Raw genomic sequence first — 55,223 nt, 5'->3', positions numbered from 1 at the left:
TCGAGGCCGAGCACCTCGTCGTAGACGGCCAGGGCCTCGGCGACCTCGTCATCGGTCACCACGCAAGGCGGCACGACGTGGATGCGGTTGTCCGCGAGGAACGGCAGCAGGCCCCGGCCGAGCAGCTCCGCCTTGATCCGCCCCATCACCGCGCCGTTGAGCGGCTCCCGGGTCTCCCGGTCGGCGACGAGTTCGAGCGCCCAGAACACACCCTCACCGCGCACCTCACCGATGACCGGGTGCTTCGCCTGCAACTCGGCAAGCCCCGGCGCCAGCACATCGCGGCCGATCCGGGCCGCGTTCTCCACGATGCCCTCGTCCTCCATCGCGTCGAGCGCGGCCACGATGGACGCCATCGCCAGCGGGTGACCGCTGTAGGTCAGGCCGCCAGGGAAGACGCTCGTATCGAAGGTGTGCGCGATCGAATCCGAGATGATAACGCCGCCGGTCGGAACGTAGCCCGAGTTGACGCCCTTGGCGAAGGTGATCAGGTCAGGAACGACGTCGTAGCCCTCGAACGCGAACCAGCGCCCGGTGCGCCCGAACCCGGCCATGACCTCGTCCAGGATCAGCAGGATGCCGTAACGGTCGCACAGCGCCCGCACCCCCGCCAGATACCCGGGCGGCGGCACCAGCACGCCGGCCGTGCCCGGGATCGATTCGATCAGCACGGCCGCAATCGACGTGGGGCCCTCGCTCTGGATCATGCGCTCCAGGTGGCGCAGGGCGCGTTCGCATTCCTGCTCCGGCGATGTCGCCCAGAACTCACTGCGGTAGAGATACGGGCCGAAGAAGTGCACGTGTCCGCGCGCGAATTCGTTCGGGATGCGGCGCCAGTCTCCGGTGGCGACAATGGCCGAACCGGTGTTGCCGTGGTACGAGCGGTAGGTCGAGAGCACCTTGTCGCGACCGGTGTGCAGCCGCGCCATCCGGATCGCATTCTCGATCGCATCCGCCCCACCGTTGGTGAAGAAGACCTTGTTGAACCGTTCCGGCGCCCGGCCGACGATGCGCTTGGCTGCCTCGCCCCTGGCCAGGTTGGCTGTCGACGGAGCGACGGTCGCCAGCGTCCCGACCTCGTCGATGATCGCCTTGACGACGGCCGGATGCTGGTGGCCGATGTTGACGTTCACCAGCTGGCTCGAGAAGTCGAGGTAGCTGCGACCGGCGTTGTCCCACACGCGAGAGCCCAGCCCGCCGGCGATCACGAGCGGGTTGAGGGCGCCCTGCGCGGACCAGGAGTGGAAAACGAAGGCACGATCGAGCTCGACCGTGCGCTGGTCAAGCCCCGCCCCTGCGGTGGCATTGGCGGCGGTGGCATTGGCGGTGGAGTCAGTGACCGTGGTGTCATTGACGGTTGTGGCAGTCACGATTATCGAGTGTCTTTCTGTAGTGAGGTTGGGCGGTGGAGCAGCGGTTCCGGGTGGCTTGGTGCGAGTGGCTTGATGCGGGGCTGTTGCAGTTCCGCGTCAGAGTTCCGGCCGGACGATTGACCGTGGTGCGAGCCCGAGGCTGCGGGTGTGCTGCGCGATTTCCTCGAGGGACGCGACCCACACACCCGGGGTTGCCATGACCTCGGCCATGAGCTCGCCCAGCTGCCTGGCTCTCCCCGGGCGGCCGGAGAGGAAGGGATGATTCGTGAGCACCCAGCATCCGCCTTCGTCGTGGAGCCCCTCGAATTCGCTGGTCCAGAGCTCGCGGGCCTTGGCCGGCGTCTCGATCAGGCCGCTGCCCGAGATGTCCGGGAGGAAGCAGTACTGCTCCCAGTCGTCCAGCGCCCACTGGATGGGGATTTCAACGATCGACTCCCCGGAGCCCGGCGTGATCGCAAGCTCGTAGGGAACATCGGCGTCCATCAGGCTCGAGTCGTAGAGGAATCCACGCGCGGCCAGCAGCGCCGGGGTCTCCCAGGACAGATCCCACATCGGCGCCCGGTAGCCAACCGGCCGCACGCCGGCCACCTCAGCCAGCGCGTCCAGTCCCCGATCGAGGTTGTCGATCTGACCGGCGAGGTCGACGGCGCTCGGCTGCTCGTGCAGGTAGCCGTGGTGTGCGATTTCGTGGCCGGCCCTGGCGATGTCCCTGACAATTCCCGGATACCGGTGGGCCGTGTACCCCGGGACGAAGAACGTGGATCGGATCTGATGATGGTCGAGCATCCGCAACAGCCGGGGAACGCCCACGAGCGGGCCGTAGGCCTGGTGGCTCATCACGCTCATCCGGTCGGCGTTCCCAGGTGCGTTCCAGAGCACGGCCGACTCGGCATCCACATCGAAGGTGAATGCCGCTGCCGACTGCTTCCCCTCCGGCCATCGGATGGGGCCTGCGGCAGTCATTCGCGGCGCTGCGCAGACATGATCGTGATCAGCTCATAGGCAAGATTCGCGGCCGCCACGGCCGTGATGGCCGCGTGGTCGTAGGCCGGGGACACCTCGACAATGTCGGCGCCGACGATCTTGTTGTGGCGGAACCCCCTGAGCACCGCGAGGAGCTCCCGGCTTGTCATGCCGCCGGCTTCCGGCGTGCCGGTGGCGGGCGCGAATGCCGGATCCAGCACATCGATGTCGATCGAGATGTACACGGGAGCGTCGCCGACCCGCTCCAGCACTCGCTCCAGGATGCCTTCGACCCCGATGCGGTCGAAGTCGCGGCAGTGCACGATGGTGAAACCCATTTTCTCATCATCGGTGAGATCCGCCGGGTCGTACAGCGATCCGCGGATTCCGACATGGGCCGACCGGTCCTTGCGGATCAGCCCTTCCTCCGACGCGCGGCGGAAGGGGGTGCCGTGCGTGTACGGCGCGCCGAAGTAGGTGTCCCACGTGTCGAGGTGTGCGTCAAAATGCACCAGGGCGACCGGGCCGTGCTGGGCGTGGGCCGCCCGCAGCGCCGGGAGCGCGACGGTGTGGTCGCCGCCGAGGGCCAGGACGATGCGGCCGTCCGCCATCAGCTCGGCGAGCCCCGCCTCGATCTCACCGAGCGCCTCGACGATGTCGAAGGGGTTGCAGGCGATGTCGCCCGCATCGACCACCTGCGCATCTGCGAAGGGCATCGAGTCGAGGGCGGGGTTGTACGGGCGGAGCAGGCGGGACGCCTCACGAATCGCCGAGGGGCCGAAGCGCGCTCCGGGACGGTAGGTGACCCCCGCGTCGAAGGGGATGCCCACAACCGCCACGTCATAGTCCGGCACGTCCTCGAGTCGGGGCAGCCGGGCGAACGTGGTCAGGCCGGCGTAGCGCGGGGACTTCTGGCCGTCGACCTGGCCCACCGGCGTGCTTCCGGCGCTGATGTCGGGAGTGTTCATGGCGTTTTTCCTTCTGTGTGCTGTGCCGCCCGGAGGCGTGAAGAATCTGGAATCGGGGGCATGCTCACGCCCGCCCTCTCGTGGAGCCGCCGTTGACCTGCACCACCTGGCCGATGATCGCGGAGAGTCGGAAATCGCACAGTAACGCGACCGCCGCCGCGATTTCGGGCGACGTGCCGATCCGGCCCAGGGGGATGCTGCCGGCATAGACGGCCCGCATCTCGTCCAGGGAGATCCCGGCGCTTCCGGCATCGACCTCGAGCTGAGGGGTGTCCGTCACTCCGGGTGCGACCGCGTTGACGATGATGCCCTCGGGGGCCAGTTCGCGGCCCAGCGTCTTGACCAGCGAGATCAGGCCGGCCTTCGAGGCCGAGTAGGCCGTCGCGTCCGGCCACCCCGTGACACCCCACTCGCTGGAGATCACCACGATGCGTCCGGCTCCGCGACGTCGCATCCCCGGCAGCACAGCCTGGACGAGGTGGAACGTGCCGCCGAGGTTGGTGTCGATGACTTTCCACCAGTCCTCGGGGTCCGCGTCCAGGAACGGCCCCATGGTCATGAAGGCGTGGTTGGCGACCAAAACGTCCACCGGGCCAAGTTCCTGTTCGACCCGCTGCACCAGCGCGCGCACCTGATCCGGGTCCGACACGTCCCCGGGTACGGCCAGTCCTGACAGCTCGGCGGCGAGGGCTGCGAGTTCGGCCGAAGCCTCGCGGTCGTTCACCGCCACGGTGGCGCCCGAGGCGGAAAGCCGGCGGGCGTGCGCCGCTCCCATGCCCTGCGCAGCGCCGGTGACGAGAACGACCTTGCCTTCGAGATCGGGGTAAGAATGGCCTGGATTCTCGGGCATCAGATCACCGCTCCGGCATTGGGGTTGAGGGTTTCCCCGACACAGAATGTGCCCTCGTCGAGAAGGAATGCGATGCAGATCGCGACTTCCTCCGGCGAGGTCAGCCTGCCCAGGGGAAGAGTGGAGAGGTATTCCGGGGCGCGCCACGGCGAGTCGGCCGCGAGCAAGGGCGTGTCGGTTGGGCCCGGCGCGACGGCATTGACCCGGATTCCGCTGGGTGCGGACTCCGCGGCGAGGCTGCGCACGAGGCCGAGCAAGGCGCCTTTGGCCGCCGCGTAGTGCGCGTCATGCGACCCGCCGCCGATGGCCAGTTCGCTCGTGATGGCCACAATCGACCCGCCGCCGGCCGTTGTCATTCCCGGCATCACCGCGCGACTCAGGTTGACGAATCCGCCGACATGCACCGAGAGCATCCGGCGCCAGTGGTCGAGCGTGATCTCGGACACGGGCAGCATTTCGTAGTAGCCGGCGGCCGAAACCGCGGCCGAAACCGGCCCGACTTCCTGCACGACACGGGCGACCGCGGCCCTGACCTCCTCCGGGTTGGCCATGTCGACGCACGCGTCGAAGGAACACTGCGGCGAAGGTCTCAGGTCGAACCCGGCGACGGTCCAGCCGCGGGACTCGAGCTCCGCGGCGGCAGCCGCCCCGATTCCGCTGGCGGTGCCCGTCACGATGGCCACCTTGAGTGCCGCCGGGTCATGGCTCATGAGAATTGCGGTTCCTTTTCCGAGAGGTTCTCCGGAGGCAGGAGCTCTTCGGGCATCCGGTACTCCAGTCCGGTGACAACGGGAATGCGCTTGTGCACGGACAGGTAGATCACCGTTCCAACGATGCTCAGCACGGCTACGGCGATCCAGATCGACCAGTCGAGGAAGGACTCTTCGTACACGGGCCGCGGCCAGGCGATATTGAGGAACTCGAAGGTAGCCCAGATCAGCGCGACAACGGCGAGCGGGAGCGTTGCCTTGCCGAGGGTGAACGGGCCGGCACGCCAGCGTCCACGCAGATTCACAACAACGAATCCGACGAGCGGGAACAAGAATGAGAGGAAGAATCCGCCGGAGGTGAAGTTCAGCATCAGCGTGTAGACGTTCTCAGCCACGTCGCTCAGGAGGAACAAGGCGCCGCCGACGACCATCGTGATCAGCAAGGGGCCCACGGGCTGGCGCTGTTTCCGACTCAGCCGGGACAGCATCTTCGAGGCCGGCAGTGCGCCATCCCTCGCGAAGGACCAGATCATTCGTGAGGCCGAGGTTTGCAGGGCCAGGAAGCTGGCCAGGAAGCCGATGACGAAGAGGATCTCAACCGGCTTGGCGATCTGGCTGCCGAGCTGCGAGGTCAGAGTGAAGTTCACCGGGTCCGCGACGCTGCCGCTGCGCACGGCGTCAAGGTCCGGGACGGCGAGGATGAGGGCGAGGCTCGTGTACATGACGACCACCGCGATGAAGATGAGTGCGAAAAGGATCGCCTTGGGGAGGTTCTTGCGCGGCTCATTGACTTCTTCGGCAATCGCGCCGGCGCTCTCGAACCCGACGAAGGAGAAGCCGATGAACACCATTGCGAGCAGGAATGGACCGCTGAGGGACAGGTAGTCCGTGCCCGGTGCGAGGCCCGCACTCCCATCGAACAGCACGCTGATGGAGTTGTGCTGGTGGAAGAACAGGAGCCAGGTGCCGAGGCCGAGCGAGCCGACGATTTCAGCCACGATGCTGCCGATCATGAAGACCTTCAACACCATTCGTCCGGCCAGGTTCACGGCCGTTCCGAGCACCAGGACCACGAGCGCAATCCATGCCTTGTCTACTCCGGTGGGGTTCTCGATCCCAATGACGTTGGCGATGAAGCCCGCCGCCGCGATGGCGACGGTTGCCATCGCGATGAGCAGGGTCCACATGTACGCCCAGCCGGCAAACCAGCCGAATGCCTTGCCCCCGAGGCGAGCCGACCACTGGTAGATCGACCCCTCGATGGGCCAGCGAGAGACCAGCATCGCGAAGACGAGGGCGACCAGGAGCTGACCGCCGAAGACGATGAGGAAACCCCACCAGAAGGACGGGCCGGCGATGGACAGCGCGACGCCGAAGATCCCATACAGCGCGACGATCGGCGAAATGAAGGCGAAACCGAACGCAAAGGATGAGAAGAGATTGAAATCTCGCTTGAGGGTGATGCCTTCGGTGGCAGCGACCGTTTCGGTGTGGGTCATGGTGTGGTCTCCTTCGACTCTCGCAATTATGAATTGATTCGGGATGCGGCGGCCACTTTCGCCCACAACTTAGGAAGAACCACCGGCAACAGCGGGTGATATTGTAGGAAGCCACAAGCAATTGCAGGCGCATCCACGCTTATTGGCAGTTTTTTCCGGTATTTCGAGTTGAGGATAGTAGAAGTGACTAAATTGATCACTCCCGCCTTTGGCCTGGAACTCGGGGAGCTCGTCGATGTGGCCGAGCTGGGGCTTCGCCTCGTCGTCGGCTCCGAGTGGGCGCTCCCCCGGGTCGTCAGCTGGGCGCACGCCACGGAAATGACCGACCCCAGACCACATCTGCGCGGATCCGAGCTGGTCTGCACGGTCGGGTCGGCGCTTCTCACCACCGCCAGTTGCGCGAGGTTGGTTGAGGCGGTCCACGCGACCGGCTCGGCCGGGATCTGTCTCGGTATCGGCGAAGTCCACACTCAGATCCCCCGGGCATTGATCAGGGAATGCCGCAGACTGTCCGTGCCCCTCATCGAAATGGCGCACGGGGTCCCCTTCCTGGCGATCAATGATGTTCTCGCCGACGCGCGCGTTCGAGCTCAGTCCGGCAGCAGCCAGCGGAATGCAGAGCTGGTCAGCACGCTGCTCGCGGCCCTTCGCGAGAACGCGCCGATGGAAGACATCCTGAGCGTGTCTTCCGCGGCCCTCGGGGGTTCGCTCAGCTACCAGCTCGTCGATCCGGCCACGGAGCCGCCGCCGACCGCAACCCTCAACGCGGTGGTTGACGACACCCCGGGGTCGCTGTCGGTCAGGACCGCGGAAGGAAACCTCCTGGCCTGGCAGGGTCAGCCTCCCTCGCCCGATGCCGACGTGCTCGGCCAGATCGGCCGGGTGCTCGAAATCGCCAGGCACGAGAGGGTGGACCGCGACAATGCGGCCCGCCAGCGCATCGGCCAGTTGTTCGCCCTGGTCTCCGAGGGGCTCGCCGATTCGGCTGCCCTGATGCCGGAGTTGCAGAGGGCCGGCCTGGTTGGGAAGTCCCTGACAATCTCGGCCTGGCCGGCCGAGACGGCACCCCTCCTCGCCGCGCACCTGCCCGGCACGTTGATCGCAGACGCCCCCGAAGCGACCTTCGTCGTCACAACCGGCCCGGAAGCCGTCTACGACACTGCCCGCGATCTGGGCCTGGTCTGCGGCCACGGGAGCCCGGTCGACGTCTCCCAAATCTCCCGCGGAATCGGGGAAGCCCGCGCAACGCTTCGCCTCGCGCGCCGTCACGGCAAGGTTGCCGGCCCGGAAAGCCTGACCAGCCTGACCGGGCTGCTCGAGCAACAACCGCCCGTGAGGCTGGTTCCCTTCATCGACCAGCTCGTTCGTCCGCTGCTCGAGCATGACGCCCGTCGCGGAAGCCAGCTCCTGGCAACCCTCCGAACGTTCATCGAGCAGCAGGGGTCCCTGCAGGCGACCGCCGAGGCCCAGTATCTTCATGTCAACACGGTCCGCCATCGACTCGGACGCATCGCGGATATCGTCGGCCGCAACCCACTGGAAGACAATGATCGGGCCTCCCTTGCCATTGCGCTGTGGGCCTACGACAGGTCGCGGCGATACGTTCCCTGACCCACGGGGAGAGCGGAGCCGGCGAGCGCGCGACGCTGTCGCAGGATCATCACGAATGCAGTTCCAATCAGGCCCAGTCCGATGACCTCTCCGCCGAGGACGCCCCACAGGCCGAAGGCGATCTCATAGGTGACCCAGGTGGCCACGCCGAAGAACATCACGGCTTTGACGTGCAGCACGTCGCGAAGCGACAGCGCGACGATGACGAGCCCCGAACCGAGAATCGGTAGCCACGCGGCCCACCAGGTCGGTATTCCGTTGAGCCCCAGGTATGCGACCCAGATGGCGGTGACGAACGCCGGAGTCCACCAGCGGCCCCGCACCCACGCAGGCTCGTCAGGGCGGGCAAGCATCCAGCCTCGCACGGCTGCGATCGCGGGTATCGCGGCGGTCCCGGGCATGCCCAGGAACAAGTACGAGGCAGACAGGATGACGGACGCCACCGCATTCCGGACGACGGTGGTGCGGCGTTGCCTCGACCAGTGCGACCAGAGGATGACGGCGATGCCCATGAATCCCAGGGTCTGGCCAACCCACCACATCCAGTCCACGCCTGTCTCCGCACTCGTCGTCATTGCTGCTGGTACACCTGAGGCCAGGCGCTCAATCAGGCCTCCCGGCCGACATCCATTTCCTCGACCTTTGTATCGTGCTGCTCGTAGATGAACTCTTCGATCGGAAAGGGCTTGCGGCCCATCGCATGCGCGAGCAGGAGCTGCGAGAACACAATCTCGACGATCGGCCGCACGAAACCGTCCAGGCCGGGGTCCAGGGGCACAATCGTCAGATTAGCGTGACCTGCGGATGGGATCGCACTTTCCGGCGCGGCCGTCACGAGTATGACGCGCACGCCCGAGTCCACTACGGAGTCCGGAACAGTGAGTTCCCGCCCGTCCCCGAAGATGATCAGGACGGTCCCCGGTGCAGCCGATTCCATCGGTCCATGCAGGTATTGGAACGTCTCGTAGCTTCCGCTCGGGATGCGCAGCCCCTCCCGGATCAGGAGCGCCGTTTCGGCCGCCGACGCAAAGGATGTTCCCCTGCCGATCACATCGATGGCGTCCGCCTCTCCGACGAAACGGCTCACGCTCTCGGCAATCGAGTCGAAGGCGTTCAAGGCGCCTTCGACGATCGCGGGAATCTGCTCGACCTCCGGGCCGGCGGGCACGATTGCCAGACGATCCAGTAGCAGCGCGTACGCCAACAGCGTTGCCGTATAGCCGATCGTATAGACGGGCGAGTCGTTGAAGCCGCCCAGGCCGAGCGGAGAATCAATCACCTCCCCGATCTGGGCTTGGGGAAAGTTGCTGATGCCGATTCGGCGCCCGACGGTCAGCCCGCGGGCCGCCTCGATGGTCTCGGGGCTCCGCCCGGACTCGGAGACGACCACGTAGTGGTCGGCCGGCTGGAATCCGTCGGCAGCCAGCAGGACATCCGAGGCCGTGAGATTGACGGCCCGGAACCCGGCCTTCGACAACACCGTGACGAACGCGTTGCCGGTGTGGCTGGATGCGCCCATAGCGACGACCGCGACGGTTTCGCCCGGCATCCACTCGGCCATGCGAGCGCGCTTCAGGTCGCGCGTCACAGCGGAATGGACGAGAGCGAGCTCCTGCGGTTGGGCGCGCACGGCGTCGACGAACAGTGCGTTGTTGGACATGAGTGGCCCTTATCCCTTGACTGCCCCGGCAGCCATGCCGGACACGACAAAGCGCTGGAAAACGATGGCGACGACGAGTGGCGGAAGGGCAGCGAGGATGCCGCCGGCCGCGACGAGCCCGAAGTCGGTCGTGTAGCGACCGGCGAATTCGCTGATGGCGACGGGAAGTGTCTTGGCGGCATCCGACGACGTGAAGATGAGCGCGTACATGAACTCGTCCCACGCCAACAGGAACGAGAACATGATCGCCGCGAAGATCCCCGGTCGAGCAGCGGGAAGGACGACCCAGTACAATGCGCCCAGGCGGGTCGTGCCGTCGATGCGGGCCGCTTCCTCCAATTCTTCGGGAATCGTCATGAAGTAGTTGCTGAGGATCCAGAGCACGAACGGGATGACAAGCGCGCAGTCCACGAGGATGAGCCCGGTCGTTGTGTCCAGGAGGTTGAGCGAATTGAGGATGAGGTAGAGCGGGATCAGGAGCGCGATTTGCGGGAGCATGTAGGTCGCCAGGAAGACCATGAGAGTTGCGCGCCGGAAGCGGAACCGCAACCGGGCGAAGGCGTACGCGCCCAGGATGCCGACGACCATGGAGATCGAGACCGTGCCGACCGCGACAACGGCCGAGTTCACCATCGCCGCACGGAACGTCGCACCGACGCTATCCGAGCCGCCGGTGAAGATCTGGGAATAGCGGCTGAAATCGAACTCGTCCGGGATCCAGCGAAGGGGTGTCGTGATCAGGACGCGCTGCGGCGTCACGCTCGCCATGATCATCCAGGCAAACGGCGCGAGGATCAGAAGCGAGACGACACCCGCCGCGGCGTGAACAAGGATCGAATTCCGAGTGGATCTCTTCACAAGAGACTCATTTCTGATCTGCGGAGCAGTCGGAGGTATATCGCGCTGAGGGCCAGAATGACGACCACGATGATGTACGAAAGCGCAGAGCCGACGCCGAAGTTTTGATCGGAGAATGCGGTCGTGTAGGCGTAATAGGCCACCGTCTGGGTGCCGTTTGCCGGGCCGCCGCGCGTCATCGCGTAAATGATGTCGAAGACCTTGAACGCCTCGACCGTTCGAAGCACCAGGACTATCGAGATCGAAGGAACCAGCATGGGCAAAACGACCGAACGAAAAATGCGCGGCCAGCGCGCGCGATCCAGTTTGGCGGCCTCGTAAAGCTCCGGCGGTATCGACGTGAGTCCGGCGAGGAGGAAGAAGGCGACGAGCGGAGTCGTCTTCCATACGTCCGCCAGGATCACCATGTTCAGCGCCGTGGTCGGATCGCCGAGCCAGGCCTGGTATTCGTCGATGATTCCCAGTTGCGTGAGCAGTGCGTTCAAGGAACCGTATTGCGCGTTGAAAATGCCCTTCCACATGGCCGCATTGACGATTGTCGGAATTGCCCAGGGGATGACCACGATCGCCCGGAACAGCCAACGGGCCTTGAGCTTCGCGTTGAGCAGGCCGGCGACGATCAGGCCGAACGTGAGCTCAAGCGCGGTCGAAACGATCGTGAAGTACAGCGTGCGCCCCATCGAGTCCCAGAAGGAAGCGCTGGTGAGCACGTGTACGTAGTTGTCGATGCCGACGAAGGGGGTGTCTGTTGCCAGCGCGGAGGTGACCTCGAAGAAGGAGATGAACAGGGTCCGGATGATCGGATAAATGATCACGCCGAAGACTGCCACCGCCGCGGGAAGCAGCAGCCAAAAGGCCAGCCGGCCCTGCTTCTCTCTTCTGCGCCGAGGAGGGTTTCCCGGGGAAGGACTCCCCCCAAGCGTGTCGGTATTCTCCGCGCTGACAACTGACATGTTCGCTACCCGAGGTTCGCGTTCGCCGCTGCGACAGCGTCATCCATCGCCTGCTGCGGGGTCTTCTTTCCCAGCAGTGCGTTCTGGATTTCAACCTGCAGAGTCTGGGAGACCGAGTTGTAGTTCGGCACCGGCGGGCGGAGGATCATCGAGTCGTAGGCGACTCCGGCGGTCTCGAAGACCTCGGGGTTCGACTCGGTGACCTCCGGCTTGGTGTAGCTCGACTTCCAGTTGGTCATCGAGCTCTTGACGTACTGCTCCTGGACGGACTGGCTCGTCATGTACTCAATGAACTTCCAGGCGGCAAGCTGGTGCTTCGACTTCGCGCCGATCGCCAGTGCCATCGAACCATTCACACCCGGGTGGTCTCCGTTCGGACCTGCCGGCGTGGGTGTGACAACGACCTGGCCGACCACCTTGGAAATGGACGGATCGTTCTGGTCGCGGAAGGTTGACTCCCAGTTGATCTCCATGGCCGTCTTGCCTGCAGCCATGGACTTGTTCGCATCGTCTTCGAGGAAGGTCAGGGAGGCGGGGTCGGTCAGGCCGTCGTCGATGGTCTTCTTCATCCAGGCGAGCGCTTCGACACCGGCGCCCTCGTTGGTGACCAACTTGCCGCTGGAGTCGGTGAACTCTCCCCCGAATGCGCCCAGCAACTGGGCGTAATCACACACGAGGGCCTCCGCCTGGGACCAGCTCCAGGCGAGCGGGTACTTCACCAGGCCGGCATCCTTGATCTTCCTGGCAACGGCGAGAACGCCGTCCCAGGTCGTGAGGTCGCTCTGGCTGGCGCCGACCTTGGCGACCATCTCCTTGTTGAAGAAGAACATCTTCGTCGATGGGCCCCACGGCACGCCGTAGAACTTGCCCTGATATTCAGCAGACGTGAGCGCGCCACCCAGCATCTCGGACTTCCAGCTCTCGGGGAACCGTTCCGTGACGTCCGTGATGATGCCCTTCGACGCAAAGTCGGCGGGCCAGATCACGTCGAGGTGAACCACGTCGTACGTGCCTGCCGGCGCCGAGGTGACGATCTTGTCGTGCAGGGCCTCGTAGGCGACGAACGTCGGCTTCACGGTTATCTTCGGGTTCTTCGACTCGAAGTCCTTGATCATCCCGGCGACGTCACTTTCGGAGTAACCGGCCTGCTTCATGAACAACGCGTTGATGGTCCCCGTGCCGTCGCCCTCCGTGTCGCCGCTAGACGTGCCGGCGCCGGTGACGCTGCAGCCCGACAGCACCAGTGCTGCCGCCGCCACCAGGCCGATCCCTGCGATTGAGCGGTGTGCCCGTTTTGTCCTGTGCATCATGCATTCCTCCTTGAATCATTGAATAGCGTCTGGATGGGAAGTTTTCTGGCTAGCTCGATCGCTCCCGCAACGGGGGCAACCGACAAAAGGTGCACCGTCAACCCGAGGTCGAGATCCTCGATATGGCTCAGAAGCGCCTGATACAGGCGCGGCTGGTTCGTGACGACTCCGCCGGCGCAGACGACATCTGACCCCAGGGCGCCCCGACGACAGACGAGCCCGACGTCCGACGCGAGTTCCTTCGCGGCGTTGTCTACGACGGATGCGGCCAACTCACTGCCGGCATCCGCGCAGGCAAAGACGAGCGGAGCGAGGCTTCCCCATGTCGTCAGGCGCGGATTCGCCGTGAAGGCATAGGAGAGTGCGATCTCGTCCTCGACTCCGAAGTGCGTCATCAGTTCGCGACCGAGCAGGTCCACCTCCCTACCCTCATCGAGGGCGCCGAGCACGGCGCGGACGGCGTCCCGAGCGAGCGCGGCAGCGCTGCCGGGGTCGCTGAGCAGAAAGCCGTGGCCGCCGGCGGAAATAAGCTCGCCGTCGCCCGCGTGCGCCACGACTTTGGAGCCCGTGCCGACGACAACCGCGATGGCCTCGTCGAATCCCGCAGCGGGTCCGAGGAGTTCTACATCGTTGACCGCGCGGATCGCGCCGCGGTGATTTTCAGCCAGACGCGCTTCAAACTCCAGGCGTTGCCATTCGCTGTCCAGTCCGTGGGCGCCGATCAGGAGAGGAGCATCTGTGGCTCCGGCGACCTCGCGGAAGAGATCGACCAATCGGACGACATTCTCAGTGTCGTCCAGTAGTCCGCCGCGCTGCCAGCCGCTCGTGGGCACAGACCGGTCCAGAACGACCCTGCCCGCGTCCTCGATCAGGACGTGGGTCTTCGTTCCGCCAATGTCGATGCCGACCAGCAACGTTGCTCCTCATCATTCCAGGACCGGCGGAGCAACCCTGACACTTCTTTCCTATCTAAGTGATAAGAAGTTGATGTAAACCTAGCCGCAGGAATGACGACGTGTCAAGCGGGCCGACGGGTCGTTATCTGAACGAGGCCCGTGCCACGTGCCGCGGCTGGTCTCGCTAGCGGCCGGCGATGTAGGCGAAGCCGTTGACCTCGGCTGCCGCAAGTTCAGCCGCCCCGAGAAGTACCGCATCATCGCGGTGAGTCGCCGCCTCAACGCGGGGAACGTGCATGATGCGTCCGGTCAGCCGCTGCTGAATCGCGGGGATCACGCTGTTCGCACGTCCCACCATGCTTCCGCCCACCACGACCAACTCCGGGTCGAGGATGATGACCATCGCCGCGATGGCAATCGCCACCATGTCGAGAATCTCCTCCGAGAGTTCTCGGGCGGCCGCATCCCCACGCCCGGCCAGTTCGAAAATATCCCCAGCGTTGAGCACGCCCCTCTCCGGGATCGCAATCCCCCGCTCGCGCGCCCGCTTCGTCAGGGCAATCGGGCCAAGTCGATCCTCAAGGTCCCCGTATTCGGAGTACGAGCGCTCCAGGGACGAGCGCTCCATCAGGAGGTAGCCGATCTCCCCCGCCCCGGCACGCGCACCGCGGTGCAGTTCGCCATTTGTGATGATGCCTGCACCGAGACCGCTCTCCAGGAACAACAGCGCGACGAGGCTCGTGAGCCCACGCCCTGCCCCCCGGTGGAGCTCGCCGAATGCCAGCGCGTTTGCGTCGTTGTCCACCACGACCGGAAGTGCGGTGCGTTCGCGAAGCAATCGGCCGAGGGGAACTTCAGTCCAACCCAGCTCGGGTATCCGTTCCAGGCTGCCCTCGGGGTAGTGAACCACGCCCGGCACGGCAACGCCGACCGCGAGGCAGGGCGTTCCCATCGTCTCGGCGGTCAGAATGAGGGAATCGAACAACTCAATCATCTTGTCCAGGCGACCCTGCTGGTAGTGGTCGCCTTCCGCCGCGTCGAGCGAGCCGAGGGGAAACAACCGAGGGCCAAAGTCGACTTCACGTCTGAAGACGACCGTGCCGTCGAAATCGACGAGGATCCCCGAGGCCTTGTTCGGGTGCAGTTGCAGAGCCGCGACCAATCGGGTACCCCCCGCATAGCGCAGCAGAACCGACGGTCTACCTCCGGTTGAGGGCTCCTGGCCGGCAGGCACGACAATGCCCTGCTCGATCAGGGTCGCCGTGAGCCGGTTGATCGTTGCCGGGCTGAGCCCTGTGGCAGCGCCGAGCTGCTGCCTCGAGAGCGCGCCCGATTTGCGAAGTTCCTCAAGAATGGCGGTTTGATTCACGCGCGCGAGGGTGCTCGTCGTGGCGGTACTTTTCTTGTGATTGGACACAGCACCCCCTCGTCAGCCAGATCGCATCAGAGTGCGTTCAAGTGCGTTCAATCTTTTCTATCACACTGCATCATTTATGCTCGCGGCGCAAGCGGCATGGCTGACGAAAGAGAGCCTGAACGCTGCCGTCCGATCAGGGGTTGGGCGGTGAAGGTGATCCGGATAGGTTGACCTCGCAGGAAGGCTTCTTCCTTCGTGTTGGAGTTTGGGTGGGCGCGTACGTAGGAGGCTTCCTGTGTTTCTCCCCTTGTGGCGGTTTCGACGCTCGATGGCACCCCATGCCCGGGCGTTGACGGGGGGCGTCATTTTGGTTGTTCTGGCCGCCGTCATGCAGGTGGTGCTGCCGTGGCCCCTGAAAGTGATCGTTGACGACGTTCTCAAGACCTCGGAAGCCTCCGATAAGAATGGCCTGCTGCGAGCGTTCGGTGCGGACGGGTTGGACCGCCTGCAGCTGCTGAGCGTGGCCCTCGCGAGTTTGCTCGTCTTCACGCTTGTCAATGCCGGCGCCAGGTATCTGGGGTCCCGGCTGCTCAATGGCGTCGGGGAGAGGATGACGGCGAGCATCCGGGTTGACGTGTTCGCCCACCTTCAACGTTTGTCCTTGTCTTTCCACGACAAGCAACGCCTGGGCGATTTGGTCACGCGAACGACCACGGACATTGACTACTTGCGCGCCATGATCATTTCGATCATGGCGGTTCTTGTTCCCAACGTTCTCATCCTGGGTTTCATCGCGACGATTTGTCTGGTCGTGGACCCTACCTTCGCTCTGATTGCGTTGGCCGTCGCGCCCCTCTTGTTTGCCATGGTGGTGATCTATCGACCGCGCGTCAAGGCGGCCTCCCGGGCTGCGCGCAACAAGGACAGTGATATCGCATCGGCAATGGCGGAGACGTTCTCCTCGGTCCGGGTGATGCAATCCTCAACCAGCGAAGGGCGCCATGAGGCCGACTTCCGGGATCGGAACGGCGCCCGGATGAATGCCGGCCTGCGGCTGGTCAGGCTCCAGTCGGCGCTCTCTCCGCTGGTGGATGTCATAGTCGTCCTCGGCACGGTGCTCGTTCTGTGGTTTGGGGTGAGGCGGGTGCTGGATGGCACGATGACGCTGGGCCTGCTGCTGGTGTTCCTGGCCTATTTGAAGGCTCTCTACGACCCCATGAAGGAACTGGCCAAACTCACCACGGTCATCAGCCGGGGTCAGGTGAGTGCAGAACGCCTCCTGGAAATTCTCAGTACCGCCCCCGAAATCATCGACCGCCCGGGTGCCCGGCCGGCCCCGGCGCTCACAGGCGCGGTAGAGCTGCGGGGGGTGAGTTTTGGCTACGCCGGCTCTGAAGTGCTGCACTCGATCAATCTCCGGGTAGAGCCTGGCCGGATGGTCGCGATCGCCGGCCCGACCGGGGCCGGGAAATCCACACTCGTCAGCCTGATTCCGCGTCTGTACGACGTGACCCAGGGGGCGGTACTGCTTGACGGCACGGACATCCGTGACCTGCAACTCGCGACGGTTCGCACGCAGATCTCGATGGTCTTGCAGGACTCGATCCTGTTCCGCGGCACCATCTACGACAACATCGCCTACGGTTCGGATCACCCCACCCGCGAGCAGGTTTTCGCGGCCGCGGAGGCCGCCCACGTTGACGAATTCGTCCGAGCCCTGCCTCTCGGCTATGACACTCCGGTGGCCGAGCGGGGGGTCAGCCTATCCGGCGGTCAGCGCCAACGCATTGCGATCGCCCGCGCGCTGGTGCGCGACACACCGATCGTGATCCTCGACGAGCCGACGTCAGGCCTCGACGCAATCTCCGAGCAATACGTCATGCGCGGCCTGGACCGGCTGATGATCGGCCGGAGCGTGATTGTGATCGCCCACCGGCTGTCCACGCTCCGTCGCGCCGACGTCATCTATGTGATCGACCATGGTCGGATCGTCGAGACGGGCAAGCATGCCGATTTGATCGCGGCCGGTGGCCTCTACAGCCGGCTCGACGGGCTGCAGGATATCCCGGCCAACCGGGCCTACCCCAAACATGTCGCACCGAAGCCGATTCCGGCTGGAGGCCTGCTGTGACCCGCTCCGGGACGATCATGCTGGCCCGCGTCAAGACGTCCGGCGCCCTGCCGTGGCGCATCGGCCGAGACGGAAATCCGGAGGTATTACTCGTCCACCGGCGCAACCAGGACGACTGGTCCATTCCCAAGGGCAAAGCCGAACCCGGCGAATCGGACGCGGACTGTGCTCTGCGGGAAGTTCGTGAAGAGACCGGGTTCGACTGCCGCCCCGGTGCCGAATTGCCCCACGTCGTCTACCTGGACCGGACGCGCCGGGTCAAGACCGTTCGCTATTGGGCCGTGACCGTGGATGCCGGTGTCTTCGCCGCCAACGACGAGGTCGACGATGCTCGCTGGCTCGCGCTCCCGCTCGCCCTGCGCACACTGACGCAGGCCCGGGAACGGCCCGTCGTCCTGGCCCTGGGCGCCCTGGTGGCGAAGGAATTGGGCGTCTGCCCGGTGCCGGCCAAAGAGAGAATGCTGCTACTGGTGCGCGGCGCTGCGGCGCTGCCTCGGGAGCAATGGGAGCACTCCGAAAACGATCGCCCCCTTGCCTCCGAAGGAAGATCAATGGCCCGGTCCCTGGTAGATCTGGGATCGTTCTTCGAAATTGACCGGATTCTTTCCGCACCCGCCGCACGGTGCATGGAGACCGTCGAACCTCTGGCGCGGAGCGAAACGCTCAGCGTGGAAGCTTCCGCTGACCTGTCCGACGGCCGCATCGGGAAGGCCATGCGGCTCATCGAGGACGCACGTGGTATCGGGACCGTTCTCTGCACACACGAGGACGTCGTGTCCGGGGTCCTGACCGAGCTCGCCAAACATGACCGGACTTCTGTGGAACCACATCCTGGTCGGCGCCGCGGCTCCGTCTGGGCTCTCACCGGCGACCATGCCCGCTACACCTCCGCGTATTACCTTCCCCTGCCGGAATTGAGCTCTGCTGCGGCATCCGACGACGTCATGTCCCCCGCTCGGCCGGTTGCGATTGGAAGCGCTGAAGTGACTGCTGAGGAAGAGGACCGGGCCGTGGCACACGTGATTGATCGGCTCGCCGAGAAGTTCCCGGACATGCCGCGGTCAACCGTTGAACGGGCGGTACACGAGAGGCGTGCGGCTCTCGCCGGGAATCCGGTTCGCGCCTATATCCCTGTGCTCATTGAGCGCGGAGCGAGGGAGTTGCTGCGAGAATCCCCGCGCTCGGGTCCTTCTGTCTGAGTTGCGGAGAATGTGCCTTCGATTTGAATTTTAAGGTGCTTTGTCCGCAACTCAACTTGTCCGCGATTCACCAGGGGATGCCCACCTCACGCCGGTGGCGGGGAGGACAGCGGGGTGATGTACGAGAATCCGGTGCTGTTGTTCTTGGTCATCGACAGCACCAGTTCCATGTGCGGCTCCAGCGCGGTGACCTTGTCGAGCGGGGAACCGATGATGAGTTGGAAGCCCAGCCCCTTCCAGGCCGCGACGGCCCGGCCGGCGAACTCCGAGTCCGACTTCACGAAGCCCTCGTCGAGGAAGACGGGCGCGAAACGCGGCCGGGTGCGGCTTTCATCGCCGAGCTGGAAGCGCAGCGCCGCCCCCACGACGAACGCCACGAGTTCCTGCGACTCCCCGCCGCTCTTGCCGCCGAGGGACGAGTAGGTGCTGGCCTCCACCCCCTCGGGCGTGGTGCGCACGGCGGTGATTTCCACGTGCTTGCGCACATCGAGAAGAAGATCGCGCTGCGACTCCTGCCTGGAACCGCTCTCGGGCCGGCGAATCAGGCCCATGAAGGCCTGCAACCGTGTGAAGCGGCTCTCGGTCTCGCCCTCGGTGAGGTCCTGGGCGGCCGCGGAGGACAGGGCCTTGAGCTCCGTGCGGAACGACGTGGCGTCGTCGCGGTGGAGTCGGCGCAGCGCGATCTTCAGGCGATCGCGCCCGGCCCCGAACGGCAGCGTGGCAAGGATCTCGTTGATCGGCCGGAGCCGATCCTCGATCTCCTCGATGGAGGTGGTGAAGGCTCCCATCAGGGGAACGAGGTCCTGGCCGCTCCAGAGCGAAAGCCGCCGCTTCCACTCCTGCCGTCGCTCGTGCAGGCCCAGCGTGTGAACGGCGTCGAGGATATCCCGGTAGCTCGTGTACGAGTCCAGCGAGACGCCGATGTTGGGGTCAGGCCAGCGACCCTGGAAGGTCTCGAAGATGCGAACCAGGGAGTCCCGGGCGCTCGCGGCGTTGTCGCGGTCCTGGGCGGACTGCTCGGTGAGCCGCTCGCGAAGACGCTTGACCGCGCCCTCGAACGCGGCGAGGTCATCCTTGTCGCCGACGAACGCGAACTGCGCGTCCAGGTGGGCCGAGTGCTCCTCCGACAAGGTCACGGACTGGCCCCGGTCGATGCGATCGAGAGTGCCGCTGACGGCATCCTGGCGGTCCACGATCAATTCCTGTTCGTCGCGCAGGCCCTGTGCGTCGAGATCGGTGACGTGCTTGCGTTTCTGGGCTCGCTCCAGCTCGGCGGACAGCCGAATTTCCTCGTCCTTCAGCCCGCGCAGCACGTCGCTGTTGGCCAGCAGGCGCTCCTGCTCGGCCTCCTTGTCGCGGATCCTGGCTTCCGCACCATCCACATCGATGGTCGGCCAGGCGATGTCGATGACGTACTGGTGGGCGACCTTCCGTGCGCGAAGGTCGGCGATGCGGTTCCCGAGGGCGGATGCCTCCACCGACGACGCGTCGGCGGTCGCCTTCAGCCGGGCCAGCTCCTCGGTGATCTCCTCCAGGCGAGCTCGGCTGGAAAAACCGATGATCGACTTCTGGTCGCTGTTCCAGCCGTGGGCACCGCGCTTGCCGTTGCGGGTCTGCCCGCTCGGCGTGACCCGGGGCCCGTCCCCCACCAGTTCGGCGGGGGTGGCCACGCACTGCGCATCCAGGTTCGACGCCTGCACGCGATCCTGCACCCAACGGCTGAAGGGCGAATCCTTGTAGACGAGCTTGCCGGAAACGAACCGGGCGTCGCCCACCATCTCCTGGTGCGCGTGCAGGGCGACCCCTTCGAAGTGGATGCGCACCGGGATGTGGAGCGGGTCGATGGCCTGGCTCAGCGACGCGAGCCGGGTCTCGTCGACGAGCATGACCCGAACGACGGGGGCCAACGTCACCTCGGCCGCCTGGCGCCACTGTTCCTCGCCGGGCGCGATCTCGATCAGCTCGGCCACGAACGGCAGTTCTTCGGCCGGGATGCCCGCCGCCTCGGCGATCATCAGGCGCGCGTTGTGCAGGTGCTGGGGAACCAGGCTCGCGCGCCCGGTCAGGAACGCGTGTTCCGTCTTGAGGGTTCGAATGCTCTCTTCGACCGGGTACGACCTGCGGTGCAGCGTCGCCCGCTCCGCCTCCAGGCCGGCCTCCGCGCGGGGGAACCCGGCCAGGAAGGCTTCGGCGGCGCCCTGCGCGGCTCCGAATTCCTCCGGCGAGCCGATCGATGCGGACAGGGGCCGGATGCGTTCGTCGAACTTCGCCCGGACGCCGGCCACGTCGTCGCGTTTGTTGCTGAGCTGGCCGAGTTCGTTCTGCAGGCGCACAAGCACCTCGCCGCCGTTCTCCCTCTGCCGGTCCTGGAGGTCGGCGACCCGCGTCTTCAACTCGCTCTCGGCATCCCGCGCCGCGGTCGACTCCGCCCGGTTGCCACGGCGCTGCTCCCGGTTGGCGTCGGCGGCCCCCTCGAGCAGGCGCCGTTCCGCCTGGAGCTGCCACAGGCCGAAAGGCGTGTCCCCGGAGCGGTGTACCCCGAAGGTGTCGATCAGGTCGGCCTTCTCGGTGGCCGTCTCGTAGTCGCGGTGCAGGTCGGGCAACCGTTCGAGCACCCTGGCCTTCTGCGCCTCGGTGACCATGGCCCCATAGGAGCGTTCCAGGTCCTCGAAGTGGTCGACGGCCTTGTCGGCGGCTGCGAAGGTGGCGGGTTCCTCCAGCACCATCGACTTGTAGAGACCGTCCACGGTCTTGACCTGCTGTCCGGCCTGGATGCGTGCGAGCAGGCGCAAGGCCTTGCCGCCCTCGCCGTTGGCTCCGATGCCGAGGCGCGTGTAGAGGGTCTGGGCGAACGCCGCATAGGTGTCGAAGACATCCAGGTCGGGGAACCGGGCCTTCAGCGCCCGCTTGTCGAACCGGGACTCGGTGGCCTCGGCCAGGTCGCGAAGGTCGAGGTAGCCGTCCCTGGTGGCCATCTTCATGGTGATGTCGGCGAACTTGCTGCCGCCGCGAGGCACGAAGTAGGCCCGCAGCACGGTGAACCGACGCTGGTTGTCATCGACGAACGTCATCGACACCGCGCCCCAGGTAGACGCGTTCACGCCGCGCAGCACCTGGTCGCGCATCTGGCCCGTTCCGGCTTCCCGGTTGGAGTCGGTCTTGCCCTTGAGGTAGGTCATCAGGTTGCGCTGGTCGACGCTGCGCGCGCGCCCGGAGCCGGCGTCGTTGGATGCTCCGTTGAAGGGGGTATCGGAGGGCATCATCAGCGCCAGGTAGGCGTCGAGGAGGCTGCTCTTCCCGGTGCCGGATGCGCCGGAGACCAGGGTGGCCGAGGGCGCGAAGGCGACCTCGTGGTGCCCCTGGAAGCCACCCCAGTTGACCATCTGGAACGACTCGGCCTTCCACTGGGTGGTGCCTTCGGTGAGGCCATCGGCGTAGAACAGCGGGGAATCGGTCATGGTCATGAGATGGCCTCCAGTCGGGGCTCGGCGGTCTCGTCGGTCTCTTCTAATTCGGCGTCGTCGCCGTTCTGGGTGACCAGCCATTCCAGCAGTTCGTTCAGCCGGTCGACGGGCAGCAGCACCTCGATCACGGCGGAAATGCGGAACCGGTCGGGGTCGCTCGTTTTCAGCAGGACCCGGGCCTTGGCGAGGCTGTCGACGGCCGCGGTGGCCTTGCGGGCATCTCCCCAGCGGTCGGTGGCGTGCTCCGGGCGGAAATGTGCCACGTTGTCGACCAGGTTGTCGCGGTCGACAATGACGATGTCGTGGCCGTTGGCGCGCTCGCTGCGGAACCGCTGGCGCAGCAGCACGAGCAGGATCGTCTCCTCCCGGGTGTACGAGACATCGTGCAGGAGGGTGGGGAACCGGTCGCCGCCCTCCGCGACCGCCTGCCGCTTGAACGCCACCTCGTAATGGAGGTCTACATGCAGGTCGAGGAATACGTCGTTCAGGCGCGACTTGAGCAGGCTCCGGGAGGCCAGGAGGGTGCGCCATTCCGCCGGCTGGAGGGCCGCGGAGATGTACCGGTGCTTGAGCAGCAGCACCAGGGTTCGGCGCTGCTCCACGGTGAGTCCGCCCTCGTCGCCCTCGAACAGCGAGAAGCTCTGCGACGAGTCGTCCGGCGTCGCATTCTCCTCGTCCGCGCGCTCGTCGTCAGCGTGCTCGGCGGTCCACTCGTCGGTCAATTCAGGCGTCATGATCGGGTCCATAGTTCAGGGCGGCCAGTGCCGCGGTTTCGTGCTCGTTCAACATGATTCGTGGCACCTCGAAGCTGCGGATGGAGCCATCCGGCCTCACGGTTTCGAACCGTTCGAGTGTTTGCGCACGGCTGACCGCGTCGATCTGGGTGGCGATCTGCAGCATCCCGAGGATCTCGACCGGACGGCGGAGGTTCGCATCCAGGTCGTTGAACGCATCACCGACGGATGCGGCGTCCCCGTCGGTGAAGGCCGTCACGATGGCGTCGCGCAGCTCCTCGAGGAGCGGGCCGCCCTGTTTGCGCATGTCGTCGAGGCTCGGCGGCTCGGGCGCGTCGTCGGAGACGTCCTCGAGGTCCGGCGGCGGCAGGTGCGCAGCCGGGTCGTAGAACCGTTCCCGGAGGTGCTCGACCTCGAGTGTTCCCGGCATGAGTTCGGCCGTCACGACCGAACGCGGGCCGGCGGTCTGCATCCAGGTCGCGAGCTCCTTGTTGATCTCGCGCAGCAGGCGTTCGAGTTCGCGGTCCTTGACGACATCGTGGTTGACGATGTGCTCGCGCAGGGTCTCGCTCAGCCCGTTCCGCTGGGTCAGCACGTCGTCGATGCCCTTGCGGATCAGGCGCACGGTGCCCATGAGACCGCGTCGCTCGTTGGCGGTGAGCTCGAGGGCGAACGGGTGCAGCAGGATCGTCTCGAGATCGCTTTTGAGCTCCTGCAGCAGCGCGTCGTTGCGCAGCAGGGTGAAGGCCCCCTCGAAGGCGCGACCCTCCGGAGTCGCAGACATGAGAGCATCCGTCTTGGAGAGGTACTCGTCGAGAACCTCGCTGATCGGGCGTTCCTCGCCGCGGAAGTCGTTCACGATCTGCCGGTGCATGGCGGCAACCGACTCTTCGACGCGTTTGAAGTCGCTCGGCAGCTGGTTGATCAGGTCGACGAGGTTCGCGTAGCCCTCGAGCATCGCCTCGTTCGACACCGGGGCGATCTCGCCGCCGCCCTCGAGGCGATCGCGCTCGCTCGTCTTCTCGGCGATCTCGAGGTCGAGACGACGGATGCGTTCCTCGCGGTCAGGGTTGGCCTGCGTCGCGCGGTGGCGAACAGTGTCGACGATCGTGGTGAGGCGGCTCTCGCTGATGAGCGCGCGGTCCCGGGACAGGCTCTCGACCAGGAGCAGCGCTTCCAGCGCGTGCGAGGTGAGCGAATAGTGTTCCTCGTCGCCCTCCCCCGTCTCCCGGTAGAGCCACTGGTCGTTCATCCACTGCACGCAGAGGGCCCGGCCGTTCTTGCCCGGCGGGACATCGCTGCCGACCGTGCGCAGGTCGGCCAGGTAGGCGTCAACCTGGGTGTGCAGCAGGTCGGCCTGCACACTGCGCCGGTCGCGGCTGAACGAGGACTTGAACACGGCGAGCACAAACGGCGCCCACTTGCGGTCCAGCAGGCGCAGCGTGGGTCTGTCGAAGGCTTCGCGCACCCGCGCCAGTTCGCCCGCGATTTCACTCATTGATGGAAGTCCTCTCTCGGGCCTCCTCAACCGTAGTCGCCGCTGCGCGGCGATCGTCACCCTACGATCGCTTGAGCTCGCCTGGCTGTCCGTCACGCTCGGACGCCGACGACACCGAATGGCGCTCACCGCGCTTCGGCGGCACGTACGTGCAGGTGTCGCCCGAGCAGAGTTCCGGCTTCGTCTTGCTGAACAGCCGTTGGAATTCGCAACCGACGCAGATCCCGAAGGCGCTCTCGATGAACAGCAGGACCAGGCACACGCTGCAGAGCGCCAGCGTGATCTCCCCGCTGAGGCCCAGGAAACCCATCGCGGCGCACGAGACGAACGCCATCACGAGGCCGAATGTCCAGGCGAGCTTCTTCTGCTCGGCACCGACCCATTCGGGGCGTTGACGCCGAACGATGAGCGAACCGATGATCAGGCTCGGCGTGAACCGGGTGCCGACGAACAAGCGCATCATCATGTCGAGCATGAATGTCATGCCGAACATGCGCAGGAGTTGGAAGTCCCCCGTCAGCGCCGCGGTCATGAACCCGATGGTCCCGAACAGGAACAGCAGCCCCGCGGACGCGCGCACGGCGCGTTCGTTGATGACGGGAATGGTGATGCCGTCGACGAACTCCCCGATGACGGGGGCCTCGTCCGCACGTTCCGCGGAACTCGTCATTCGGCTGCACCGCACATGGGAGTTCTCCTTCGTTGACTGCCTCGAACAGGATGAACTATACCCCAGGGGGTATTTGTCGCCCTGTGATCCCGGCGCCCGAAACCTACGGGAGTGCCGCCGCCGGATCCGGGGCCTTCGCCTGTGCGGCTCGGACGCCCTGGCCGGCGCTCGGGTAGAAGAGCCGCACCAGGGCGAAGCCGAGCAGTCCCCCGGCCAGCTGCGCGGCGATGTAGCCCGGCGCTGCGGACGGGGCGATGCCGGCGAAGGTGTCGGAGAACATCCGGCCGATGGTGATCGCCGGGTTCGCGAAGCTGGTGGAACTCGTGAAGAAGTATGCGGCGCCGATGTAGGCGCCGACCGCGGCCGGCGCGAGGTGACCCCGGCCCGATCGGACGAGAGCGAAGATCACGAGCACGAGTCCCGCGGTGGCCACGACCTCAGCCAGCAGATGCGGGGCCGTGAGGCGCTCGGTCGCGCTGATGCTCGCAGCCGGAAGCCCGAACATCAGGTTCGCGACGACCGCTCCGGAGATGCAGCCGAGGATCTGCGCCGGCACGTAGGCCGCCACGTCGCGCCAGGCCCGGTGCCCGAGCGCCGCGTCGACGAGAGAGACGACCGGGTTGAAGTGGGCGCCACTGACCGGCGCGAAGATCAGAATGATCGCGAACAGTCCCAGCGCCGTGGCGAGGGCGTTCTGGAGCAGCTGCAATCCCACGTCGCTCGGGGAAAGCTGCTGCGCCGCGATGCCGGAACCCACGACGAGTGCGGCCAGCAGCAGGCTCCCCAGAAACTCGGCAGAAACTCGCCGGGCGAATTCGCTCATGCCGTGACGAGCACGGTCGCGACGGAGTCAAGTGCCCCGGGGACCAGGGCGTAATAGGCCCAGGTGCCGCGCTTGGACCTGCTGAGGAAACCCGCCTCCATGAGCACCTTGAGGTGGTGAGAGATCGTGGGCTGGCTGAGGCCGACGGGCTCGGTCAGGTCGCACACGCACGCCTGCTGGCCTTCGGAAGCCGCAACGATCGACAACAACCGCAACCTCGCGGGATCGGCCAGGGCCTTCAGGAGACGGGCGAGGTCCACCGCCTGCTCCGCGTCAAGGGGCTGCCGGGTCAGCGGAGCCCGGCAGACCTCGGTCTCGGCCAGCGGAAGCAAGGTGGGAGTGGACATGTGCCCAGCATAAGTCAACATTGACATCTGTCGATATTGTGGGGCAGGATTCATTCATCGACAACAATCAATATAGAGGGACGGCATCGACATGACACTCATCGACCTGACGGCTCCTGCAGCCCGAAACCTTCACCTCGGCACATTGCCCGTGGCGATCATCGGCGCGGGACCGATCGGGCTCGCCGCCGCCGCACAATTGCACGAGCGCGGCATCGACTTCATCGTCTACGAGGCCGGCGAGAGCATCGCCAGCAGCATGGCCGCCTGGGGGCACACCCGGCTGTTCTCCCCTTGGAAGCATCTCGTCGATCCCGCGGCCGGGCGACTCCTGCTGGCCAGCGGCTGGACCGAGCCCGACGAGTCCTCACTTCCGACCGGGAGCGAGCTGATCGCCCACTACCTCGAGCCGTTGGCCGCCCTGGACGCCATCGCGTCCCGCATCCGCACCGGTACGACCGTCACAGCGGTCAGCCGTGAAGGGATGGACCGCACCCGCACCGTCGGCCGCGGATCCCGCGCATTCATCCTGCGCCTTGCCGGAGTCGACGGGGAGATCACGGATGTCCGCGCGGCCGCCGTCATCGACGCCTCCGGGACGTACCTGAACCCCAACAGCCTGGGCTCGAACGGCCTCGACCCGCTGGGATTTGGAGGCGTCGCCGACCTCGTCAGCCATGCCCTGCCCGACGTCCTCGGCGCCGAACGTCACCGTTTCGCCCGCAAGCACACGGCCGTCGTCGGAGCGGGGCACTCCGCGGCCAACACCCTGATCAACCTGGCGCAACTTGCGCGAGATGAGCCCGGCACTACCGTGACCTGGATCATTCGCAACACAGCAGCGGTGCGAGTGTTCGGCTCGGCCGACGACGAGCTTCAGGCTCGCGCGTCGATCGGGGCTTCCGTCAGCCGCCTCGCCGAATCCGGCGCGATCAGCCAGGTGGACGGATTCGAAATCGTCGGACTGGAGCGAGACGGCGACGGCGTCGACATCGTCGGAAACCGCCGCGGAGGCCTGGAACACGTCCGCGCGGATGTCATCGTGAATGCGACCGGATTCCGGCCCAACCTCGACATGCTGCGCGAGATCCGTCTCTCCCTCGATGAGATCGTGGAGGCCCCCGCTGCCCTCGCTCCGCTGATCGACCCGAACCTGCACAGCTGCGGCACCGTGTCGCCGCACGGGGTGGCCGAGCTGACCCAGCCCGAGCGGGATTTCTTCATCGTCGGCATGAAGAGCTACGGACGCGCGCCCACGTTCCTCCTCGCGACCGGTTACGAGCAGGTGCGCTCGATCGCGGACGAACTCGCGGGCAACCGTGTTGCCGCCCGGCAGGTGCAGCTCGTTCTCCCGGTCACCGGCGTCTGCTCCACCGGCGGTGGCGGCGCGTCGAGCTGCTGCTGATGCACCACAGGCTGCGGCGGCACTCGCCCGATTATACTCACGCTCATGGCCATTCCGACTCGCGACGCCGCTGCAGGTATCGCCCGGAGCCTGAAGGTGCTGACGGATCCGACCAGGGTGCAGCTGCTCGGGATGGTCGTCGACAGTCCCGGCGGCCGTGCCCTCGTCGGACAGCTCGCCACTGCGCTGGGGCTGAGCCAGCCGACCGTGAGCCACCACATGCGGGTCATGGTCGAAGAGGGTCTCCTCGAGCGCGAGCAGGACGGCCGCGTCGCCTGGTATTCCGTCGCGCCGGGCCGACAGGCGGACGTGACCGAGGTGCTGCGCGCGCGCCGGGGTGCGCCACCGATTCCGCTGGCACCGGCGGTGCTGGAGCGCATCACCGAGGACCTCGCGATGCGATTCCGCGGCGTTTTCTCCGTGGAGACAATCGACCGCTATGTCGGGGAAAGCTACGCGCTCCTGGCCGAGCGAGCCCGAATCACCCGCTACCTGCCGTCCCTCACCAGCCGGTTCGCCGGTGAACGGCTCAGCGCCCTGGCGACCGTCGAAAACCTGGTCACCGACGAGACGCCCGAGGTGCTCTTCGTCTGCGTGCAGAACGCCGGACGGTCCCAAATGGCCTCCGCGATCCTTCGGTCGCTCGCCGGGGACCGAGTGCGCGTCAGGACCGCAGGGTCCGAGCCCGCCGAGCTCGTGAATCCGCTCGTGATCAACGTGCTCGACGAGGTCGGCATCCCGATCGCCGGCGAGTACCCCAAACCGCTGACCGACGAAGTCGTGCGCGCCGCCGACTACGTGATCACGATGGGCTGCGGCGACGCCTGCCCCGTCTACCCCGGCCGCCGCTACCTCGACTGGGATCTCGCCGACCCGGTCGGCCTGCCCCTCGACGGCGTGCGCGCGGTTCGCGACGACATCACCCGGCGAGTGCGTGACCTGCTGACCGAGATTGAGATGTCGGCCGCCAGGGTGAACGGCAGCTGAATTTCCGTCTGAACTCTTCACAACCCATAGATGGCCGTCTATGCTTTAGTCAAGCCGCCACGAGCAAAGGAAACGCCATGCCTGACAAGCCCACCGTACTTTTCGTCTGCGTCCACAACGCAGGCCGTTCGCAGATGGCCGCCGGCTACCTGGCCGCCCTGTCCCACGGCCGCGTTGAGGTTCTCTCCGCGGGCTCCGCCCCCAAAGACCAGATCAACCCGGTTGCGATCGAGGCCATGGCCGAAGAGGGCATCGACATCGCCGGTAACGTGCCCAAGGTGCTCACCACGGACGCCGTGAAGGAATCCGATGTGGTGATCACCATGGGCTGCGGCGACGTCTGCCCGATCTTCCCCGGCAAGCGTTACGAGGACTGGGAACTCGACGACCCGGCCGGCCAGGGCATCGAGTCGGTCCGCCCGATCCGTGACGAGATCAAGGCACGGATCGAGAAGCTGCTCGCCGAGATCCTTCCCGCCGCGGCCTAAGACGCGCGAACAATGAGCGACGCCGGCGCGCACCGGGCCCTGCCGGGCCTGACCTTTCCGGAGGAGCACCTGAAGCGCCTCGCCCGGGACCTGACCGTGAAGTTCGCCGGCGTCTTCGGCGCCGAAACGATCGAGCGCTATGTGCTCGAGTCCTACGTGTCGCTGCTGCGCACGTCGAAAGTGAAGGCGTACCTGGTGACGAACACGATCCGGTTCGCCACGGACCGTTTGACCGCGCTCGCGCAGGCCAAAGGCGCCATCGAGCACCCGGTTCCCGAGGTGTTGTTCGTCTGCGAGCAAAACGCCGGCCGGTCCCAGATGGCGGCCGTGCTCACCAACGCGCTCTCCGGTGGGGCCGTTCACGTACGTTCCGCGGGCTCCGCGCCCTCCCCTGAACTCAACCCGCAGGTCGTGGCGGTGATGGCCGAAATCGGACTCGATTTCAGCGAGGCGTTCCCGAAACCGCTCACCGACGACGTCGTGCAGGCCGCAGACGTCGTCATCACCATGGGGTGCGGTGACGCCTGCCCGATCTACCCCGGCAAGCAGTACCAGGACTGGGCGCTCACGGATCCTGCTGACTTGCCGCTCGACGAGGTCCGCGTGATTCGCGACCAGATCAAGGACCGGGTCGAGCACCTCCTCGAAACACTCTCCCCAAAGGACAAACAAGCATGAGCGTCGAAAACGTGATCGTCGTCGGGTCCGGCCCGGCCGGCTACACCGCGGCGACCTATCTGGCCCGCGCCGGGCTTGATCCGGTCGTGCTCACGAGCTCCGTCGAGATGGGTGGCGCCCTGATGACCACCACGGAGGTCGAGAATTTCCCCGGATTCCGCGACGGGATCATGGGACCCGACCTGATGGAGGAGATGCGCGCGCAGGCCGAGCGATTCGGCGCACGGCTCGTCTATGACGATGCCGTCACTGTCGACCTGACCGGCGACATCAAGACCGTCACAACCGGCAACGGAACCACCTATCAGGCGCACGCCGTCGTGCTCGCCATGGGCTCCGCCTACCGGAAACTGGGAGTGAAAGGGGAGGAACACCTCACCGGGCACGGTGTGTCCTGGTGCGCCACCTGCGACGGATTCTTCTTCCGCGGCCAGGACATCGCCGTCGTCGGTGGCGGCGACTCCGCGCTGGAGGAAGCCATGTTCCTCACCCGCTTCGCCGACTCCGTGACCCTGATCCACCGCCGGGACTCGTTCCGGGGCTCGAAGATCATGCAGGAACGCGCCCTGGCGAATCCGAAGATCCACCCCCGCTGGAACAGCGAAGTCGTCGAGGCCACCGGCGACGAGACCCTGACCGGCCTGACGCTGCGCGACACCGTGACCGGTGAGCTCTCCGCGATGGGTGCCACCGGGCTGTTCATCGCGATTGGGCACGACCCTCGCAGCGAACTCGTCACCGGCCAGGTGAACCTCGACGCCGACGGTTACGTGCTCGTGGGCCACCCGACCACCGAAACGAATCTTCCCGGCGTTTTCGCCTGCGGCGACCTGGTCGACCGCCGCTACCGCCAGGCGGTCACCGCCGCCGGCACGGGCTGCGCCGCCGCCCTGGACGCCGAACACTACCTCTCGGCGCACGGACTGGCCTCGTACGAGCGACACGAGGCGGCGCCATCCGTCACGGCCTGAGTCCCCTCACGGCGGACGGCCTCCCCGGCCTGAAGTACACCGGCGATTGGCAGGTCCACACGTTGCGCTGCATCGACAACCGTCGATATAGTGGGCAGACCGCCACCACGAGCATTCTGTCTCTGACAACGGCGACTAAGGAACGGTTGACTCATGACTAACATCCAGATCTTCGAACCCGGTCTGTGCTGCGGCACGGGCATCTGCGGCGTGGACGTCGACCAGCAGCTCATCACGTTCTCGGCCGACATGGACTGGGTACGCACCGAAGGTGGCGACGTCGCACGGTTCAACCTCGCCCAGGAGCCGCTGGCTTTCGCCGAAAACGACACCGCCCGCACCTTCCTGCACACGGCCGGCGAGGAAGGGCTCCCCGTCGTGCTCGTCAACGGCGCCACCGTGCTGACCGGCCGCTACCCGACCCGCGCCGAGCTGGCCCGCTGGGCCGGCCTTGCCGTTGCCCCGGTCCCCGCGGCACGATTGCTGCCCATGGCCACCGCCACGGCCACCGCCGCGGCCGCCGCCACGGAACAAGGCGATTCCGCCTGCTGCGGCGGAACCAGCTGCTGCTAGAACGATAATGACTGCTCTGAAGTTCCTCGACGCCGCCCCGCGCTTCCTCTTCTTCACCGGCAAGGGCGGGGTCGGCAAGACCTCCGTCGCGTGCGCGACGGCCGTGCGTCTGGCCGATGCCGGGGCATCCGTTCTGCTCGTCAGCACCGACCCGGCCTCCAACGTGGGCCAGGTCTTCGGCGTCACCATCGGCAACACCGTGACCCCGATCGACTCCGTGCCAGGTCTGTCCGCGCTGGAAATCGATCCGGAGCAGGCCGTGCAGCAGTACCGGGAACGCATCGTCGGACCGGTACGCGGCGTGCTCCCGGCCGCGGCCGTCGCCTCGATCGAGGAACAGCTCTCCGGCGCCTGCACCACCGAAATCGCCTCGTTCAACGAGTTCACCGACCTCCTCACGGATGCCGCCTGGACCGCCGCCTACGACCACATCATCTTCGACACGGCCCCGACCGGCCACACGATCCGGCTGCTGCGGCTGCCGGGATCCTGGACGGACTTCCTCAACGAAGGCAAGGGTGACCCCTCCTGCCTGGGCCCGCTCTCCGGGCTGGAAAAGCAGCGGGCGATCTACGCCGAAGCCGTCTCCGCCCTCGCCGACCCGGCGCGCACCCGGCTGGTCCTGGTCGCCCGGGCCCAGCAGTCCACGCTGCAGGAGGCAGCCCGAACCCACACGGAACTGGCCGCGATCGGCATGGGCAACCAGTATCTGGTCGTCAACGGCATCCTTCCCGCCGACGTCGCGGGGACCGACCCCCTGGCGACGTCCATCCACAGCCGCGAACGCCTCGCCCTCGCGGACATGTCCGAGGCCGTGAAAGCGCTGCCGACGGACCACATCGACCTGAAGAGCAACAACATGGTGGGCCTGCCCGCCCTGCGGAGCCTGCTCCAGCCCGGGAACTCCCCCACCGACCCCGCGGATGCCTCGCTGGTCACGCCGGACGCGCCGCTGTCGGCCCTCGTTGACGACATCGCCGCCGCAGGCCACGGGCTCGTCATGCTGATGGGCAAGGGCGGCGTCGGCAAGACCACCATGGCGGCAGCCATCGCCGTCGCCCTCGCCGATCGCGGACTCCCGGTGCACCTGACGACGACGGACCCCGCTGCGCACCTGGCCGACACCCTCCACGGCGGCGCCGACAACCTCGAAGTCTCCCGCATCGACCCCGCCGTAGAGATCCAGCGCTACACCGACTCGGTCATGCGCAGCAAGGGCGCCCACCTCGACGAGCAGGGCCTGGCCATGCTGGCGGAGGACCTCCGCTCCCCGTGCACCGAGGAGATCGCCGTGTTCCAGGCGTTCTCCCGCGTCATCCGGGAGGCGAAGAGCAAATTCGTGGTGATGGACACGGCGCCGACCGGCCACACCCTGCTCCTCCTCGACGCGACCGGCTCCTACGACCGGGAGGTCAAGCGCCAGGTCGGGAGCACCATGCACCTCACCACCCCGATGATGAAGCTGCAGGACCCGGAGCAGACGAAGGTGCTGCTCGTCACCCTCGCCGAGACCACCCCGGTGCTCGAGGCAGCCGAGCTGCAGGAAGACCTGCGCCGCGCCGGCATCACGCCGTGGGCCTGGATCATCAACAACTCAATCGCGGCCGCGGCGCCGGACTCCCCCTTCCTCCGGGCGCGGGCCGCGAACGAGCTGGCAGAGATCGACCAGGTGCAGAGCCGCTACGCGGACAGGCTGGCCGTTGTCCCCCTGCTTTCGGCCGAGCCGGTCGGCATCCCGGCCCTGCGCGCCCTGCAGGACGGCCGCCCGGTCGAGGTGCCCGCAGACGCCCAGGCCTGACCGGACCGGTCAGGCCCTCACTTCGGCCAGCAGCGCATCGATCTGGCTCAGCGCCTCCCGCATGCCTTCCTCCATGCCCATGGCCGACATCTTCTCGAGCTGCTCCACGCTCTCGAACGTGGTGACGGCGGTCATCCGGGTGCCAACCTCGGATGCTTCCAACGTCACGACACCGTGGGTGGCGCCCATGTCGCGGGCGGGCTCACCGTTTTCGTCGGCGAAACCGTCGTCGAACTCCAGCCGGTGCGGCGGCTGGATCGACGTGATCACCCACCAGCCGCGGGCCTTCTCGCCATCGGGGCCGGTCATGTAGTAGTTCGACCGGCCACCCTGCACGAAGTCGTGCCGGTCGAAGGTGGCCGGCCACGTGGGCGGGCCCCACCACCGCTCGAGCTGGCGGGGATCCTCCCACACCTGCCACACCCGTTCCACGCTCGCGTCGAACTCGGCCACGAACGTGAGGGTCAGCGCCTCCGGGTCTTTGTGTGAACTGACGACAGTCATGAACTCTCTCCTTTACTCGTTTTCCGTTTCTCGGTCTTCTTCTCGGTCTTCTTCTCGGTCTTCGGACAGGATGCTGCTGATGTTCTGCACGCGATACCGCCAGAGTTCCTCGTAGCGCTGAAGCAGGCGGGTGGCCCGGCGGACGGTTTCGAGGTTTCCGTGCACGATCTGCTCCCTCCCCCGGCGTTCCTTGACGACCAGGGCCGCCCGCTCGAGCACTGCCACGTGCTTCTGGACCGCCGCGAAACTCATGGCATAGCCTGCGGCGAGCGTCGACACCGACTGCTCCTGCTGGACGACACGCACCACGATGTCCCGGCGCGTCGCATCGGCGAGCGCATGAAAGATGCGGTCCGCTTCGTCGTCCACTACGCTTTCTACAACCATTTGGTTGTACTTTAGCTTTCCTGACGTGGTGCCGCAAGGGGTTCGGATGCCGGCAGGCTCGGTCGGTCAGCCGGCGATTGCGAGGCCAAGCCCGAGGCCGATCATTCCCACTGCGATGCAGATGTCCAGAACGCGCCATGCCCCCGGACGAGCGAAGATCGGCCGGAGCAGGCGGGCGCCGAAGCCAAGGGCGAAGAACCAGACGAGGCTCGCGATCATGGCGCCGGCCGCCCACCACCAGCGCAGGTCAGGACCCTGCTGGTTGGCGATCGATCCGGCGAAAATCAGGGTGTCGAGGTACACGTGCGGGTTGAGCCAGGTGAAAGCCAGTGCGGTCACCACCGCTGCGCGGAGACGGATTGGGCGTTCGACGGTCAGCGTGCTGCCGCCCTGAGCCTCGGCAGCGCCCGGAGCCGGCGGCACCGCGCCGTCGTCGACGCGCAGCGCACCTGGGTGCACCGCGCGGCGAGCGGCCAGCACTCCGTAGCCGATCAGGAAGGCAGCGCCGACAAAGCGCAGCACGATGAGCGCCACGGGAAAGCGCTCGACCACGGAACCGATGCCGAGCACCCCGGCGGCGATGAGCGCGATGTCGGATGCGGCGCAGATAGCGACGACGGCGAGGATCTCCCGGCCCCGGCCGGCGATGCCGAGCCGCAGAACAAACGCGTTCTGGGCCCCGATGGCGACGATGAGGGCGAGCCCGGTTCCGAGGCCCATCAACAAGGGCGCAATCACGATCTGCATTATTCCTCGACCCTACTCAGCCGCCTGACGACAGAACAGCTAATGTTTCTTACTCACCGTTAGGAGAGCTAATGCCGTCGTATTCCCTCGAACATCTGCGGACCCTCGTGGCGGTCCTTGACGAGGGCACGTTCGACGCCGCCGCTGTGCGCCTGCACGTCACCGCCTCTGCAGTATCCCAGCGCATCAAGGCGATGGAGGAGGCGACCGGGCAGCTGCTCGTGCAACGCACGAATCCCGCCCGGGCCACCGCCGCGGGCGAAAGCGTGGCGCGCTACGCACGCGAAGTGGATCTCCTCGGCAAAGACCTTCGCCGGGATCTGGGCGAGGACGGCCAGGAACAGGCGACGTACTCGATCGCCGTCGCCGTCAATGCGGACTCACTCGCGACCTGGTTCCTGCCCGCCCTCGCAACCGCCCACGAGCGCTTCGGCGCCATCTTCGACGTGCACCGTGACGATGAGGAGTACACCGTCTCCCTCCTTCGCTCCGGCACCGTCATGGCCGCAGTGACAGCGGCAGAACAGGCCGTGCAGGGATGCACGTCGAGTCTGCTCGGGGTCATGCGTTACAAGGCCGTCGCCTCCCCCGCCTTCCTCTCACGCTGGAACCCCCGCGGCGACCTCGCCGACCTCGACCGCATCCCAGTCGTCGACTTCGACCGGAAGGACGAGCTGCAGCGCGATTTTGTGCGCACGGCAACCGGCCGCGAGCCGTCCGGACCTCGGCACCTCATCCCGACCTCCGCCGACTTCGCCCGCTCGATTGTGCTTGGACTCGGCTGGGGTCTTCTGCCCGAGCAGCAGGCCGACGCCCACCTCCGCGCCGGCGCCCTCGTGGAGCTCGCGCCGAAGCATCCGGTCGACGTTCGGCTCTACTGGCAGCGGTGGAACCTCGCCTCTCCCCTGCTCGACGGCCTCACGCACGTCGTGCGGGAAGCGGCTGCGGCACGGCTCAGACGGTCTTAGTCCGACGCACGGCGCACCTGGCGGTGAGGCCTCCACAGATCAGTGGTGACTGTATAGTCAGTGCATGGTCGTCGACGTTCGCGACACCGATCCGCCCGAAAACGAAACGCGTCATCGCGTACGCGTTCTTCGGCCTGGCCGCCCACGTGATTGTCGATGCCGACCCGTCGATCTCTGGCCTTCGCGAAGCGGAGCACAGCCCGGTCGGGATCGCGCTGGCTGCCGTCATGCCGGTGCTGAGCTGGCTGGAGCGCCGCACCGGCCGTGAGCTGGGGTCGGCGTCGGCCGTGGCGGACTCGAAGCAGACCCTGATGTGCAGCTATCTGTCCGCAGCGCACCTCGGTGGACTGCTGCTCAACTCTCTGCGGGGGTGGGGGTGGGCGGATTCGATCGCTGCCCTGGTGATTGCCGGATTCGGCTCAATCGAAGAGCTCGCTGAGCCAGTTCTCTTTCTTGCGCTTTCGCCCGTCCGAGTAACCGCCGTGGGACTGGCCGTGTGCGTCGTCCGTGCGGCCGCGTGACCAGCCGTCGTTCGCCGGGTAGCCGGCTGGAGGCTGGGCGGATGCCTGCGGCACGGCAGCGATCGAAGATCGCTCGATGATCTTGTCGAGTTCGCCACGGTCCAACCACACACCCCGGCACTGGGGGCAGTAGTCAATTTCGATCCCCGAGCGGTCTGTCATGACCAGGAGAGTGTCATCGGTGGGGCATTTCATTGGCAATCCAATCCAGGGGAAGGGCGATCCTATCCATGGAAAAAACCTATTGCCTCAAGCTGGCAACCGGCCCGCGGCGGCCGCACAATACACCGCAGTTGTTCATGCTCGCCGGCAGGCACCACGAGGAACGGCCGACCGGGACTACATGCCGTGACGTCGCCTCCAGGCAGGGCGCGCGGGTGACCAGACCCCGCTACCATGACCGGTGTCGACGACGGAAGGGGCTGATCAGGATGCCTGGTGAGAGCGAACGGACCCCGCGACTTCAGCCGCGATGGTTCATCGTGCTCTTCTGGAAGGTGCACCGGGCCCTGGTCCGGTTCACCGGCGGGCGTCGCGGCCTGTGGCCCGCTCGGGCCGAGCGTTGGGGCGCACTGCGATTGACCACAATCGGGCGCCGCAGCGGTCAGGAGCGCTCGGTGATCGTCGGCTATTTCGAGGACGGCCCGAACCTGGTGACCATGGCGATGAACGGCTGGGGCGAAGGAGAACCCGCGTGGTGGCTGAACCTGCAGGCGCACCCGCAGGCCCGGGTGCAGCTCACCGACGGGACCCGTGAGGTCGTCGCCCACGCCGCGACCGGGGCGGACCGTGCCCGGCTCTGGGACCTCTGGCGGTCACTCGACAAGGATCTCGACGGCTACGCCCGCCGCCGGCCGACGGAGACGGCCGTGGTGGTCTTCGAACCCAGAATCTCAGGACCCGGAAGCTAAGGAAGCATCCCACCACTCGAGCACCCGCGTGCCGTAGAACGTGAGCCACCTGGACGGCTCGCCGGCCGGCACATCGACCTCGAACCACACCCGCCCGGGGTGGCGGCGCTCCTGCAGCCAGGTGCCGTCGGGGCGCCGGGCGGCGCGGATTACCTCGATGGCGTCGGCGAGCCGCGGATCGGGGGCCGTCCCGTCGTGCAGCGCCGCCGCCCGGAAGTAGTCCGCCGCGTTCAGCACACTGTAGAACCAGCGGAACGGGTACACGAACCGCGTCGCCCATGGAGCGACGGGCTCGCCGGTGGACAGCCGGCGCAGCAGCCGACGCTGCAGCAGGTATTCCTCACCGGCTCGTCGGGCAGCGCGCTGCGCGTCGCTGCCTCCGGTCGCAGCCTCGTAGTACAGCAGGCCCTTCAGCGAGTTGAGCGTGGAGTGGAATGACGACCGGGTCGAGCCCTCGACCCACTCGCAGTTCCAGCCGCCTTCGGCCATCTGGTGGTCGAGGAACCACTGGGCGATGCCGGAGACATCCGCCCCGAGCCAGACGCCGTTGGCGAGCGTGAACGCGTTGATGCAGCAGTCGACTTCGCCTCCCCAATACGGCAGGTTCTCGTATTCCCAGCGGCTGTTCGCGGCGAGCAGGTCGGCCGTGCCGGCCAGGACGGCGGCATCCAGGCCCCAGTCGCGGAGCGCGTTGAGCGACCACGTCGTCGCGGTGTACGGCTGTCCCGCGTCATCGGCCGCCTCGGGGCCCTCGAAGTCGAAGTCCTTCGGGAAGTACGCCCCGCCCGCCCACTGCCCGTCCGGCTCCTGCAGCGCGAGCAGCCGCGCACCGAACCCCTCCGTCGCGATTCGGGCCCGGGTCGCGCCCCACACGTCGGGTGGCGCGCCGGCCAGGTCGCGCTCGACCCGCCAGCGCAGCGCCGGGTCGGCGTCGAGCATCCAGTCGAGCAGGGCGGGGTCGAGGCTCATGGCCGACAGGCTACCGCGCTGCGACGAACCCGTTGCGGAAACGCACGGGTAGCAGCCTGGGCTCAGGCGGGGCGATCAGGCGCCGATCAGCACCAACACGTGGTAGATGACGTAGACCGGCCAGACGGCCGCCTGGAGCAGTCCGAGGATGACGCCCCAGAATGATCCGCTTGACATCGAGATGAAGTAGATGGCGGCTCCGATGTACGCCAACAAGAAGACGAATCCCCATGGTCCCTCTCGCACGATCACCCGTGCCCGGCTGTCCGTACCCATCCGATCCTCCGTTTCCACGAGGTCTTCCTGACTACTCCATCGGCATAAAGATAGCCGCAGTGCCCGCAAAGCGACACCCCCGCGCCTCGGCACCAGTCCCGGGCGTTGTTCGGGCGCGTCTTCGTCGCACAGCACCGCGGCCAGCCAGATGATATACGATTCAGAAAGCGACAAAAGAACTGCGCGTTGGATTATCGAAGATACAGCGACAGTGATGTCCGATTCGCCCACAACGAAGTGAGGAAGCCGTGCAGTTCCACCACCACGGATACGTATCCACAGACCCGCGCATCCAGGACGCCGCAGGGGTCGGCCTCGACCGTCCCGACGAGCTCCCCGAGAATGTCGACGTGCTCATCGTCGGAACGGGCCCAGCGGGCATGATCACCGCAGCCCAGCTCTCCCAGTTCCCGGGTATCACGACTCGTATCGTGGAGCGCCGCGGCGCACGCCTTCCGATCGGGCAGGCCGACGGTATCCAGGCCCGCAGCGTCGAGACCTTCCAGGCGTTCGGTTTCGCGGAGCGCATCATCGCCGAGGCCTACCGCATTACCGAGATGGCATTCTGGAAGCCGGACCCGAGCGACCGGTCGCGCATCATCCGCACCGCTCGCGCGGTGGATGACCCCACCGGCATCAGCGAGTTCCCGCACCTCATCGTCAACCAGGCGCGCGTGTTGGACTACTTCGCCGAGGTGATGGCCAATTCGCCGACGCGAATGAAGCCTGATTTCGGCCTGGAGTTCCGCGGCCTGTCGAATAGCAACGAGGGCGAATATCCCGTCACGGTGACGCTCGCGCACACCACCGGGGAACGGGCGGGACAGGAGCGCACCGTTCACGCCAAATACGTGGTCGGCGCCGACGGTGCCCGCAGTGGCGTGCGCGACTCCATCGGCTGCACGCTCGCCGGCGACCAGGCAAAGCACGCCTGGGGGGTCATGGACGTGCTCGCGGTCACCGACTTCCCGGACATTCGCACGAAATGCGCGATCCAGTCCGGCTCGGGCGGAAGCATCCTGCTCATTCCGCGCGAGGGCGGCTACCTGTTCCGCATGTACGTCGACCTGGGCGACGTGGCCGACGACGACAATGGGGCCGTGCGAAAAACGACGATCGACGAAATCATCGGGAAAGCGAACGCGATCCTGCACCCCTACACGCTGGACGTGAAGAACGTCGCCTGGCACAGCGTGTACGAGGTCGCCCATCGTCTCACCGACCGATTCGACGACGTGCTCCCCCACGAGATCGGCACCCGCACGCCGCGCGTCTTCATCACCGGTGACGCGTGCCACACGCACAGCGCCAAGGCCGGCCAGGGCATGAACGTCTCGATGCAGGACGGCTTCAACCTGGGCTGGAAGCTCGGCCATGTGCTCGACGGCCGCAGCCCCGAAACCCTGCTCGGCACCTACTCGGCCGAGCGTCAGGTCATCGCCAGGAACCTCATCGACTTCGACAAGGAGTGGTCGAGCCTGATGGCGAAAAAGCCGGAGGAGCTCGACGTGCCGTTGGAGGAGTTCTACACGAAGACCGCCGAGTTCCCTGCCGGTTTCATGACGCAGTACCCGGCGTCGATGCTGATTGGCGAGTCGACCCACCAGGAACTCGCCACCGGGTTCCCGGTCGGCAAGCGCTTCAAGTCCGCCCCGGTGGTTCGCGTCGCGGACGCCAACCCGGTGCAGCTGGGGCACCACCACCGCGCCGATGGGCGCTGGCGCGTGTACGCGTTCGCGGATGCCGCCGCATCCGGTGAGCCCTCGGCGCTGGCGGACTGGGCGCACTGGATGCAGACCTCGCCTGATTCGCCGCTTCTCGTGCACACTCCCGCGGGGAGCGACATCGACAGCGTCTTCGACGTCAAGGTGGTCTACCAGCAGGCGCACGCCGGCGTGGACATCGGCCGGGTTCCCGGCGCGTTCCTGCCGAAGACCGGTCCGTTCGCGCTGATCGACTACGAGAAGGTGTACGCCGCAGACCCGGAGCACGACATCTTCGAGCTCCGCGGCATCAACCGCGGTGGCGCGGTTGTGGTGGTGCGTCCGGACCAGTACGTGGCGAACGTGTTGCCGCTGACGGCGACCGCGGCGCTGGCTGCGTTCTTCCGGCAGATGCTGCTCGCCCGGTAGCCGGCTGGACGCGCTACGATGTACGTGATGTACTTCATGTACGTCCCCAACGGAGAAGAAGAGCCATGCCAATCACAGCCGACTACGGCTCGTTCACTGACGCACGTCTGCACCTCAAGGACGTCCTCGACGCCACTGAGCAGGGGCGCATCGTTACCGTGCTCCGCGACGCCCACTTGTCGGCAGTTATGCCGGCCGAGAAGCTCCGCGGATACTTCCACCGCACGGTCCTGCCCCGTGTGAAGGTGTACAGGGAGGACGGGCGTACGATCGCCCTCATGCAGGACCGCCCCTTTGTCTCGGAGGGCGAGGATATCTCTGGCGCTCTCGCAGACCTCGCTCTGTCACTGCGGGAATACGCGGATGATTGGGAGGACCGGCTCCAGGGTGCACCCAACCACACGGCCAATTGGGCGCTCGTTCAGCTGATCAAGCTCTCCGACGAGGATCAGCTCCTCGATTGGCTTGAGTGCGGTGGTGAGTAAGCACCCGGCTGCCACGCGTGAGCACCACGACGAGTTCTGCGAGGGAGAAGGCTGGAGCATCGTTCGCGGAGCTACGGGCCGGCCGGTATCGCACCATCGCACGTACGAGTTGACGCTATGGGACGGGCGAATCCTTCGAACCCGCATCTCGAAGCCCCTCGACAAATCGACATACTCTCCAAGCATGTGGTCACATATCTTACGAGAGCAGCTCGAAGTGACCGTGGATATCTTCTGGGCGTGCGTCCGCAAAGGGCGGCTCCCCGATCGGGGCGCACCCAAGAACCAGTGCGCCGATAACGCTCTGCCGCTCTACCTCATCCGAGCACTCAGCGAACTCGGCGTGGACGAGGCCAGCATTCTGACTCTGACACCGGGAGAAGCCGCAAACCTGCTCGCAGTGAAGCTGACTGAACAACAAAACCGGGGCTAGTTCCGCGGGGCAACGGCGCTTCTTCGACGCGCTCGACGCGCTTCCACAGCAGGCGTATGACTGTTCGCCGGCCGTCCTCACCTATGCGAGGGACCAAAGGCTGGAGCCTGCAGGCTGGACGGTGCTACTCGGCGGACGGCCGCTGCCGCTGCCGTTTCGTCGCCGAGCGCTGTTGCTTGGCGGCGAGGTGCCGCCGGCCCGAGCCCCGGGTGGGTTTGGTCGGGCGGCGGGGAGCCGCATCGGGGGCAAGGCCCGCGGCCACGAGGTCGGCGAGCTTGGCCAGGGCGATCTCGCGGTTGCGCAGCTGCGAGCGCCGCTCGGAGGCGGCCACGGTGATCACCCCGGCGACGAGGCGACGCCCGAGTCGCGTGAGCAGCAGCATCCGCTGGTCATCGTCGAGTGCCGCCGAGTCGGCGACGTTCCAGAAGAGCTCGACGCGACTGTCGGAGGTGTTGACGTGCTGGCCGCCGGGCCCGGACGAACGCGAGAACCGCCAGCCGAGTTCCGACGCGGGAATCGTGAGCGCGGGCGACACCTCCAGATCCATGCCACCAGCGTTGCACGATGCAGGTGCGATTGAAGCATCAATGCCGCGCGGAAGCTGATGAAGTCGGGCCAGCTCAACCCGCCGATGAACCTGATCACCCAGGCCGAGATCCCCGAGGCGATCGACAAGCTGCGCGCCGGCGGCGTGGTCGGCCGCTTCATCGCCATGTATAAGTAGGCCTGCACCGCGGGAAGCTGCGGGAGGGCATCATGTACGCATGGAGTCCTCAGAGAGGGCGGCCATGGATGTCGCGATCTCCCGTTCCCCAGGCGAACCCGTCTGGGCGGGAGGCAAGTCCTTCGGCGGGCGCATGGCCTCGATGGCGGTGGCCGCCGGCATGGCGGCAGCAGGCCTGGTCCTGCTCGGCTACCCGTTGCATCCGCCCGGCAAGCCGGAGACGATGCGCGACGAGCACCGGTACGGAATCGACCTGCCGACGCTGTTCCTGCAGGGCACGCGCGACCCGTTCGCCACCCGAGACGAGCTCGACCAGGTCGTCGAATGAATCGGCGCAACGGCCACGCTTCAGTGGCTGACCGACGCGAACCATTCGTTCGAGATCAGTGGAACCAAGCGCACCCCAGCCGAGGCGGGGGCATCGCTCGCTCCGGCCGTCGCCGGGTTCATTCGGGGAAACGGTCCGGCCGTCGCCGGATGAACAGTGGGTCGTTGACACGACGGGTTCATGCTCACACTTATTGCTGGGTTTCGGTTTCTGCTTGCTTGCGGTGATCGAGATTGCTGTCCGCCAGGTTCTCTAGTTCCACGTCGGAGGCGGCCTCCTCAACGGCAATGAGCCGATTGTTCGCGGCCGGAAGGGCTCGCACCATCTCGTCGAGTTTGCGCTGTGTCGCGGCCTGCTGTCGGGCCTGGGTGTGCTGGATCACGAACACCATGACGAGCGTGATCGAGGACGTCACGCTGTACAGCACATTGTTCCACCAGGACGGAAAGGCAAAGAAGAAGCCCACCGCCAGCCACAGCGCCGTGAGAGATGCGACCGCCAGCCCCACCGTCGCGAGCGAGGTGGCATCGCCCACCTGATGAAGCAGTCGACTCCTCCACCGGCGCTCCCGCCGCTCTGGACCGCGGTCGCTTTCGTCTGCCGGCGGTCGTGACCGCGAGGCCGACGGTGATCCCGGATCCTGCTCCTCGTTCTGACCAGACATAGGCACCACAGTAACCGCTCTGTTGAGGGCGCGACCGCTCAGCGCCAGTCGATCGAAACGACCGTTGTTGGCACTGAGATGCCCTTCAGTTCGAGTGTGCGACGTCCGGTCTCGCCGAACGAGCGCCGGCTGCCCGCAAGGCTCGTTTCACTGACCAGGATCTCGGACCCGGAGGCTGCTGCCGCGATCCGGGCGGCGATGTTCACGCCCGTGCCCGAATAGTCCGAGGCGAGCCGCGTCGCCTCGGCGGCGTGGATGCCGACCCGGATTGACGGGGCGAAACCCTGGGTGTCACGTTGCTGGGCCAGGCGGCGCTGGAGGGCGATCTCGCCTCGATCGCGCGGTCCGTGTCGTCGAAGGCGAGGAAGAAACCGTCTCCGATCTTCTTGAGTTCCTCCCCGCCGTGCTCCGCTACGGCCGATCGCACCGCCTGATCGTGCCAGCGCATGAGCTTCCCCCAGGCCTCGTCGCCGAGCAGCTCGCCCAGCTTTGTCGAGTCGACGATGTCGGTGAAGACGAACGCCTTCAGCTGCCGGGCGTCGGTGTGCCTCGGTGCGCCGCCTCCCTCGTCGCCGAGGGAGGCGAGGAGCTCTCGGGCCCTCGACAGGTCGATGAGGGCACCGAGGTGCTCGAATGTGTCGGCGGCGGCCCGCAGTTCGACCGCGGCTCGGTCCGCGTTGTCGTTCGCCGCGCACGCCTGGGCCAGCCCCATCCACGCCCGCGCTGCCTCGTGCGGCGCCTCCAGTCTCGTCCACGCCTCGACGGCGGTGCGGAGGGCGACCTCGGCGACCGGCGCGCCACCCGAGGCCAGCTGGAACATGCCGCGCGCGCTTGCGACGCCGGCCCCGATCGCCTGGCTGCCGAACCGGCCCGCGAGCGCCTCGAGCTCATCGACGGCCGCGCGCGCAGTCGCGAGATCTTTCGCCGCCAGGGCGATCTCGATCTGGGCCCGCAGCAGGGGCATCCGCATCAGCGGCGTGTCCGGCGGCGCGTCCCAGGACGTCGTTCTCGGCGGGTCCTCGAGGGCGCGCCGAATGGACGCCGCTGCAACTTCAGTGCGTCCCTGCGCGAGGCACAGCAGCGAGAACGCCGGCTCGGTCTTCGTCCCGCGGGCGTGCGCCTGCGTCAGGACCTCCTCGGCAGCCTCCAGGTCGCCACGCTGGAGGCGAATCGCACCGATCCGGTAGAGCGCCAGGGCGGCCGCGGCCGAAATGAAGTTCTCGAGTTCGATCGATGCCCGGCGCGCCTCGGCCTCCGCTTCCAGCCACTGGCCGCGCAGCTGCTTGATCTCGGATCGATAGAGGCGACACATGCCCGGGAACCCGTTGATGCCCTCCCGTTTGCACCAGCGATCCTGCGCCTCGGTCCACTCGGCCGCGCGTCGCCACTCACCCAGACTCGCGCACGTGCCGATGGTCGTGCAGCAGATTCCGCCTGCCGTGCCCGGCTCGAGCTCACCGGCGACCGCCGCCACGCTGGACTCGTCGACCAGGGCAAGCCCTTCGTCGACATGACCCCGGTTGACCAGCGCGAACCCGCGTTCCGCCTGGGCCATCACCGCAACATCCCGATCCTCCAATCGCCGCCCGATCTCCTCGGCCAGGGTCGCCGCCGCGAGCGCGGTATCGATATCGCCGACATGGCGGCGCGGAACGAACGCACGATCGCGAGCCAGCCATGCGCGGCGTTTTCAGGCACATTTTCCAGCGATCGCTCGGCGCGGCGGGCCCAGGCGGCCGACATGGAATCGGCAGCCCGGTAGACGTTGTCACGCGCCAGGCTGACCGCCGCCATGACGGCCGCCTCGAGCCGGTTGGCCTTCATCGCAGCGGCATAGCTGCGTTCGCGGACCTCGATGGCCTGGGGCAGCTGACCCGTCCACCACGCCGCTGTCGCCAGGAGCTCGAGGTCGCCCCCATCAAGCTGACCCTGGGCGTCGGCCTTGGTCAGCTGTTCGAATGCCTCCCCCCACGCATGGCGGGCAAGGGCGGCGCGACCCTGCTCAACCGGGGTGGGCGGCGCAGGCGCCGGTAAAGATGAATTCGTCGCCATGCGGTCATTCTGCACCCGATCGGTGCGCCGGTCACTCGCGGGAGCGCACCGTACGACCCCACGCAGCATCCGAAATTCTTCCATGACCGGGCCGCCCGCTCAGAGACGGCCCGGTCAATCGCTATCCGATGTGGAAGCCATCCGTGGCGATGTACATCAGGTCAACGGGCCGCTGCGTGATCTGACGGCGAATCTGCCAGTAGTTGTCGATCCAAATCGGCGTCTCAGGGTCCGGGAGCTCCTCGAGCATCTCGAGGAGCTCCCATTTCGTGAAGGGCTGGTGTCCAGCGGGCAGCTTGTTCTTCAGCGGCCAGGGGTGTTCGACCGTGGTGTGGTCCTTCCGGTACAACTCCCGCCCGGCGGGCAGGGTTGAATCGGGAGCCAGGTCATGAAGCGAGCATAGCGGTCGTACGCCCAACTGGAATCGCGACCGGTGTCTTGCTCCCGGAGTGAGCTGCAGGCACGATGTCGACGTGCCGTTCGTCATTGTCGAGGTCGATCCCTCACTCCGGTCCCTGCTGCCCAGGCGAGACCGGGGAGACCGCGTCGTGCGTGATGCAGCTCCCACAGAAACGGTGGCACACCTCCTTCAGGTCCTGGGCGTGCCGCTGACTGAGGTCGGGGCCGCATCCGTCGACGGCCGGAGGATCGGCCGCGAGGCACTTCGCACGACGCACATCGGACACGCGTCAGCGCACGCTGGCGCGACGGATGCGCCTACTCGGCATCGACGCGGCCTATGAGCCCGATGGCGATGACTCCAGCCTTGCCACCCGTTCCGCGACCGAGCAGCGGGAGTTGCTCACCCTGGACCGCGGACTGCTCTTCCGCAGAAACGTGCACGACGGTGCGCTCATCCGCACAGACGACGTGGACGCGCAACTCGACGACATCCTCAGTCGCTTCGCCCCGCGACTCGCACCGTGGACGCGATGCCTGCGCTGCGGGGCACTCCTCGAAGAGGTGTCCGCCACAGAGGTCGCGGCCCAGCTCGAGCCAGGCACCGCTCGCACCTATCGCTCGTTTTCGCGGTACACCGGTTGTGGTCGGGTGTACTGGCGCGGCGCGCACAGCCGGCGCCTTGAGGCTCTGGTGCGCCGGGCCACCAGCTAGGGCAGAGGGCCGCGCCGCGCCAGGATCCGGGCGAAGAGGGCGTGGAGCAGCGGGAGCGCAGAAACGGCGATGAGCACCGTTCCGATCACGGCATCCTCGGCGCGCAGCAGGATGCCGCCGATCAGCAGGGCGGCGAAGAGGATTGCCGAGACGATCCGCCGTCCCGTTCGCTCGAGGTCGGCCAGGCGACGCTCGAGCCGCGGGGTCTGCACCGAGACCGTACCCTCTTCGATCCGCGTGGTGAGGTTGTCAAGCCGCTGGGGCAGCCGCGCGATGATGCCCGCGGCCGACATCGCTTCCTTTGCCACCGTCTGCACCAGGTTCCCGCCCTCGGCCCGGATCAGTTGGGCGGAATACGGCTCGACGGAATTCCAGATATTGAAGGCGGGGTCGAGCGAACTGCACATCCCCGAGGTCAGCGACATCGCGCGCACGATGAGCAGGAAGTTCTCCGGAAGCTGAAACGGCAGCGAGCGCACCACATCACCGAACTCGAGGGCGAAGGCGCGGAACTCGCGCGGGTCGACATCCTGCAACTCGGCGAAACCCATCCCGCCGAACCGGGCGAACAGCTTCGTCATCGCCCGCTCGAGTTCCGCGGTGTCAGCGGAGGGCAGGAGCACACCCACCTCGCGGATGCCGTCCACCATCCCCTTGCCGTTGCGTGACGCGGCGGCGATGAGCAGCTTCCGAAGACCCTCCCGCAGGGCATCGGGCACGTCGCCCATCATCCCGAAGTCGATGAAGGTGAACTTCCAGCCCCGGCTGCCGCCCGCTCCGGGCACACCGGCGTCGCGAAGGGGCGTGACGAAGATGTTGCCGGGGTGCGGGTCGGCGTGGAAGTAGCCGTGCACGAAAAGCTGGTCGAACATGACGGCCGCGAACTCGGTGGCCACTTCGGCCGGGTCGATGCCGGCCGCCCTCAGCCCGTCCACATCGTTGATCTTGATGGCGGTCACATCCTGCAGGGTCAGCACCCGCCTGGTGGTGCGCTCCCACACCAGGTCGGGAACGCCGACCCGGGCGTCGCCTGCGAAGGACTGAGCGAACCGCTCGGCGTTCGCCGCCTCGTGCAGGTAGTCGATCTCCTCGAGACTCGTGACCGCGAACTCCTCGACGAGGGCGGGCACGTCGACGCGATCCGAGACCAGGCGAATGTGGCTGAGCCAGCGGGCGACACGGCGCAGAGCGCTGAGGTCGACATCGACGATCGTGCGGATGCCCGGCCGTTGAATCTTGACGACCACGTCGAGCAGGCCGGTGTCGGCGGCATCCGTTTCCGAGAGCCGAGCGCGGTGCACCTGACCGAGGGATGCCGCGGCCACCGGCGTTGGATCGATGAACGAGAACGCTCGCTCGAGCGTCACACCCAGCTCGGCTTCCGCGAGGGTTCGGATCTCCGGGAACGGCACCGGCGGAACCTCGTCCTGCAGACCCTCGAGCTCCTTCGTGATCTCCGGCGGCAGCACGTCGAGGCGCGACGACATGAACTGGCCGACCTTGATCATCAGGCCGCCGAGGTCGACAGCGAGCACGTGGAAGCGCTGCGCAATGCGCTGCAGGCGCGCCGACCTGTTTCGCGCTGCGACCCGCGCGAGCCCGACCCGCGGCAGAAACAGTTCGTACCACCACGTCTGCGCCAGATGGCGGGCGGCGAACCACAGGATCCTGCGGGTGCGGGCGCGCATGTTCCCGACGTCGGTCATCTGATCTCCTTGATGCCGACGTGCTGTGAGCACTCGGTCAGTCCTGGGCGAGGATGGAATAGAGCTTACGACGTGCCTCTTCCAGAACGGCAACAGCCTGTTTCACCTGCTCCGGGCTGCCGGAGCGCCCGACCTGTGCGGCTGCCTGGGCCAGGTCGATGCCGGCCTTGGGCAGCGCGCTCGCCCGCCCGCTGTCCCGAGCACTCGGCGCCTCCCACGGCGCAGGCTGATCTGCCGCGGCATCCGCCATCTGTCGCCCCTCGTCGGTGAGCGAGTAGGTCTTGCGACCGTTGGACTCCTCGGCGGCGATGACGCCCTCGTCCGCCAGCAGCTGAAGCGTGGGATACACCGAGCCGGGACTCGGCTTCCACGCACCATTGCTGCGTTCCTCGATCTCCTGGATGATCTGATAGCCGTGCATCGGCTTCTCGGCGAGCAGCGCAAGCACCGCCGCGCGCACGTCGCCGCGGCCCATCCTCGGGCCGGCCTTGCGGTCGAACTGGCCGCGCAGCTGCTCCATCGCGTCCCACACCACGGAACCCGGCCAGCCTTCTCCGCCGCCGCCGCGGCGTCCCCCGAACCCATCCCCCATGAATGAATTGCTCATGATCTTCCTCCTCAGCGCCACAGCCATCCAGGCTCGGCGATACTTAACGATATATCGGTCAACCTCGTGAAGCGAGACTGCATTCCCGTATTCGCAGGCAGTCCGGGCGCCTCGGTGCGGTGCGGCCCCCGAGGGGGAAGGTCGATCCGGTGCGGCGGCGAGCGGCCCGCACATACGGACCGCCCGCCTCGTGCCGAAGAGCCTAAATGCTCTTATATACCGAAACGTAGTCAACGAGCATGGGTATCCCCGACTTTGTCAGCCCACTGGGGCGACCCGGCCAGCTGCCGCCAATGGCCACATTGAGGATGATGAAGAAGCCGTGGCCGGTGGCATTGGCCCACGTCGTGGCGTCTACATCGCCCTGATTGACGATGTGGTAGACGACGCCGTCCACGGACCAACGGAGCTGTTCGCTCGCGCCCCTGCGGTCCCACTCAATTCGGTAGACATGGAACGCCGACTGGCACGGGGCACCTGGGCACGTCGTGCTGCCGCCGAGACCCGTGGGCACGTTGCACGGACCGCCGGGGCTCGTGCCGCAGTGCAACGTCGCCCAGACCGTGTTCACGCCGTTGACGTTTTCCATGATGTCCATCTCGCCCACCGACGGCCAGTTCGTGTAGTTACCGCGGAATGGAGCGCCGAGCATCCAGAACGCCGGCCAGTAGCCCTGCGCCGCTGTGCCGGTGACGTTCGGCATCTGGATGCGGGCCTCGACTGCCATCTTCTTGCCAGGGTCGGGCTGGAAGTCTGTGCGCTGGGTTTCGATACGACCTGAGGTCCAGTTCTTCTGGGTGTCGCGGATGGGTTTGATGTTGAGGTTGCCCTTGCCGCGCCAACAGCCGCGCGGCGGTTAACCCAGAGACGCCCGCACCGATGACAACGGTGTCAAAGTTCTTCATTGGGTCAGAGTAACAACCCGCCCCGGATGCGACAAAGCCCTGATGAGAGGCCCCGACGACACGCGGCGTTCTCCCCTCCCCCGCACTCGGTCCCGGCCGCGCCTCGATCTATTGCAGCCGGGTGGATTTGGTCATGCGAGCGCGGAACCCGCCGCTGATCTGCACGAACGTGGACAGGTGCTGGCCCAGGAGGTGATCCAGTGATGCGAGGGAGGAATCGATAACGTCCCCGACGTCTTTGGGAGAAACTCCCCGCCGGCATGTGACGACGACTTTCAGTACGGGTGTGTTCCGAACCTGGTAGGTCGAGACATGGGAGGCGACCAGCTCGGACTTGGTGTCGAGAAAGTTCTGCAGCGACTGCTCGGCGAACGCGGCGTCGATGGCGACCCCGCCGTGCTCGCCGGGTTCGCTGCGGAGCAGGTGCCTGGTGCGCCCGTTGCCTTGTCGCAGGATGAATACGATCAGCAGCACGACCAACACGATCAGCACAGCCACGCCCGCCACCGAGAGCCAGCTGCTCGAGGTTCCGGGAATCGTCGCGGCCGCGAACGTGTCCGCGATCTGCTGAGACACATCCGGGGCAGCGCGTCGCCACCCGGATCGCACCGGGCCGGCGATCCCGAGGAGAATGCTCCCGGCACCGACGGCCAGGGTGATCATGCCGATGACGAGGATGAGGATCCGGTTCGTGGCACGGTTGGTGTCGTTCACGCGCCAACCTTCGCTTCCTTCTGCACCGACACCCGTGCGTGCAACGCCGGGGCGGTCTGATAGCGCTCCAGCATCTCAGTGACCGCGTGTTCGATTGCATCTTTGTCCACGGACTGCCCCGAGGTGGGCCGGATGCGCACCGACGCCGACCGTCGGGAAACACGGACCTCGACATCATCCGGATCAATATTGCCGGCGTAGGAAGCCTGCCGTGCCAGCGCTGAAGCGATGACCTCGTCATCGACGACGATCGCGCTGCGCTGCGACGGAAGCACATGGCGGGCACGCCGACCGGCCGAGACAGACACGACCACCAAAATCAACCCGATGATTGCCACGATCACACCGGCGATGATGACGGGCACGGTCGGATACCGACCGATCGCGACGACCCCGCGGCCCATGTCGACAGGGGCAACCAGCAGGGCAGGCCGCCCCAGCAGGGCGAGCACGATTTCGGTGCCCAGCCACGCGCAGACCAGGATGAGGATGACCGCGAGGACGATGGCCAATCCCGACCGGGGCGAATGCGTTTCACGACGAATCACCCGGGCGTAGGTAGCTTGCTCGGATGTCATTTCACTCTCCTCTGCGGGGTGACGTCCGCACCGGTGATCTCCACCATCACCCGTGCCACCGCGGATCCGGTGATCCTTTGAACGTGCTCTCGGATGTTCTCCTGCGCCCGATTCGCCCGCTCCAAGACCGGGCCGCCACCGTCTGCGACTCGGGCTGGATCTTCGCGGATCTCCTCCAATGACGGGACCGGCAACGGTGTCTTGACCCACAGACTCAGCTCGCCGCGCGCATCCTCAATCTGCAGCGACACCCGCTTCTGCTCAACACCGAACGCATCCGCAGCGACCGCAGACACAATCTTCTCCAGAGCACGCGCGGTGATCCTCGTGCGCCCCCGCTGGACGGCACGGGACGAGAACTCTGCATCGCTCATGACGAGGAGCGCCTACCTCGGACGGCATCCACAACACCCGGGAGGTCGAGCTTGCCGTCAACGATTCGGCCGACGATCCCGCCCACGATCATCCCCACCAGGACGAGCACGAACGCGCCAAAGCCCAACGTGATCCACACGATCACGAGTATGGCCCCGATCAGGATCCCGGCCGTGGTGGCGTTCACTGGACACGCTTCTCGGTGTCGTCGTCATCATCGGCGGGAATGTGCACGTCGTTGATGGTCACGTTCACCTCGGTGACCTCCATGCCCACGATTGTCTCAATCGCGCGGATCACCGACTGTCGGACACGCTCGGCCAGATCCTGCAATGGCAGCGGGTACTCGGCAACCATGGTCACATCCACTGCGACCTGCGTCTCGCCAACTTCAACGCTGATGCCCTGCGACTGCGATTCCGCACCGGCCAGCCCGCGGATGGCACCGACCACCCGCTGCGCCCCGCCACCGAGCGCATAAACGCCTGCGACGTCTTTCGCGGCGATCCCGGCGACCTTCGCGACCACGCTATTTTCAATCGTCGTCTTACCGGTGCCGCTGTCCTGAGTGTGGGACGCGCTTGATGTTGTTGTGTCAGACATGTCAAGCTCCTTCGTCTTATCGAACGCGAACTGCGCCCGAGCATGTGTTTTCACCAGTAGCGCGCGACCAACCAGACATGTCAAGCCCCCGGATTCTGTTGCCCTACATCTCCCACAACTCCGGCCTCCGCGCGAACCGTGCGCACAACCAACGCCGACTCGCGTGACACCCCACAACTCCACGTACACGATCACGAGGCACACCGTTTCGCGAGCGATGATTCATCACCCGGATCCTGTCTTGCCAGCCGTGATCGTGGTACTGTCCACCCTGAAAAATCGATCTACGTATGACTGTGAGCGAAGTGTCGTTTTCATTTCACAACGAAGGAGGCCCCCATGAGTGGTCGCAACACATTCGTCAGAAGCTTGCACGATCTCGGACTAGCCGCATGGTTTGGCGGTTCCCTGATGGGTGCCGTCGGCCTGAACGGTGCGACAGCCGAGGCATCGTCACCCCGCGAGCGGCTCCGGCTTTCGTCGCTCGGCTGGGCCAAATGGGCGCCGGTACAGATAGCTGCGCTCCTCGCCCACGGTATCGGCGGCATCGGGCTCATCAGAGCCAACAAGACCCGCCTCTCCGCGCAGGAGGAAAGCCGAACCAACACGACCTGGAAGATCATCGTGACCGTCCTCGCCGGTGCGACCACCGCATACTCCGGAATTCTCGGCCGGACCATCAACGACCACCAAGGCGAACCGACCGAGGGCGTCACCGAACCCGCGCACGGTAGCTCCGACCGCCTCGCGTCGGCGCAGCGTCAGCAGCGCATCCTGCAATGGGCCACCCCCGCACTCACACTCGTCATCATCGTGCTTGCCGCACAGCAGGGAGAGCAGCAGAGACCGATCGCAGGACTCTTGCAGACCACCATCAAGAACTTCCGGAAATAAGGCGTCGGCTGAACCCCTCTCCGGCAGCAGCGTCACGCCCGCCTCCCCTCGGGCGAGCCTACCGACGCCGAATCACCAGCTCTCTTCGCCGGCCCCGCCCACCGGCGGGGCCGGCGTCCACCCCCAAACCGGAAGGACACCGTGTTCCGCTTCCTTCGCTACCTCCCCGCAATCCTGCCGATCGTGTTGCGCGTCCTCCGCAACCGGAAAGCCCGAGAAAACAGCCCAGCGACCGCGCACACAACCCGACCGAAACCACGACCCTGACCGTCACCATCACACTCGGCAACAGCTACAGATCACGAACTGCACACAAAAGCCTCATCGACCGGCTGGATCCGCTCGCGCGCCTCGGCCTCGTGGGCCAGGCCCCTGCGGCCACACAGCGGCGGGTTCAGAGCTGGGCGGAGAGCCACTCGTTGATCTCCATCAACAGGGGGGCCTGGGCATCCGCTGTCAGGAAGGATGCCCGCACCGCGTTGCGGGCGAGGGTTGCGACCTCCTCGGCACCGAAACTGAGGGTGTCGGTGAGGGCCGTGAAGTTGTCGTCGAGGTAACCGCCGAAGTACGCCGGGTCATCGGAGTTAACGGTGACGGCCAGTCCGCGGGCCAGCATCGCCGGCAGCGGGTGGTCGGCGAGCGTGTCGACCACGCGCAGCCGCACGTTCGAGAATGGGCACACGGTGAGCGGGATCTGGTGCTTGACCAGGTGTTCCACGAGCTCATCTTCGAGGCTGCGGATGCCGTGGTCGATACGCGACACCTGCAACAGCTCGAGCGCCTGCCACACATACGCCGGCGGGCCCTCCTCACCGGCGTGCGCCACACACTGCAGACCGTGCTCGCGGGCAAGCGCGAAGACCTCGACAAAGTCGATCGGCGGATGCCCGACCTCGGCCGAGTCCAGCCCGATGCCCACGATCGGCGCCCGCATCTCGATGAGGTCGTGCATCATCGTGAGGGCCTCGGCGGCCTCACGGTCGCGCAAAAAGGTCACGATCAGGGCCGAAGACACTCCGAATTCGGCTTCGCTCTCGGCAATCGCCGACGCCACCCCGTTCACGCAGGTTGCGAGGTCCACCCCGCGCACGGTGTGCGCCTGCGGGTCCATAAAGATCTCGGCGTGCCGCACGCCGGCCGCCTGCGCGCGCCGCAGATAGGCGCGGGTCAGATCGGCGAAGTCGGCCTCGGTCTGCAGCACCGCCATGTTGGCGTAGTACAGGTTCAAGAACGACTGGAGGTCGGTGAATTCGTACTGCCGGCGCAGCTCCTCAATGTCGGCCCAGGGCAAGCGGATGCCGTTGCGCTCTGCGAGCTGCATAATCAGCTCCGGCTCCAGCGTCCCTTCTATATGCAGGTGCAGTTCGACCTTGGGCAGGTCGTGAATCTGGGCGGGAGTCAGCATGTGAGGGGCCTTCCGGTGGCGGGCATCCGTTGTGGCAACGGCCGGGGTCAGCGGCCGCCGGGCAGCCGGCGGCCGCGCTGTTCGAGCGCCGCGGTCCCGTAGGGGTAGTCCGAGACGACGGGGGCGCTGACCTTGCTCAACCGCTCGAGCTGCGTCGGGCTCAGCGCCACGGATGCCGCGTCCAGGTTCTCGCTCAGTTGAGCCACCGTGCGCGCCCCCAGGATCACCGCGGTGACGCCCGGTTGCGCTTCGAGCCACGCCAGGGAGACCTGCCCGCTCGTCGCACCGATCTCTGCGGCCACCGCGGCGACGGTGTCGACGATCCGCCAGGTGCGGTCGAGTTCATTGCGCGGCAGCCACGCTTCCATGCCGCGCTGCGGGTCCTCGCCGAGGCGGGTGGCGCCGGTCGGGTCCACGTCGCGCTGGTATTTGCCGGTGAGCCAGCCGCCGCCGAGGGGCGACCAGGGCAGCAGCCCGAGGCCGGCGTCGAGGGCGGCTGGCACGATTTCGCTCTCGATTTCGCGCACCAGCAGGCTGTATTGCGGCTGGAGGGTGACCGGCGGGGTGAAGCCGAGCGCCTGTGCCCGGTGCGCGGCCTTGGTGAGCTGCCATCCGGTGAAGTTGGAGACGCCCCAGTAGCCGATCTTGCCCCCGCGGATGGCGTCGTCGAGGAAGCGCAGGGTTTCCTCGAGCGGGGTGACCGGGTCCCAGGCGTGCAGTTGGTAGAGGTCGATGTGTTCGGTGCCGAGGCGGCGCAGGGAGTCATCGAGGGCGCGAATCAGGTGGCGGCGGCTGGTGCCGAGGTCGTTGGGCCACTACCCATGGGGAAACGGCCCTTGGTGGTGAGCACGATCTGCTCGCGTTCCACCGGGTGCGCCGCGAGCCAGGTGCCGATGATCTGTTCTGAGACGCCGGCGCTGTAGACATCCGCGGTGTCGACGAGAGTGCCGCCGGCGGCCTCAAAGGTGTCGAGCAGCGCGTGGGAGGTGTTGGAGTCGGCCTCCGCGCCGAAGGTCATCGTACCGAGGGCGTAGGTCGAGACGACCGCCCCGCTGTTTCCGAGAGTGCGATAGCGCATGTATGCGTCCTGTCCGTCGGTGAATGGGCGTGCTCCCCTAGGGCGTGTCTCCTAATCGAATCGTGATTCGTTTGGGAGGGTGGAGGGATGTCTCGTACTGCTTTGCTGACCGATCACCAGTGGGCTCGGATCGAATCGTTGATGCCGAGCTCGGATGGCAGTGCGGGGCGACCGTTCCGGGATCATCGCTCGATCCTGGAGGGCATCATTTACCGGTTCCGGGCGGGAATTCCGTGGCGGGATCTGCCGGAGAATTTCGGTCCGTGGCAGACGGTCTGGAAACGGCATCGCCGGTTTAGCTGCGACGGGACCTGGGACAAGATCCACTCCCGGTTGCTGGCCGAGGCCGACGCGGTCGGGATGATCGACT

General features: G+C 66.4%; 60 protein-coding genes and 2 pseudogenes (1 of these 62 running past the window's edge). 21 read left to right on the top strand and 41 right to left on the bottom strand.

From position 1 onward, the window contains the following. The 6 genes from BLQ39_RS12890 to BLQ39_RS12865 form a co-directional block, all read right to left on the bottom strand. Positions 1-1,373: the 5' portion of an aspartate aminotransferase family protein gene (locus BLQ39_RS12890; RefSeq protein WP_439822887.1), read on the bottom strand. Its footprint begins 13 nt before the window's first position; only the first 1,373 of its 1,386 coding nucleotides appear in the window; it begins with the start codon at positions 1,371-1,373; the stop codon falls past the left edge of the window. A gap of 96 nt (positions 1,374-1,469) precedes the next feature. Then, complete coding sequence (locus BLQ39_RS12885; protein ID WP_092324516.1) at positions 1,470-2,336, bottom strand: polysaccharide deacetylase family protein; 867 nt, start codon at positions 2,334-2,336, stop codon at positions 1,470-1,472. Next, a complete protein-coding gene (gene speB, locus BLQ39_RS12880; protein WP_092324514.1) occupies positions 2,333-3,304 on the bottom strand; it encodes an agmatinase in 972 nt (323 codons plus the stop codon). The genes BLQ39_RS12885 and speB overlap by 4 nt, the downstream gene beginning before the upstream one ends. Before the next feature lie 64 nt (positions 3,305-3,368). Next, entirely contained in the window at positions 3,369-4,154 is a 786-nt protein-coding gene (locus BLQ39_RS12875; protein WP_092324513.1) for an SDR family NAD(P)-dependent oxidoreductase, read from the bottom strand. Continuing rightward, entirely contained in the window at positions 4,154-4,864 is a 711-nt protein-coding gene (locus BLQ39_RS12870; RefSeq protein WP_092324511.1) for an SDR family NAD(P)-dependent oxidoreductase, read from the bottom strand. The genes BLQ39_RS12875 and BLQ39_RS12870 overlap by 1 nt, the downstream gene beginning before the upstream one ends. Next, positions 4,861-6,363: an amino acid permease gene (locus BLQ39_RS12865; protein ID WP_092324510.1), complete on the bottom strand. Its 1,503-nt coding sequence runs from the start codon at positions 6,361-6,363 to the stop codon at positions 4,861-4,863. Before BLQ39_RS12865 ends, BLQ39_RS12870 begins: the two co-directional genes overlap by 4 nt. Positions 6,364-6,546: 183 nt before the next feature. On the opposite strand from BLQ39_RS12865, the gene BLQ39_RS12860 reads away from it, so the two are divergent. Beyond that, positions 6,547-7,974, top strand: coding sequence for a PucR family transcriptional regulator (locus tag BLQ39_RS12860; protein WP_135109237.1), 1,428 nt, complete (start codon positions 6,547-6,549; stop codon positions 7,972-7,974). Here BLQ39_RS12860 and BLQ39_RS12855 read toward each other — a convergent pair. The 7 genes from BLQ39_RS12855 to BLQ39_RS12825 all read right to left on the bottom strand — a co-directional run bounded on the left by BLQ39_RS12855 (position 7,944) and on the right by BLQ39_RS12825 (position 15,020). Further along, positions 7,944-8,549, bottom strand: a complete 606-nt coding sequence (locus BLQ39_RS12855) for a YgjV family protein (protein ID WP_092324507.1) — start codon at positions 8,547-8,549, stop codon at positions 7,944-7,946. The two genes, BLQ39_RS12860 and BLQ39_RS12855, sit on opposite strands and share 31 nt — an antisense overlap. 32 nt (positions 8,550-8,581) lie before the next feature. Beyond that, entirely contained in the window at positions 8,582-9,634 is a 1,053-nt protein-coding gene (locus BLQ39_RS12850) for an SIS domain-containing protein (RefSeq protein ID WP_092324505.1), read from the bottom strand. A gap of 9 nt (positions 9,635-9,643) precedes the next feature. Continuing rightward, positions 9,644-10,492 (bottom strand): carbohydrate ABC transporter permease, encoded by an 849-nt coding sequence (locus BLQ39_RS12845; protein WP_092324504.1) that lies wholly within the window; start codon positions 10,490-10,492, stop codon positions 9,644-9,646. Further along, positions 10,489-11,445, bottom strand: coding sequence for a carbohydrate ABC transporter permease (locus BLQ39_RS12840; RefSeq protein ID WP_092324503.1), 957 nt, complete (start codon positions 11,443-11,445; stop codon positions 10,489-10,491). The genes BLQ39_RS12845 and BLQ39_RS12840 overlap by 4 nt, the downstream gene beginning before the upstream one ends. Before the next feature lie 5 nt (positions 11,446-11,450). Beyond that, positions 11,451-12,755, bottom strand: coding sequence for an extracellular solute-binding protein (locus BLQ39_RS12835; RefSeq protein WP_092324501.1), 1,305 nt, complete (start codon positions 12,753-12,755; stop codon positions 11,451-11,453). Beyond that, entirely contained in the window at positions 12,752-13,669 is a 918-nt protein-coding gene (locus BLQ39_RS12830) for a BadF/BadG/BcrA/BcrD ATPase family protein (RefSeq protein WP_092324500.1), read from the bottom strand. Before BLQ39_RS12830 ends, BLQ39_RS12835 begins: the two co-directional genes overlap by 4 nt. A gap of 166 nt (positions 13,670-13,835) precedes the next feature. Next, on the bottom strand, positions 13,836-15,020 hold the full coding sequence (locus tag BLQ39_RS12825) for an ROK family transcriptional regulator (RefSeq protein ID WP_241982898.1): 1,185 nt from the start codon (positions 15,018-15,020) through the stop codon (positions 13,836-13,838). Between the two features lie 283 nt (positions 15,021-15,303). Here BLQ39_RS12825 and BLQ39_RS12820 point away from each other — a divergent pair, with 283 nt between their 5' ends. Then, positions 15,304-17,139, top strand: coding sequence for an ABC transporter ATP-binding protein (locus BLQ39_RS12820; protein ID WP_092324497.1), 1,836 nt, complete (start codon positions 15,304-15,306; stop codon positions 17,137-17,139). A gap of 17 nt (positions 17,140-17,156) precedes the next feature. Continuing rightward, the gene (locus BLQ39_RS12815) at positions 17,157-18,338 is read left to right on the top strand and encodes an NUDIX hydrolase (protein WP_135109239.1); all 1,182 of its coding nucleotides are present in this window, start codon (positions 17,157-17,159) and stop codon (positions 18,336-18,338) included. Between the two features lie 86 nt (positions 18,339-18,424). Here BLQ39_RS12815 and BLQ39_RS12810 read toward each other — a convergent pair whose 3' ends face one another. The 6 genes from BLQ39_RS12810 to BLQ39_RS12785 all read right to left on the bottom strand — a co-directional run bounded on the left by BLQ39_RS12810 (position 18,425) and on the right by BLQ39_RS12785 (position 25,874). Next, positions 18,425-21,802 (bottom strand): ATP-binding protein, encoded by a 3,378-nt coding sequence (locus BLQ39_RS12810; protein WP_167738516.1) that lies wholly within the window; start codon positions 21,800-21,802, stop codon positions 18,425-18,427. Continuing rightward, positions 21,799-22,536 carry a DUF4194 domain-containing protein gene (locus BLQ39_RS12805; protein WP_166784456.1) on the bottom strand — a complete coding sequence of 246 codons (738 nt, stop codon included), beginning with the start codon at positions 22,534-22,536 and terminating at the stop codon, positions 21,799-21,801. Before BLQ39_RS12805 ends, BLQ39_RS12810 begins: the two co-directional genes overlap by 4 nt. Continuing rightward, positions 22,526-24,034, bottom strand: coding sequence for a DUF3375 domain-containing protein (locus BLQ39_RS12800; protein ID WP_092324491.1), 1,509 nt, complete (start codon positions 24,032-24,034; stop codon positions 22,526-22,528). Before BLQ39_RS12800 ends, BLQ39_RS12805 begins: the two co-directional genes overlap by 11 nt. Positions 24,035-24,095: 61 nt before the next feature. After that, entirely contained in the window at positions 24,096-24,704 is a 609-nt protein-coding gene (locus tag BLQ39_RS12795) for a DUF4395 domain-containing protein (protein ID WP_092324490.1), read from the bottom strand. 103 nt (positions 24,705-24,807) lie between these two features. Further along, positions 24,808-25,527, bottom strand: a complete 720-nt coding sequence (locus BLQ39_RS12790; protein WP_092324488.1) for an MIP/aquaporin family protein — start codon at positions 25,525-25,527, stop codon at positions 24,808-24,810. Beyond that, positions 25,524-25,874, bottom strand: a complete 351-nt coding sequence (locus BLQ39_RS12785) for an ArsR/SmtB family transcription factor (protein WP_092324523.1) — start codon at positions 25,872-25,874, stop codon at positions 25,524-25,526. Before BLQ39_RS12785 ends, BLQ39_RS12790 begins: the two co-directional genes overlap by 4 nt. Before the next feature lie 91 nt (positions 25,875-25,965). Here BLQ39_RS12785 and BLQ39_RS12780 point away from each other — a divergent pair, with 91 nt between their 5' ends. From BLQ39_RS12780 to arsA, 7 genes are all read left to right on the top strand, one after another. Further along, positions 25,966-27,279 (top strand): FAD-dependent oxidoreductase, encoded by a 1,314-nt coding sequence (locus tag BLQ39_RS12780; protein ID WP_092324487.1) that lies wholly within the window; start codon positions 25,966-25,968, stop codon positions 27,277-27,279. A gap of 45 nt (positions 27,280-27,324) precedes the next feature. Next, positions 27,325-28,266 carry a metalloregulator ArsR/SmtB family transcription factor gene (locus tag BLQ39_RS12775; RefSeq protein WP_092324485.1) on the top strand — a complete coding sequence of 314 codons (942 nt, stop codon included), beginning with the start codon at positions 27,325-27,327 and terminating at the stop codon, positions 28,264-28,266. A gap of 77 nt (positions 28,267-28,343) precedes the next feature. Further along, entirely contained in the window at positions 28,344-28,754 is a 411-nt protein-coding gene (locus BLQ39_RS12770) for an arsenate reductase ArsC (RefSeq protein ID WP_092324484.1), read from the top strand. A gap of 12 nt (positions 28,755-28,766) precedes the next feature. Next, positions 28,767-29,432, top strand: coding sequence for an arsenate reductase ArsC (locus BLQ39_RS12765; protein WP_092324483.1), 666 nt, complete (start codon positions 28,767-28,769; stop codon positions 29,430-29,432). Then, complete coding sequence (trxB, locus tag BLQ39_RS12760; protein WP_092324482.1) at positions 29,429-30,403, top strand: thioredoxin-disulfide reductase; 975 nt, start codon at positions 29,429-29,431, stop codon at positions 30,401-30,403. Before BLQ39_RS12765 ends, trxB begins: the two co-directional genes overlap by 4 nt. 153 nt (positions 30,404-30,556) lie before the next feature. Next, a complete protein-coding gene (gene arsD / locus BLQ39_RS12755) occupies positions 30,557-30,976 on the top strand; it encodes an arsenite efflux transporter metallochaperone ArsD (protein WP_092324481.1) in 420 nt (139 codons plus the stop codon). Positions 30,977-30,983: 7 nt separating this feature from the next. Beyond that, entirely contained in the window at positions 30,984-32,774 is a 1,791-nt protein-coding gene (gene arsA, locus BLQ39_RS12750; protein WP_092324479.1) for an arsenical pump-driving ATPase, read from the top strand. A 9-nt stretch (positions 32,775-32,783) separates the two neighbouring features. Here the strand turns inward: arsA and BLQ39_RS12745 are convergent, their stop codons facing one another. From BLQ39_RS12745 to BLQ39_RS12735, 3 genes are all read right to left on the bottom strand, one after another. Then, positions 32,784-33,278: an SRPBCC family protein gene (locus tag BLQ39_RS12745; RefSeq protein WP_092324478.1), complete on the bottom strand. Its 495-nt coding sequence runs from the start codon at positions 33,276-33,278 to the stop codon at positions 32,784-32,786. Between the two features lie 12 nt (positions 33,279-33,290). Continuing rightward, positions 33,291-33,665, bottom strand: coding sequence for an ArsR/SmtB family transcription factor (locus BLQ39_RS12740; RefSeq protein WP_092324477.1), 375 nt, complete (start codon positions 33,663-33,665; stop codon positions 33,291-33,293). A gap of 66 nt (positions 33,666-33,731) precedes the next feature. Further along, on the bottom strand, positions 33,732-34,412 hold the full coding sequence (locus BLQ39_RS12735; RefSeq protein ID WP_092324476.1) for a LysE/ArgO family amino acid transporter: 681 nt from the start codon (positions 34,410-34,412) through the stop codon (positions 33,732-33,734). A 71-nt stretch (positions 34,413-34,483) separates the two neighbouring features. Between BLQ39_RS12735 and BLQ39_RS12730 the strand changes: the two genes are divergently transcribed. Continuing rightward, entirely contained in the window at positions 34,484-35,380 is an 897-nt protein-coding gene (locus BLQ39_RS12730) for a LysR family transcriptional regulator ArgP (protein WP_092324474.1), read from the top strand. A 23-nt stretch (positions 35,381-35,403) separates the two neighbouring features. After that, entirely contained in the window at positions 35,404-35,901 is a 498-nt protein-coding gene (locus tag BLQ39_RS12725) for a cation diffusion facilitator family transporter (RefSeq protein WP_422386352.1), read from the top strand. Here the strand turns inward: BLQ39_RS12725 and BLQ39_RS12720 are convergent. Then, positions 35,800-36,096 carry a TFIIB-type zinc ribbon-containing protein gene (locus tag BLQ39_RS12720; RefSeq protein ID WP_092324473.1) on the bottom strand — a complete coding sequence of 99 codons (297 nt, stop codon included), beginning with the start codon at positions 36,094-36,096 and terminating at the stop codon, positions 35,800-35,802. The genes BLQ39_RS12725 and BLQ39_RS12720 overlap by 102 nt on opposite strands. Before the next feature lie 236 nt (positions 36,097-36,332). Between BLQ39_RS12720 and BLQ39_RS12715 the strand changes: the two genes are divergently transcribed. Then, positions 36,333-36,812, top strand: coding sequence for a nitroreductase/quinone reductase family protein (locus BLQ39_RS12715; protein WP_092324471.1), 480 nt, complete (start codon positions 36,333-36,335; stop codon positions 36,810-36,812). On the opposite strand, the gene BLQ39_RS12710 is transcribed toward BLQ39_RS12715, so the two are convergent. Beyond that, a complete protein-coding gene (locus tag BLQ39_RS12710) occupies positions 36,795-37,781 on the bottom strand; it encodes a squalene cyclase (protein ID WP_092324470.1) in 987 nt (328 codons plus the stop codon). The genes BLQ39_RS12715 and BLQ39_RS12710 overlap by 18 nt on opposite strands. Positions 37,782-37,856: 75 nt before the next feature. Then, positions 37,857-38,057 carry a hypothetical protein gene (locus BLQ39_RS12705; protein ID WP_092324521.1) on the bottom strand — a complete coding sequence of 67 codons (201 nt, stop codon included), beginning with the start codon at positions 38,055-38,057 and terminating at the stop codon, positions 37,857-37,859. Positions 38,058-38,305: 248 nt separating this feature from the next. Here BLQ39_RS12705 and BLQ39_RS12700 point away from each other — a divergent pair, with 248 nt between their 5' ends. The 3 genes from BLQ39_RS12700 to BLQ39_RS16005 all read left to right on the top strand — a co-directional run bounded on the left by BLQ39_RS12700 (position 38,306) and on the right by BLQ39_RS16005 (position 41,107). Continuing rightward, positions 38,306-40,189, top strand: a complete 1,884-nt coding sequence (locus tag BLQ39_RS12700) for an FAD-binding monooxygenase (protein ID WP_092324468.1) — start codon at positions 38,306-38,308, stop codon at positions 40,187-40,189. 65 nt (positions 40,190-40,254) lie between these two features. After that, positions 40,255-40,674 carry a hypothetical protein gene (locus tag BLQ39_RS12695; protein WP_092324467.1) on the top strand — a complete coding sequence of 140 codons (420 nt, stop codon included), beginning with the start codon at positions 40,255-40,257 and terminating at the stop codon, positions 40,672-40,674. 184 nt (positions 40,675-40,858) lie between these two features. Next, positions 40,859-41,107, top strand: coding sequence for a hypothetical protein (locus BLQ39_RS16005; RefSeq protein WP_198417065.1), 249 nt, complete (start codon positions 40,859-40,861; stop codon positions 41,105-41,107). Between the two features lie 124 nt (positions 41,108-41,231). Here the strand turns inward: BLQ39_RS16005 and arfB are convergent, their stop codons facing one another. Further along, positions 41,232-41,654, bottom strand: a complete 423-nt coding sequence (gene arfB / locus BLQ39_RS12685) for an alternative ribosome rescue aminoacyl-tRNA hydrolase ArfB (RefSeq protein WP_092324465.1) — start codon at positions 41,652-41,654, stop codon at positions 41,232-41,234. Positions 41,655-41,871: 217 nt separating this feature from the next. On the opposite strand from arfB, the gene BLQ39_RS16315 reads away from it, so the two are divergent. Continuing rightward, positions 41,872-42,159, top strand: coding sequence for an alpha/beta family hydrolase (locus BLQ39_RS16315; protein WP_134574760.1), 288 nt, complete (start codon positions 41,872-41,874; stop codon positions 42,157-42,159). A 190-nt stretch (positions 42,160-42,349) separates the two neighbouring features. Here BLQ39_RS16315 and BLQ39_RS12675 read toward each other — a convergent pair whose 3' ends face one another. The 5 genes from BLQ39_RS12675 to BLQ39_RS12660 form a co-directional block, all read right to left on the bottom strand. Next, positions 42,350-42,694 (bottom strand): low affinity iron permease family protein, encoded by a 345-nt coding sequence (locus BLQ39_RS12675; RefSeq protein WP_166784377.1) that lies wholly within the window; start codon positions 42,692-42,694, stop codon positions 42,350-42,352. Positions 42,695-42,861: 167 nt separating this feature from the next. Then, positions 42,862-43,029, bottom strand: a complete 168-nt coding sequence (locus BLQ39_RS15900; RefSeq protein ID WP_166784378.1) for a hypothetical protein — start codon at positions 43,027-43,029, stop codon at positions 42,862-42,864. After that, on the bottom strand, positions 43,026-44,381 hold the full coding sequence (locus tag BLQ39_RS12670; protein WP_135109241.1) for a nucleotidyl cyclase domain-containing protein: 1,356 nt from the start codon (positions 44,379-44,381) through the stop codon (positions 43,026-43,028). The genes BLQ39_RS15900 and BLQ39_RS12670 overlap by 4 nt, the downstream gene beginning before the upstream one ends. Then, entirely contained in the window at positions 44,378-44,875 is a 498-nt protein-coding gene (locus tag BLQ39_RS12665) for a hypothetical protein (RefSeq protein WP_092324459.1), read from the bottom strand. The genes BLQ39_RS12670 and BLQ39_RS12665 overlap by 4 nt, the downstream gene beginning before the upstream one ends. A gap of 121 nt (positions 44,876-44,996) precedes the next feature. Further along, positions 44,997-45,224, bottom strand: coding sequence for a hypothetical protein (locus tag BLQ39_RS12660; RefSeq protein WP_092324457.1), 228 nt, complete (start codon positions 45,222-45,224; stop codon positions 44,997-44,999). A 100-nt stretch (positions 45,225-45,324) separates the two neighbouring features. On the opposite strand from BLQ39_RS12660, the pseudogene BLQ39_RS16280 reads away from it, so the two are divergent. Both BLQ39_RS16280 and BLQ39_RS15995 read left to right on the top strand, forming a co-directional pair. Then, positions 45,325-45,519: pseudogene (locus tag BLQ39_RS16280) on the top strand (ubiquitin family protein); the annotation flags it as partial. After that, the gene (locus BLQ39_RS15995) at positions 45,488-45,988 is read left to right on the top strand and encodes a Mut7-C RNAse domain-containing protein (RefSeq protein ID WP_256332761.1); all 501 of its coding nucleotides are present in this window, start codon (positions 45,488-45,490) and stop codon (positions 45,986-45,988) included. The pseudogene BLQ39_RS16280 and the gene BLQ39_RS15995, both read left to right, overlap by 32 nt. Here BLQ39_RS15995 and BLQ39_RS12650 read toward each other — a convergent pair. The 8 genes from BLQ39_RS12650 to BLQ39_RS12615 form a co-directional block, all read right to left on the bottom strand. Continuing rightward, entirely contained in the window at positions 45,985-47,694 is a 1,710-nt protein-coding gene (locus tag BLQ39_RS12650) for an ABC1 kinase family protein (protein WP_092324456.1), read from the bottom strand. The genes BLQ39_RS15995 and BLQ39_RS12650 overlap by 4 nt on opposite strands. A 37-nt stretch (positions 47,695-47,731) precedes the next feature. Next, the gene (locus tag BLQ39_RS12645) at positions 47,732-48,301 is read right to left on the bottom strand and encodes a PadR family transcriptional regulator (RefSeq protein ID WP_092324454.1); all 570 of its coding nucleotides are present in this window, start codon (positions 48,299-48,301) and stop codon (positions 47,732-47,734) included. 202 nt (positions 48,302-48,503) lie between these two features. Then, a complete protein-coding gene (locus tag BLQ39_RS12640; RefSeq protein WP_338419105.1) occupies positions 48,504-49,028 on the bottom strand; it encodes a family 16 glycosylhydrolase in 525 nt (174 codons plus the stop codon). Positions 49,029-49,314: 286 nt separating this feature from the next. Continuing rightward, on the bottom strand, positions 49,315-49,920 hold the full coding sequence (locus BLQ39_RS12635) for a hypothetical protein (RefSeq protein ID WP_092324451.1): 606 nt from the start codon (positions 49,918-49,920) through the stop codon (positions 49,315-49,317). Then, a complete protein-coding gene (locus tag BLQ39_RS12630) occupies positions 49,917-50,498 on the bottom strand; it encodes a DUF6286 domain-containing protein (RefSeq protein WP_135109243.1) in 582 nt (193 codons plus the stop codon). Before BLQ39_RS12630 ends, BLQ39_RS12635 begins: the two co-directional genes overlap by 4 nt. Next, complete coding sequence (locus tag BLQ39_RS12625) at positions 50,495-50,872, bottom strand: hypothetical protein (RefSeq protein ID WP_092324448.1); 378 nt, start codon at positions 50,870-50,872, stop codon at positions 50,495-50,497. The genes BLQ39_RS12630 and BLQ39_RS12625 overlap by 4 nt, the downstream gene beginning before the upstream one ends. Then, positions 50,869-51,060 (bottom strand): hypothetical protein, encoded by a 192-nt coding sequence (locus BLQ39_RS12620; protein ID WP_092324447.1) that lies wholly within the window; start codon positions 51,058-51,060, stop codon positions 50,869-50,871. Before BLQ39_RS12620 ends, BLQ39_RS12625 begins: the two co-directional genes overlap by 4 nt. Further along, complete coding sequence (locus BLQ39_RS12615) at positions 51,057-51,476, bottom strand: Asp23/Gls24 family envelope stress response protein (RefSeq protein WP_092324519.1); 420 nt, start codon at positions 51,474-51,476, stop codon at positions 51,057-51,059. Before BLQ39_RS12615 ends, BLQ39_RS12620 begins: the two co-directional genes overlap by 4 nt. Positions 51,477-51,815: 339 nt before the next feature. Here BLQ39_RS12615 and BLQ39_RS12610 point away from each other — a divergent pair, with 339 nt between their 5' ends. After that, the gene (locus BLQ39_RS12610; protein WP_092324445.1) at positions 51,816-52,370 is read left to right on the top strand and encodes a hypothetical protein; all 555 of its coding nucleotides are present in this window, start codon (positions 51,816-51,818) and stop codon (positions 52,368-52,370) included. 394 nt (positions 52,371-52,764) lie between these two features. Here BLQ39_RS12610 and BLQ39_RS12605 read toward each other — a convergent pair whose 3' ends face one another. Together BLQ39_RS12605 and BLQ39_RS12600 are read right to left on the bottom strand one after the other, a co-directional pair. Beyond that, a complete protein-coding gene (locus BLQ39_RS12605) occupies positions 52,765-53,775 on the bottom strand; it encodes an adenosine deaminase (protein WP_092324444.1) in 1,011 nt (336 codons plus the stop codon). A gap of 47 nt (positions 53,776-53,822) precedes the next feature. Further along, positions 53,823-54,853 (bottom strand): annotated as a pseudogene (locus BLQ39_RS12600) (aldo/keto reductase). A gap of 87 nt (positions 54,854-54,940) precedes the next feature. On the opposite strand from BLQ39_RS12600, the gene BLQ39_RS12595 reads away from it, so the two are divergent. Beyond that, positions 54,941-55,223: transposase (locus BLQ39_RS12595; RefSeq protein WP_143006471.1), on the top strand; the 283-nt coding region annotated here is incomplete at its 3' end.

The organism is Cryobacterium psychrotolerans (assembly GCF_900101115.1).
Classification (GTDB): domain Bacteria; phylum Actinomycetota; class Actinomycetes; order Actinomycetales; family Microbacteriaceae; genus Cryobacterium; species Cryobacterium psychrotolerans.
This window is presented reverse-complemented; position numbering and strand designations above follow the sequence as displayed.

Excerpts from the sequence above, each read along its gene's own strand:
- BLQ39_RS12885 (WP_092324516.1), bottom strand. The coding sequence starts at position 2,336 with ATGACTGCCGCAGGCCCCATCCGATGGCCGGAGGGGAAGCAGTCGGCA.
- speB (WP_092324514.1), bottom strand. The coding sequence starts at position 3,304 with ATGAACACTCCCGACATCAGCGCCGGAAGCACGCCGGTGGGCCAGGTC.
- BLQ39_RS12875 (WP_092324513.1), bottom strand. The coding sequence starts at position 4,154 with ATGCCCGAGAATCCAGGCCATTCTTACCCCGATCTCGAAGGCAAGGTC.
- BLQ39_RS12870 (WP_092324511.1), bottom strand. The coding sequence starts at position 4,864 with ATGAGCCATGACCCGGCGGCACTCAAGGTGGCCATCGTGACGGGCACC.
- BLQ39_RS12865 (WP_092324510.1), bottom strand. The coding sequence starts at position 6,363 with ATGACCCACACCGAAACGGTCGCTGCCACCGAAGGCATCACCCTCAAG.
- BLQ39_RS12855 (WP_092324507.1), bottom strand. The coding sequence starts at position 8,549 with ATGACGACGAGTGCGGAGACAGGCGTGGACTGGATGTGGTGGGTTGGC.
- BLQ39_RS12850 (WP_092324505.1), bottom strand. The coding sequence starts at position 9,634 with ATGTCCAACAACGCACTGTTCGTCGACGCCGTGCGCGCCCAACCGCAG.
- BLQ39_RS12840 (WP_092324503.1), bottom strand. The coding sequence starts at position 11,445 with ATGTCAGTTGTCAGCGCGGAGAATACCGACACGCTTGGGGGGAGTCCT.
- BLQ39_RS12835 (WP_092324501.1), bottom strand. The coding sequence starts at position 12,755 with ATGATGCACAGGACAAAACGGGCACACCGCTCAATCGCAGGGATCGGC.
- BLQ39_RS12815 (WP_135109239.1), top strand. The coding sequence starts at position 17,157 with ATGCTGGCCCGCGTCAAGACGTCCGGCGCCCTGCCGTGGCGCATCGGC.
- BLQ39_RS12810 (WP_167738516.1), bottom strand. The coding sequence starts at position 21,802 with ATGACCATGACCGATTCCCCGCTGTTCTACGCCGATGGCCTCACCGAA.
- BLQ39_RS12805 (WP_166784456.1), bottom strand. The coding sequence starts at position 22,536 with ATGACGCCTGAATTGACCGACGAGTGGACCGCCGAGCACGCTGACGAC.
- BLQ39_RS12800 (WP_092324491.1), bottom strand. The coding sequence starts at position 24,034 with ATGAGTGAAATCGCGGGCGAACTGGCGCGGGTGCGCGAAGCCTTCGAC.
- BLQ39_RS12795 (WP_092324490.1), bottom strand. The coding sequence starts at position 24,704 with ATGACGAGTTCCGCGGAACGTGCGGACGAGGCCCCCGTCATCGGGGAG.
- BLQ39_RS12790 (WP_092324488.1), bottom strand. The coding sequence starts at position 25,527 with ATGAGCGAATTCGCCCGGCGAGTTTCTGCCGAGTTTCTGGGGAGCCTG.
- BLQ39_RS12785 (WP_092324523.1), bottom strand. The coding sequence starts at position 25,874 with ATGTCCACTCCCACCTTGCTTCCGCTGGCCGAGACCGAGGTCTGCCGG.
- BLQ39_RS12780 (WP_092324487.1), top strand. The coding sequence starts at position 25,966 with ATGACACTCATCGACCTGACGGCTCCTGCAGCCCGAAACCTTCACCTC.
- BLQ39_RS12775 (WP_092324485.1), top strand. The coding sequence starts at position 27,325 with ATGGCCATTCCGACTCGCGACGCCGCTGCAGGTATCGCCCGGAGCCTG.
- BLQ39_RS12770 (WP_092324484.1), top strand. The coding sequence starts at position 28,344 with ATGCCTGACAAGCCCACCGTACTTTTCGTCTGCGTCCACAACGCAGGC.
- BLQ39_RS12765 (WP_092324483.1), top strand. The coding sequence starts at position 28,767 with ATGAGCGACGCCGGCGCGCACCGGGCCCTGCCGGGCCTGACCTTTCCG.
- trxB (WP_092324482.1), top strand. The coding sequence starts at position 29,429 with ATGAGCGTCGAAAACGTGATCGTCGTCGGGTCCGGCCCGGCCGGCTAC.
- arsD (WP_092324481.1), top strand. The coding sequence starts at position 30,557 with ATGACTAACATCCAGATCTTCGAACCCGGTCTGTGCTGCGGCACGGGC.
- arsA (WP_092324479.1), top strand. The coding sequence starts at position 30,984 with ATGACTGCTCTGAAGTTCCTCGACGCCGCCCCGCGCTTCCTCTTCTTC.
- BLQ39_RS12745 (WP_092324478.1), bottom strand. The coding sequence starts at position 33,278 with ATGACTGTCGTCAGTTCACACAAAGACCCGGAGGCGCTGACCCTCACG.
- BLQ39_RS12740 (WP_092324477.1), bottom strand. The coding sequence starts at position 33,665 with ATGGTTGTAGAAAGCGTAGTGGACGACGAAGCGGACCGCATCTTTCAT.
- BLQ39_RS12735 (WP_092324476.1), bottom strand. The coding sequence starts at position 34,412 with ATGCAGATCGTGATTGCGCCCTTGTTGATGGGCCTCGGAACCGGGCTC.
- BLQ39_RS12730 (WP_092324474.1), top strand. The coding sequence starts at position 34,484 with ATGCCGTCGTATTCCCTCGAACATCTGCGGACCCTCGTGGCGGTCCTT.
- BLQ39_RS12720 (WP_092324473.1), bottom strand. The coding sequence starts at position 36,096 with ATGAAATGCCCCACCGATGACACTCTCCTGGTCATGACAGACCGCTCG.
- BLQ39_RS12715 (WP_092324471.1), top strand. The coding sequence starts at position 36,333 with ATGCCTGGTGAGAGCGAACGGACCCCGCGACTTCAGCCGCGATGGTTC.
- BLQ39_RS12710 (WP_092324470.1), bottom strand. The coding sequence starts at position 37,781 with ATGAGCCTCGACCCCGCCCTGCTCGACTGGATGCTCGACGCCGACCCG.
- BLQ39_RS12705 (WP_092324521.1), bottom strand. The coding sequence starts at position 38,057 with ATGGGTACGGACAGCCGGGCACGGGTGATCGTGCGAGAGGGACCATGG.
- BLQ39_RS12695 (WP_092324467.1), top strand. The coding sequence starts at position 40,255 with ATGCCAATCACAGCCGACTACGGCTCGTTCACTGACGCACGTCTGCAC.
- BLQ39_RS16005 (WP_198417065.1), top strand. The coding sequence starts at position 40,859 with ATGTGGTCACATATCTTACGAGAGCAGCTCGAAGTGACCGTGGATATC.
- arfB (WP_092324465.1), bottom strand. The coding sequence starts at position 41,654 with ATGGATCTGGAGGTGTCGCCCGCGCTCACGATTCCCGCGTCGGAACTC.
- BLQ39_RS16315 (WP_134574760.1), top strand. The coding sequence starts at position 41,872 with ATGGAGTCCTCAGAGAGGGCGGCCATGGATGTCGCGATCTCCCGTTCC.
- BLQ39_RS12665 (WP_092324459.1), bottom strand. The coding sequence starts at position 44,875 with ATGGCGACGAATTCATCTTTACCGGCGCCTGCGCCGCCCACCCCGGTT.
- BLQ39_RS12650 (WP_092324456.1), bottom strand. The coding sequence starts at position 47,694 with ATGACCGACGTCGGGAACATGCGCGCCCGCACCCGCAGGATCCTGTGG.
- BLQ39_RS12645 (WP_092324454.1), bottom strand. The coding sequence starts at position 48,301 with ATGAGCAATTCATTCATGGGGGATGGGTTCGGGGGACGCCGCGGCGGC.
- BLQ39_RS12640 (WP_338419105.1), bottom strand. The coding sequence starts at position 49,028 with ATGGCAGTCGAGGCCCGCATCCAGATGCCGAACGTCACCGGCACAGCG.
- BLQ39_RS12630 (WP_135109243.1), bottom strand. The coding sequence starts at position 50,498 with ATGACATCCGAGCAAGCTACCTACGCCCGGGTGATTCGTCGTGAAACG.
- BLQ39_RS12625 (WP_092324448.1), bottom strand. The coding sequence starts at position 50,872 with ATGAGCGATGCAGAGTTCTCGTCCCGTGCCGTCCAGCGGGGGCGCACG.
- BLQ39_RS12615 (WP_092324519.1), bottom strand. The coding sequence starts at position 51,476 with ATGTCTGACACAACAACATCAAGCGCGTCCCACACTCAGGACAGCGGC.
- BLQ39_RS12610 (WP_092324445.1), top strand. The coding sequence starts at position 51,816 with ATGAGTGGTCGCAACACATTCGTCAGAAGCTTGCACGATCTCGGACTA.
- BLQ39_RS12605 (WP_092324444.1), bottom strand. The coding sequence starts at position 53,775 with ATGCTGACTCCCGCCCAGATTCACGACCTGCCCAAGGTCGAACTGCAC.